The sequence below is a fragment of the Streptomyces sp. NPDC048277 genome (assembly GCF_040652235.1).
Lineage (GTDB): Bacteria > Actinomycetota > Actinomycetes > Streptomycetales > Streptomycetaceae > Streptomyces.
Genome location: NZ_JBEZLQ010000001.1, coordinates 1 through 55,331, shown reverse-complemented (window position 1 = coordinate 55,331; position 55,331 = coordinate 1). Strand labels below are relative to the sequence as shown.

Annotated in this window: 57 protein-coding genes and 2 pseudogenes (1 of these 59 running past the window's edge); 28 read left to right on the top strand and 31 right to left on the bottom strand. The window is 70.4% G+C overall.

Translation table 11 applies throughout. The features are described 5' to 3' along the window. Positions 1-148: the 5' portion of a winged helix-turn-helix domain-containing protein gene (locus tag AB0D85_RS00295; RefSeq protein ID WP_362311903.1), read on the bottom strand. The gene continues 122 nt to the left of window position 1, outside the view; 148 of the gene's 270 nt are visible here — the first part of the coding sequence; the start codon lies at positions 146-148; the stop codon falls past the left edge of the window. A gap of 181 nt (positions 149-329) precedes the next feature. On the opposite strand from AB0D85_RS00295, the gene AB0D85_RS00290 reads away from it, so the two are divergent. The 11 genes from AB0D85_RS00290 to AB0D85_RS00240 all read left to right on the top strand — a co-directional run bounded on the left by AB0D85_RS00290 (position 330) and on the right by AB0D85_RS00240 (position 7,997). Continuing rightward, the gene (locus tag AB0D85_RS00290; RefSeq protein ID WP_362311901.1) at positions 330-677 is read left to right on the top strand and encodes a hypothetical protein; all 348 of its coding nucleotides are present in this window, start codon (positions 330-332) and stop codon (positions 675-677) included. Next, a complete protein-coding gene (locus AB0D85_RS00285; RefSeq protein ID WP_362311899.1) occupies positions 677-1,054 on the top strand; it encodes a hypothetical protein in 378 nt (125 codons plus the stop codon). Before AB0D85_RS00290 ends, AB0D85_RS00285 begins: the two co-directional genes overlap by 1 nt. Positions 1,055-1,083: 29 nt before the next feature. Beyond that, the gene (locus AB0D85_RS00280) at positions 1,084-1,431 is read left to right on the top strand and encodes a DUF6247 family protein (RefSeq protein ID WP_362311897.1); all 348 of its coding nucleotides are present in this window, start codon (positions 1,084-1,086) and stop codon (positions 1,429-1,431) included. Between the two features lie 460 nt (positions 1,432-1,891). Further along, a complete protein-coding gene (locus AB0D85_RS00275; RefSeq protein ID WP_362311895.1) occupies positions 1,892-2,539 on the top strand; it encodes a hypothetical protein in 648 nt (215 codons plus the stop codon). A 158-nt stretch (positions 2,540-2,697) separates the two neighbouring features. Further along, positions 2,698-3,573 (top strand): hypothetical protein, encoded by an 876-nt coding sequence (locus AB0D85_RS00270; RefSeq protein WP_362311893.1) that lies wholly within the window; start codon positions 2,698-2,700, stop codon positions 3,571-3,573. Between the two features lie 188 nt (positions 3,574-3,761). After that, the gene (locus tag AB0D85_RS00265) at positions 3,762-4,292 is read left to right on the top strand and encodes a hypothetical protein (RefSeq protein WP_362311891.1); all 531 of its coding nucleotides are present in this window, start codon (positions 3,762-3,764) and stop codon (positions 4,290-4,292) included. Between the two features lie 274 nt (positions 4,293-4,566). Continuing rightward, complete coding sequence (locus AB0D85_RS00260; protein WP_362311889.1) at positions 4,567-4,884, top strand: hypothetical protein; 318 nt, start codon at positions 4,567-4,569, stop codon at positions 4,882-4,884. Beyond that, entirely contained in the window at positions 4,881-6,224 is a 1,344-nt protein-coding gene (locus AB0D85_RS00255; RefSeq protein ID WP_362311887.1) for a putative T7SS-secreted protein, read from the top strand. Before AB0D85_RS00260 ends, AB0D85_RS00255 begins: the two co-directional genes overlap by 4 nt. 24 nt (positions 6,225-6,248) lie before the next feature. Continuing rightward, entirely contained in the window at positions 6,249-6,914 is a 666-nt protein-coding gene (locus AB0D85_RS00250) for a hypothetical protein (protein WP_362311885.1), read from the top strand. Positions 6,915-6,949: 35 nt separating this feature from the next. Continuing rightward, the gene (locus tag AB0D85_RS00245) at positions 6,950-7,615 is read left to right on the top strand and encodes a hypothetical protein (protein WP_362311883.1); all 666 of its coding nucleotides are present in this window, start codon (positions 6,950-6,952) and stop codon (positions 7,613-7,615) included. 190 nt (positions 7,616-7,805) lie between these two features. Then, a complete protein-coding gene (locus tag AB0D85_RS00240) occupies positions 7,806-7,997 on the top strand; it encodes a hypothetical protein (RefSeq protein WP_362311881.1) in 192 nt (63 codons plus the stop codon). Between the two features lie 285 nt (positions 7,998-8,282). Here AB0D85_RS00240 and AB0D85_RS00235 read toward each other — a convergent pair whose 3' ends face one another. From AB0D85_RS00235 to AB0D85_RS00205, 7 genes are all read right to left on the bottom strand, one after another. Further along, positions 8,283-10,193, bottom strand: a complete 1,911-nt coding sequence (locus tag AB0D85_RS00235; protein ID WP_362311879.1) for a hypothetical protein — start codon at positions 10,191-10,193, stop codon at positions 8,283-8,285. Between the two features lie 100 nt (positions 10,194-10,293). Then, positions 10,294-10,887: a hypothetical protein gene (locus AB0D85_RS00230; protein WP_362311878.1), complete on the bottom strand. Its 594-nt coding sequence runs from the start codon at positions 10,885-10,887 to the stop codon at positions 10,294-10,296. After that, positions 10,880-11,554 carry a hypothetical protein gene (locus AB0D85_RS00225; RefSeq protein ID WP_362311876.1) on the bottom strand — a complete coding sequence of 225 codons (675 nt, stop codon included), beginning with the start codon at positions 11,552-11,554 and terminating at the stop codon, positions 10,880-10,882. The genes AB0D85_RS00230 and AB0D85_RS00225 overlap by 8 nt, the downstream gene beginning before the upstream one ends. Further along, the gene (locus AB0D85_RS00220; protein WP_362311875.1) at positions 11,547-12,932 is read right to left on the bottom strand and encodes a hypothetical protein; all 1,386 of its coding nucleotides are present in this window, start codon (positions 12,930-12,932) and stop codon (positions 11,547-11,549) included. Before AB0D85_RS00220 ends, AB0D85_RS00225 begins: the two co-directional genes overlap by 8 nt. Beyond that, on the bottom strand, positions 12,929-14,449 hold the full coding sequence (locus AB0D85_RS00215; RefSeq protein WP_362311873.1) for a putative T7SS-secreted protein: 1,521 nt from the start codon (positions 14,447-14,449) through the stop codon (positions 12,929-12,931). Before AB0D85_RS00215 ends, AB0D85_RS00220 begins: the two co-directional genes overlap by 4 nt. Beyond that, positions 14,446-14,769, bottom strand: a complete 324-nt coding sequence (locus AB0D85_RS00210) for a hypothetical protein (RefSeq protein WP_362311871.1) — start codon at positions 14,767-14,769, stop codon at positions 14,446-14,448. Before AB0D85_RS00210 ends, AB0D85_RS00215 begins: the two co-directional genes overlap by 4 nt. Before the next feature lie 105 nt (positions 14,770-14,874). After that, positions 14,875-15,177, bottom strand: coding sequence for a WXG100 family type VII secretion target (locus AB0D85_RS00205; RefSeq protein ID WP_046726478.1), 303 nt, complete (start codon positions 15,175-15,177; stop codon positions 14,875-14,877). Positions 15,178-15,424: 247 nt separating this feature from the next. Here AB0D85_RS00205 and AB0D85_RS00200 point away from each other — a divergent pair, with 247 nt between their 5' ends. Continuing rightward, entirely contained in the window at positions 15,425-19,993 is a 4,569-nt protein-coding gene (locus AB0D85_RS00200) for an FtsK/SpoIIIE domain-containing protein (RefSeq protein WP_362311869.1), read from the top strand. Between the two features lie 27 nt (positions 19,994-20,020). Here the strand turns inward: AB0D85_RS00200 and AB0D85_RS00195 are convergent, their stop codons facing one another. Both AB0D85_RS00195 and AB0D85_RS00190 read right to left on the bottom strand, forming a co-directional pair. After that, positions 20,021-22,123 carry a serine/threonine-protein kinase gene (locus tag AB0D85_RS00195; RefSeq protein ID WP_362311867.1) on the bottom strand — a complete coding sequence of 701 codons (2,103 nt, stop codon included), beginning with the start codon at positions 22,121-22,123 and terminating at the stop codon, positions 20,021-20,023. A gap of 117 nt (positions 22,124-22,240) precedes the next feature. Beyond that, positions 22,241-23,089: a menaquinone biosynthesis protein gene (locus tag AB0D85_RS00190; RefSeq protein WP_362311865.1), complete on the bottom strand. Its 849-nt coding sequence runs from the start codon at positions 23,087-23,089 to the stop codon at positions 22,241-22,243. Between the two features lie 318 nt (positions 23,090-23,407). Between AB0D85_RS00190 and AB0D85_RS00185 the strand changes: the two genes are divergently transcribed. After that, positions 23,408-23,611 carry a cold-shock protein gene (locus tag AB0D85_RS00185; RefSeq protein WP_007490911.1) on the top strand — a complete coding sequence of 68 codons (204 nt, stop codon included), beginning with the start codon at positions 23,408-23,410 and terminating at the stop codon, positions 23,609-23,611. Between the two features lie 92 nt (positions 23,612-23,703). On the opposite strand, the gene AB0D85_RS00180 is transcribed toward AB0D85_RS00185, so the two are convergent. Beyond that, positions 23,704-24,267, bottom strand: coding sequence for an XRE family transcriptional regulator (locus tag AB0D85_RS00180; protein WP_362313383.1), 564 nt, complete (start codon positions 24,265-24,267; stop codon positions 23,704-23,706). A 72-nt stretch (positions 24,268-24,339) separates the two neighbouring features. Between AB0D85_RS00180 and AB0D85_RS00175 the strand changes: the two genes are divergently transcribed. From AB0D85_RS00175 to AB0D85_RS00160, 4 genes are all read left to right on the top strand, one after another. Further along, positions 24,340-25,047 carry an AzlC family ABC transporter permease gene (locus AB0D85_RS00175; RefSeq protein WP_362311863.1) on the top strand — a complete coding sequence of 236 codons (708 nt, stop codon included), beginning with the start codon at positions 24,340-24,342 and terminating at the stop codon, positions 25,045-25,047. Beyond that, positions 25,044-25,358 (top strand): AzlD domain-containing protein, encoded by a 315-nt coding sequence (locus AB0D85_RS00170; protein WP_362311861.1) that lies wholly within the window; start codon positions 25,044-25,046, stop codon positions 25,356-25,358. Before AB0D85_RS00175 ends, AB0D85_RS00170 begins: the two co-directional genes overlap by 4 nt. A gap of 288 nt (positions 25,359-25,646) precedes the next feature. After that, positions 25,647-26,309: a methyltransferase domain-containing protein gene (locus tag AB0D85_RS00165; RefSeq protein ID WP_362311859.1), complete on the top strand. Its 663-nt coding sequence runs from the start codon at positions 25,647-25,649 to the stop codon at positions 26,307-26,309. A 132-nt stretch (positions 26,310-26,441) separates the two neighbouring features. Then, positions 26,442-26,924 carry a hypothetical protein gene (locus AB0D85_RS00160; protein WP_362311857.1) on the top strand — a complete coding sequence of 161 codons (483 nt, stop codon included), beginning with the start codon at positions 26,442-26,444 and terminating at the stop codon, positions 26,922-26,924. A gap of 19 nt (positions 26,925-26,943) precedes the next feature. Here AB0D85_RS00160 and AB0D85_RS00155 read toward each other — a convergent pair whose 3' ends face one another. From AB0D85_RS00155 to AB0D85_RS00145, 3 genes are all read right to left on the bottom strand, one after another. Next, positions 26,944-28,152, bottom strand: a complete 1,209-nt coding sequence (locus tag AB0D85_RS00155; RefSeq protein WP_362311855.1) for a cytochrome P450 — start codon at positions 28,150-28,152, stop codon at positions 26,944-26,946. 11 nt (positions 28,153-28,163) lie between these two features. Beyond that, a complete protein-coding gene (locus AB0D85_RS00150) occupies positions 28,164-29,150 on the bottom strand; it encodes a DUF1259 domain-containing protein (protein ID WP_362311853.1) in 987 nt (328 codons plus the stop codon). A gap of 131 nt (positions 29,151-29,281) precedes the next feature. Beyond that, positions 29,282-31,186 (bottom strand): AMP-dependent synthetase/ligase, encoded by a 1,905-nt coding sequence (locus AB0D85_RS00145; protein ID WP_362313380.1) that lies wholly within the window; start codon positions 31,184-31,186, stop codon positions 29,282-29,284. 360 nt (positions 31,187-31,546) lie between these two features. Here AB0D85_RS00145 and AB0D85_RS00140 point away from each other — a divergent pair, with 360 nt between their 5' ends. From AB0D85_RS00140 to AB0D85_RS00115, 6 genes and pseudogenes are all read left to right on the top strand, one after another. Then, a complete protein-coding gene (locus AB0D85_RS00140; protein ID WP_362311851.1) occupies positions 31,547-32,851 on the top strand; it encodes a 3-oxoacyl-ACP reductase in 1,305 nt (434 codons plus the stop codon). Between the two features lie 96 nt (positions 32,852-32,947). Then, entirely contained in the window at positions 32,948-33,787 is an 840-nt protein-coding gene (locus AB0D85_RS00135; protein WP_362311849.1) for a MaoC/PaaZ C-terminal domain-containing protein, read from the top strand. Positions 33,788-34,004: 217 nt separating this feature from the next. Continuing rightward, on the top strand, positions 34,005-35,297 hold the full coding sequence (locus AB0D85_RS00130) for a DUF6716 putative glycosyltransferase (RefSeq protein WP_362311848.1): 1,293 nt from the start codon (positions 34,005-34,007) through the stop codon (positions 35,295-35,297). After that, positions 35,294-35,974, top strand: a pseudogene (locus AB0D85_RS00125) (acylneuraminate cytidylyltransferase family protein); the annotation flags it as partial. The gene AB0D85_RS00130 and the pseudogene AB0D85_RS00125, both read left to right, overlap by 4 nt. A gap of 167 nt (positions 35,975-36,141) precedes the next feature. Continuing rightward, positions 36,142-37,065, top strand: a complete 924-nt coding sequence (locus tag AB0D85_RS00120; protein ID WP_362311847.1) for an N-acetylneuraminate synthase family protein — start codon at positions 36,142-36,144, stop codon at positions 37,063-37,065. After that, on the top strand, positions 37,062-38,084 hold the full coding sequence (locus AB0D85_RS00115; protein ID WP_362311846.1) for a hypothetical protein: 1,023 nt from the start codon (positions 37,062-37,064) through the stop codon (positions 38,082-38,084). The genes AB0D85_RS00120 and AB0D85_RS00115 overlap by 4 nt, the downstream gene beginning before the upstream one ends. On the opposite strand, the gene AB0D85_RS00110 is transcribed toward AB0D85_RS00115, so the two are convergent. The 8 genes from AB0D85_RS00110 to AB0D85_RS00075 form a co-directional block, all read right to left on the bottom strand. Next, on the bottom strand, positions 38,050-38,736 hold the full coding sequence (locus tag AB0D85_RS00110; RefSeq protein ID WP_362311844.1) for a TetR/AcrR family transcriptional regulator: 687 nt from the start codon (positions 38,734-38,736) through the stop codon (positions 38,050-38,052). The two genes, AB0D85_RS00115 and AB0D85_RS00110, sit on opposite strands and share 35 nt — an antisense overlap. 38 nt (positions 38,737-38,774) lie before the next feature. Next, entirely contained in the window at positions 38,775-39,095 is a 321-nt protein-coding gene (locus AB0D85_RS00105) for a DUF4229 domain-containing protein (protein WP_362311842.1), read from the bottom strand. Positions 39,096-39,170: 75 nt separating this feature from the next. Beyond that, entirely contained in the window at positions 39,171-39,695 is a 525-nt protein-coding gene (locus AB0D85_RS00100) for a GNAT family N-acetyltransferase (protein WP_362311840.1), read from the bottom strand. Between the two features lie 152 nt (positions 39,696-39,847). Then, on the bottom strand, positions 39,848-41,011 hold the full coding sequence (gene mqnE, locus AB0D85_RS00095; protein WP_362311838.1) for an aminofutalosine synthase MqnE: 1,164 nt from the start codon (positions 41,009-41,011) through the stop codon (positions 39,848-39,850). Between the two features lie 83 nt (positions 41,012-41,094). Then, positions 41,095-41,550 carry an Lrp/AsnC family transcriptional regulator gene (locus AB0D85_RS00090; RefSeq protein WP_030640941.1) on the bottom strand — a complete coding sequence of 152 codons (456 nt, stop codon included), beginning with the start codon at positions 41,548-41,550 and terminating at the stop codon, positions 41,095-41,097. Between the two features lie 70 nt (positions 41,551-41,620). Continuing rightward, complete coding sequence (locus AB0D85_RS00085) at positions 41,621-42,268, bottom strand: UbiX family flavin prenyltransferase (protein ID WP_362311836.1); 648 nt, start codon at positions 42,266-42,268, stop codon at positions 41,621-41,623. A 193-nt stretch (positions 42,269-42,461) separates the two neighbouring features. Continuing rightward, a complete protein-coding gene (gene mqnP, locus AB0D85_RS00080) occupies positions 42,462-43,364 on the bottom strand; it encodes a menaquinone biosynthesis prenyltransferase MqnP (RefSeq protein WP_362311834.1) in 903 nt (300 codons plus the stop codon). Next, the gene (locus AB0D85_RS00075) at positions 43,361-44,818 is read right to left on the bottom strand and encodes a menaquinone biosynthesis decarboxylase (RefSeq protein ID WP_362311832.1); all 1,458 of its coding nucleotides are present in this window, start codon (positions 44,816-44,818) and stop codon (positions 43,361-43,363) included. The genes mqnP and AB0D85_RS00075 overlap by 4 nt, the downstream gene beginning before the upstream one ends. Positions 44,819-44,882: 64 nt before the next feature. Between AB0D85_RS00075 and AB0D85_RS00070 the strand changes: the two genes are divergently transcribed. Next, entirely contained in the window at positions 44,883-45,455 is a 573-nt protein-coding gene (locus AB0D85_RS00070; RefSeq protein WP_362311830.1) for a TlpA disulfide reductase family protein, read from the top strand. Here AB0D85_RS00070 and AB0D85_RS00065 read toward each other — a convergent pair. Continuing rightward, positions 45,452-45,934, bottom strand: coding sequence for a DUF3515 family protein (locus tag AB0D85_RS00065; RefSeq protein WP_362311828.1), 483 nt, complete (start codon positions 45,932-45,934; stop codon positions 45,452-45,454). The genes AB0D85_RS00070 and AB0D85_RS00065 overlap by 4 nt on opposite strands. A gap of 94 nt (positions 45,935-46,028) precedes the next feature. On the opposite strand from AB0D85_RS00065, the gene AB0D85_RS00060 reads away from it, so the two are divergent. Beyond that, on the top strand, positions 46,029-46,295 hold the full coding sequence (locus tag AB0D85_RS00060) for a PLD nuclease N-terminal domain-containing protein (RefSeq protein WP_362311827.1): 267 nt from the start codon (positions 46,029-46,031) through the stop codon (positions 46,293-46,295). Positions 46,296-46,302: 7 nt separating this feature from the next. On the opposite strand, the gene AB0D85_RS00055 is transcribed toward AB0D85_RS00060, so the two are convergent. Then, positions 46,303-47,247, bottom strand: a complete 945-nt coding sequence (locus AB0D85_RS00055; RefSeq protein WP_362311825.1) for an SDR family NAD(P)-dependent oxidoreductase — start codon at positions 47,245-47,247, stop codon at positions 46,303-46,305. Positions 47,248-47,380: 133 nt separating this feature from the next. On the opposite strand from AB0D85_RS00055, the gene AB0D85_RS00050 reads away from it, so the two are divergent. Continuing rightward, the gene (locus tag AB0D85_RS00050) at positions 47,381-48,226 is read left to right on the top strand and encodes a helix-turn-helix transcriptional regulator (RefSeq protein WP_362311824.1); all 846 of its coding nucleotides are present in this window, start codon (positions 47,381-47,383) and stop codon (positions 48,224-48,226) included. A gap of 9 nt (positions 48,227-48,235) precedes the next feature. Here AB0D85_RS00050 and AB0D85_RS00045 read toward each other — a convergent pair whose 3' ends face one another. The 4 genes from AB0D85_RS00045 to AB0D85_RS00030 form a co-directional block, all read right to left on the bottom strand. Further along, entirely contained in the window at positions 48,236-50,014 is a 1,779-nt protein-coding gene (locus tag AB0D85_RS00045; protein WP_362311822.1) for a protein kinase, read from the bottom strand. Positions 50,015-50,141: 127 nt separating this feature from the next. Then, on the bottom strand, positions 50,142-50,393 hold the full coding sequence (locus AB0D85_RS00040) for a hypothetical protein (RefSeq protein ID WP_362311820.1): 252 nt from the start codon (positions 50,391-50,393) through the stop codon (positions 50,142-50,144). 56 nt (positions 50,394-50,449) lie between these two features. Beyond that, positions 50,450-50,572, bottom strand: coding sequence for a DUF397 domain-containing protein (locus AB0D85_RS00035; protein ID WP_362313377.1), 123 nt, complete (start codon positions 50,570-50,572; stop codon positions 50,450-50,452). Next, positions 50,529-51,446 carry a helix-turn-helix transcriptional regulator gene (locus AB0D85_RS00030; protein ID WP_362311819.1) on the bottom strand — a complete coding sequence of 306 codons (918 nt, stop codon included), beginning with the start codon at positions 51,444-51,446 and terminating at the stop codon, positions 50,529-50,531. Before AB0D85_RS00030 ends, AB0D85_RS00035 begins: the two co-directional genes overlap by 44 nt. 116 nt (positions 51,447-51,562) lie before the next feature. Here AB0D85_RS00030 and AB0D85_RS00025 point away from each other — a divergent pair, with 116 nt between their 5' ends. Next, positions 51,563-52,198 carry a hypothetical protein gene (locus AB0D85_RS00025; RefSeq protein ID WP_362311817.1) on the top strand — a complete coding sequence of 212 codons (636 nt, stop codon included), beginning with the start codon at positions 51,563-51,565 and terminating at the stop codon, positions 52,196-52,198. A 239-nt stretch (positions 52,199-52,437) separates the two neighbouring features. Here the strand turns inward: AB0D85_RS00025 and AB0D85_RS00020 are convergent, their stop codons facing one another. From AB0D85_RS00020 to AB0D85_RS00010, 3 genes are all read right to left on the bottom strand, one after another. Continuing rightward, entirely contained in the window at positions 52,438-52,941 is a 504-nt protein-coding gene (locus AB0D85_RS00020; RefSeq protein ID WP_362311815.1) for a transposase, read from the bottom strand. Continuing rightward, positions 52,842-53,297 carry a hypothetical protein gene (locus AB0D85_RS00015; protein ID WP_362311813.1) on the bottom strand — a complete coding sequence of 152 codons (456 nt, stop codon included), beginning with the start codon at positions 53,295-53,297 and terminating at the stop codon, positions 52,842-52,844. Before AB0D85_RS00015 ends, AB0D85_RS00020 begins: the two co-directional genes overlap by 100 nt. Positions 53,298-53,615: 318 nt before the next feature. Beyond that, the gene (locus tag AB0D85_RS00010; RefSeq protein WP_362311811.1) at positions 53,616-53,927 is read right to left on the bottom strand and encodes a hypothetical protein; all 312 of its coding nucleotides are present in this window, start codon (positions 53,925-53,927) and stop codon (positions 53,616-53,618) included. Positions 53,928-54,017: 90 nt separating this feature from the next. Between AB0D85_RS00010 and AB0D85_RS00005 the strand changes: the two are divergent. Beyond that, positions 54,018-55,331 (top strand): annotated as a pseudogene (locus AB0D85_RS00005) (hypothetical protein); the annotation flags it as partial.

The window sequence follows — 55,331 nt, the reverse complement described above, 5'->3', positions numbered from 1 at the left end:
GACGCACGGTGCCGATGCTCACGCGGTAGAGATCCGTCATGGCGCGCTCGCCGGGCAGCGCGGCCCCCTGCGGCAGTTTTCCGGAGGCGATGTCTGCCGCAATGGTGTCGGCGAGTTTCACGTACTCATAGCGCGGAAGCTCGGTCATATCTCCACCGTGCCGCAGCCCTGCGCACATCGCAGGAGCAGAACGCGTCCCACCGCAGTGGGACGCAGAATACATCTGAGGGGTGCAGGGGGACGCAGTTGCGGTATGGTCGAAATGACAGGACCCCGGCGAGGTGGCTAGACCTCCCGGGGCACGGCCAACGCCGCATAGGAGCGTCGACATGCACGACCTTATCCCCCGCGCCCTCGAATGGCTGCGTCTCCTCTTCGCCCCCGGCACCGGGAAACGGCGCCGCCGTCCGCACCGTCCACCCTTCCCCCACGTCCACCTCACCCTCGTACGCTGCCCCCTCACTGCCGAGCCTCCGCAACTCCCCGGCCATCGGTCGCCGTACGGCCTGGCCGCCCTCCTCGACGGCGCCGAGTCCGTCCTCGTCCGCCCCTACCTCACCGCCCACGAGCGTGAGGCCGCCCTCCAGCAACGCCGCCGCCTCGCCCTCGTACTCGCCGCCGACTTCGGGATCGACCTCGACCAGCACGTGATCGGCGCGCCGGAGGTGGCTGCGTGATGGAACAGGCGAACAGCCACGCGCACACACCGGCCTGCCTCCGCCTCCTCCCTTGGCCCACCCCCGAAGGCAAGCCCTGCTACCTGGTCACCGACAACGACGGCGGGTATCTCTCCCGCCTCGCCGACGACCTGGAGGCCGCCCAGCTCGCCACCGGCACCGACGTCCTCGGCCGTGCCCGCCGGGTGCTGGACAACCCGATGTCGCCGTACACCGAGATCCGCTACGCCGGCATCCGTCTCGCCGAGTGCCTCACCGACGCGCTGCGCGTCGCGGAGTCCCGGGGCATGCGCCTGGTCGTACCCGACCGGGACGAGGAGGACGAGGGCATCCACGGGCACGCCGCACGCAACGCAAGGAGCGGACCATGGTCGTAACCACGACGCACCGGAGGAGTTCATCGGTCATGACCGCGCACGCCGCCGAGCCGACACCGACCGTCCCGCCCATGCCGGAGCGCACCCCAAAGGCCCTGCGCGAGGCGATCGCGCGGCACGCACCCCAGTTGCTTGCCGACTTCGACGCGCACTGGAAGAGGGCGATCGCCGACACCTACGACATCGGGCCCCTGCCCGCGTTCCTGGCTCGCTGGTGGGTCGAGTACGCGATCGCACGTGATCCGGAGCTGGACGCCCACGTGACCGACCTCCACCGTCGAGCGGAGAAGGCCACCGACCACTCCTTGGCCAAGGCACTCCTCGAAAAGGTGTCGGAAATCCGTTACGCCGCACGGGAGTTGGAGCGCAGTCAGTGAACCGAAGCCGACCACACCTGGGTCGGCAGAGTCCCAGCGAGTGATCGGCTTCAAGCCGGCCGCCCGCCAGTGGCCAGCCTGCCCCACACTTTTCTGCGGCCCGCGCGCTGTACTCACTTGCGCGCGGGCCGCTTCCGCGATGTCAGCGGGATACGTCAAGAAGGCAGAGACAACCTTCGGCCAGTCATGCACATCGGCATACCTGGCGTACGCCTGCCCGACGGGCAAGACACCGCGATAGCGAAACGGAATTCACGCCTCAGGGTGCCCAGGCACAGCGCACAAGCGCGCCTGAGGCCGTCGTCCGTTCAGGCGAGATCAGGACGCAGGTCACACCTCCGAGCGCCTCACACACCCTGAATTATCCCCATTCACAGGAAAGTTCGCTCTGGCGAAACCGGGAACCTCCCCGATACCGTCGGATCTCTTGAACGGACTTTTGTCTCACGGGGAGTTCACTGTGAAGCGCCGTACTTTGCCCGCCGCTGCCGCACTCGCCACCGCAGGCCTGCTACTGACGGCTTGCGGCGGTGGGGACGGGGGCTCGAAAGGCAACGACAAGATCGCCGGGGCCGGGAGCGGAGACACGAAGGCGTCGGCTTCGCCGACCGCGAGCAGCGCGGCGGACAGACCCGAGGTCACACTGCCGAGCGATCTGACCGACACCTTCGAAAGCTGGAAGACCGGGGACACGACCAAGGACGCGGTCCTCGGAGACGTGGCCGACCGGATCGACGCGACCAACTACGCCATCGCGCAGGGCGATCCCCGGTTCTCCGCGCTCAGCTTCTACTACAGCGGTGGCGCTCTGGCAGACGCCAAGGACTGGGTCGAGTCGATCGCGAAGGACGGCTACTCGATCACCGGCGTCAACCGCTACTACAACGCCAAGATCGACGTTTTCGACTCGTCTTCGGCGGGTGTCGTCTACTGCGAGGACCAGAGCAAGGCCTTCGCGAAGGTTCGCAAGTCCGGCAAGGTCCTCAAGACCGCAGTGAATAACGATTCCTACGTCATCTACACAACACGTCTCGAAAAGAACAAGCAGGGCGTATGGCAGACGACAAAGCTCACTTCGGAGAGGGGTAGCAAGTCGTGCACGCCGTGACGGGCAGCAGCCGATACATCGTGGCGGGTCTGCTGGCAGCAGCTCTTGTTCTGACCGCCACAGGACCTGCGTCGGCAACATGGCCGCCGAGTGAAGGCTCTCAGGGCAACACCAAGCAGAGCGGGAGCAGTTCCAGCACCGGCACACTCGTTTCCAGGGTGACCTATTCCGGTTCGGTGCGGTCGGGCAACAGCGGTACTGCCGTCCAGCCCGTCACCGACTGGACCCCGCCCGCATGCTGGTACGAGCCCCGCTCGGCTGCGGAGTTCAAGGACTACGTCGAGACGATGTACACGGAGACCGTCAACGCTCCGGGCCAGGCCAATTACGCCAAGGAATCCGTCGGCCAGTTCCGCGACATCTACAAGGACGGCAAGTACAAGAACTACAACGAGGACAAGGCCGACGAGGGAAACTGGTGGGTCGCGGTCCAGAATCCCGACCGCGTGAACGACCCCGCCAGCTGGGAATGCAGCGACCTCCCCTTCTGGGTGGCGAACAACGACGACCCCGGAGTCCCCCAAGCCGTCACTCCGAAGATCCTTGCCGAAGCCGCTTACGACGCGATTCAGCTGCCCGACACCAAAGTGACGCTCGCCCCGGCAGAGATCACCAAGGTCAACCTCGCCACCTGGGCCTGGCTGGACAAGGCCGAGTTCAAGAAGGTCTCGGTCACCGCGTCACTCAACGCCGACGGCCTCAACATCCAGGCGACGACCACGGCCAAGCCCATCTCGCTGAGGCTGGAGCCGGGCACCAGTGACGCCGAGACCATTCCCGCTTCCGGCGTGTGCACCATGAACGCCGACGACTCCGTCGGCGAGCCGTACGCCAAGGGCAAGTCCGATCAGACCCCGCCCTGCGGAATCACGTACCTGCGCTCGTCCGGCGGCGGCGCCTACCACCTGAAGGCGACCATCACCTGGCAGATCAGCTGGTCGGGAACCGGTGGCGCCGGCGGTGACCTGCCGGACGGCACCTTCGGGACGACCCAGGACATCAGGGTCCAGGAAGCCCAGGCCGTCAACCACTGAGAGGATCTCCTCCGCACGTGAGCAGGAAGACCCTGGCCGAGCGGGTACAAGCCCGTCTCGGCGTTCCCGCGGACGCCGCCGCCTGGTGCAGGATCGGCAAGATCCCGACACCTCCGAAGGACGTACACCAGGCGGCAGGCGGCGGACCGCTACGGCCCGCCGTCATACGCCCGCTTGGCGCGTTCGGCATGCTGCTCGGCGGGCTCTTCTACCCTCTGTTGATGCTTCTCATCTTCCTCTCGGCGCTTGAGGAGAAGATGGATCGGCTGCTGGGCCCGGAGTCGGCGCGAGCCAGCGCTCGGACCGAGGATCGCAAAACCAAGGAGGGAAAGGTCGCCCTCCGCGCTCACGGCCTCGACCAAGTCTTCGACGGCGACTGGGCCGGTTCGGCCGGCCAGTTCCTGCTCCGCTGGTACAGCCATTCGTCGCACCACAGCCGAGTCCTTGTCCTGAGCCGGGAACACATTGTCCTGGCGGCCCCGCCCAGGCGCGTGTCCGTACGACAGGAAGCGCGACTGCAGGTCGTCGCGGAACTCTCGGCCGCAGAGGCGGTGGTGGAGGATCCCCTCGCCGGATTGCACGCGAGCGACCGACTGCGCATCCGGTTCAGGGACGGTTCATGGCTCACCGTCATCACCGAGGAGACCCGTGGCGACGCGCACATGCACGTGCTGCGGCAGCCCCGGCCGGGCGACCGACAGCACGCATCCTCCGATTGAGTACAACATCGAGTGCAACGTGGACACGCTTCCCCCTTTCGAAGCACCGTATGGACATCTTGATGCCCGCATTCGCAGGGAAGTTCGCGCTGGCGAACCGAAGTTCTTGAGGATACCGTTGTAATCTCTTGACGAATGCCTGACTCGCGGGGGAGTCCACGCTTGAAGCGCCACCGAAGGCTGCCGCATGCCCGCCTCGACGCGGGACGCGCCGTGAGTGCGATGAGCACCTGGCAGTCCGCCGCCGGCTCCGTATGCGAAGGGGGATCGGCGCATGGCTGACCGACTGGTCGTGGACGGCGGCGAACTGGCCCGTTTCATGAAACTCCTGAACAAGTCGAGCAGTTCGCTGAAAGGGCTGCGCAAGGCACTGAGCGACGCCACCGTCACGGGGCTGGGCACGGATGACCTTGACTCTGCCTGCGAGGACTTCCAGGACGACTGGAAGTACGGGACCGAGGAGATCGGCAAGCAGACCGAGGATCTCGCCAAGATCATCGGTGAGAGCAAGAAGAGCTACGAAGAGGTCGACAAGGCACTGGAAGAGGCTCTGAAGAAGTCCAAGCACGGCGGAGCGGAGGGGAAGAAGTGACGTACACGCCGGGCGTCGAACAGCCGCCGTACGCCAACTCGACGGCCGCTCGCGACGGCGATCTGCCGCAGGGGCTGCAGTCCTCTCCGTCCATCCCGAACCCGGACTATCCGCACCTGGGCTTCAACCCGACGCCGGGTGACACCGACACGGTCCATGATCTGTCCCGGAAACTCGGCAACTGCGCCAAGGTCCTGGAAGAGTCTCATGGGCTCGTCACCAAACTCATGGACGGCAGTTACTGGGAAGGCGACGCCGCTGTGGCCTTCCGCGAGCAAATCGAGGGCGGTCCCCTCCCGCTCAATCTGAAGAACGCGGCGCACTCCATTCGCAAGGCCGCCCGGCAGCTCGACAGCTGGGAGGGGGAACTCGAGGAGTTCCAGCGTCGGGCCAAGAAGCTCGAGCAGGAGGCCAAGGACGCACAGGACACCCTTGACGCGGCGAAGGGGAGCGCCGCCAAGGCGAAGAACGACCCCGGCCTCAAGGGCAAGGGAACCGAGCACGACAAGGCACAGAAGAGCCTGACCCACGCCAACACCGCCGTGGAGACCGCCCAGTCGGAACTCGACAAGATCATCGGCCGTGCGAAGAAGCTCGCCGAGGAGCATGAGGAGAAGTCCCGGTACCGCGCCAGGAAGATCCGCGACGCCACACACAAACTGGCACCGCACGAACCGGGCTGGCTCGATGAATTCAGCGACTGGTTCACCGAGAACCTGCCCGACATCCTGAGCTTCACCGCGGGTGTCATCGGTCTGGTGGCGCTCTTCGTGGCGACCGGTGGTGTGGCCGCGGCTGTACTGCTGCTCACTGCGGCCGCGTTGAGTGCGACCGCTCTCACCATGCGCCTGACCGACTCCGAGGTTCTCGCCTCGCTGTCGGACGGTTTCACCAAGGGCGAGTTCGACTCCGACTTCTGGGGGAACGTCGTCAGCCTCGGCGGCGACGTACTCGGAGCGATTCCAGGTGTGGGCGCAGTCGGCCTGGGCGCCCGTAGCGCGGTGAACGCTCTCCGCACCGGCGAGGAGGCGGTCACCCTCGGAAGGGTGCTGACGACATTCGGCAGCAAGACGATGACTCATGCCCAGGCGATCAGCAGCCTCGGAAATCCCGCGTTGAACCTCGTCGTGCGGGGGGCCCGCGACTCAGCACGGGTCGGTGAGGTCGTGGAGATCTCCTCTGCTTCGCTCGGTGTCGTGACTGCCGGGTACGGACTGGTGTCCAGCGCTGTGGACGAGTTGGACAACGACGGCGCCAAGGACAGTGGCACCGGAATCGACGGTGTGCGCACCATCCTGGACGGCGGTGCGCTGATCGACCTCGCACGGCACGTGTTCTGAATCGAAGGACAAGAGAGAGCTCATATGACCCCCGCAGACCACCCCACAGCCTGGGAGCACCCTCCGACCCGGCGTGCCTGGGGCAAGCAGATGGCGATGAACGTGGCCGCTCTCACCGCCTGGATCGCATCGTGGTTCGCTCTGCTGGCTGTTCTGTCGGTGTTCCTGGGGCCGGGGTACGCGATCGTCATCGTGCCGTTCCTGATCTACAGCTTCTACCGGGCCTTCCTACAGCTCTTCGTCATCTCCGCCGTCTTCCGGATGCGGCGCGTTCTGCGGGTGTACCCGTGGCAGCTGTCCCGCGACGTGCAGTACGGCCTCACCGAACGGGCCGATGTCGTGGGCAGGCAGTTCGGCTGGTTCGAGTTCCCGAACCCGGCCCGGCCGGAGGAGTCGCTGCCCATGGTGTTCGGCCGGCACTGGGGGGTGGGCTGGTGGAATCGACGTATGGCGCCCCGTGCGGCGTCCGAGCTGAAGGCCCAGATCGGCGAGGTGTGGTTCGCCGGTGATCCCCGTTTCATCGGGGTGCTCGGCGCGCCCGCGTCGGACGGGTCGGCGCCGCGCCGCCTCCGTTTCCTCAACCAGCAGACGGGGTCGGACGGCGGACTTCGTGGCGTCGCCGACTGGGGTGCCACGGCCGAGGACATCGAGCGTGGCCGTCGCGCCGGGGTTGTGCCCGTCCGCCCCTGAGCCCCCGACACCGACGAAATCCTCGAAGAACGAACATGGACACGACTCCTCAGGTCATCATCGACGAATCGGCGAACGACCCTCATGCCGGTATCTGGTTCGCCACTCCCGGCGGTTTCACCGCGCTGCCCATTGATGTGCTCCTGGCCGCTCCCGACTCCGCCGAGGCGGACCGGCTCCGTCAGGCGGTGGCCCCGCTGGTCGAGGCCATTCCCGACGGCGTCACCAGGCAGCAGTTCATCGCCCAGCTGGCCTCGGGACAACAGCTCCTCCGCGCCCTGCGGGAGGTGGGCACCGTCCACTGCGCCCTGGGTGTCCACCGCGACGACGTCGCGGGAGGGGGCGGCGGTACTCTGCACTCCCTCTTCACCGTGTCTTGGCGGGACATCGCCTGGGCCCCGCGGGCGGTGAGCGCGGCACGGGCGGTGGCGACGGCGGATCAGCACGCGCACGTCGAGTACCTGGACCTGCCAAGCGGGCCGGCGTCCATAGGTGAGACGGTGCGTACCCCATCCCCCGAGTCCGGTCTTCCGCCGACCCCGCTGCTCCAGATCTTCGCCTACCTTCCCCATCCGGACCGCAAACGCATGGCGGTCCTCACGCTGAGCACCACCGCGGTGGAACGACGCGTCCAATACCGCGCGATCCTCAACAACATCGCGGAACTCACGAGCTTCGAATCGCCCTTGAGCGAGGCGTAGAAAGAGCCGCACCGGTCCTCCCCTCTCCGCCGATCGACGTGCGCCTGCTCATCGACGTCACCCACCGCTGGCCCCTGTGCCATTCGCATCGGCATACCTGCGGATACCCGCTGCGCGTCCGCTTGAGATGCAAGGCACAGCGATAGCGAAACGGAACTAACACCTCGCGACACCCGGATACAGCGCACGAGTGTGTCTGAGGTCGTCATCCGACTCCAAGCTCTACGGCAAAGAGGTCAAGACCGAGAAGATCCTGAAGAGCGGGCCCAGCATCGCGGACTACGACTACTTCAAGATCGTCATGGTCGAGCTCGCCACAAGCGAGATTCTTTGGCAGGCATCCAAGGTGTCCGTCCAGACCAAGGCCGCGAAGTGCCGATGAACAGGTCACGGCGTGCGGCACTCAGCGCCGACACAGCTGCACCTGGCACTGGCCTTCGGCGTCACCGCCCTCACGGAACCCGCTTACTCAGCGCTCAAAGGGGAGCCGATTCCAGCAGCCCGCGTCGGCCCGCCGAACGACGTCGTGGCCGACCCCGCAGGTCCGCCGGCGGCGCACGTACGACCGGGCACAGTGGGCGCTCGCGGAGTTGGAGTAGGGATGGTCGGCCAGGCGTGCCGGAGTTCAGCGTCGGACCGCCACTGCCGCCGTGCGGGGTTTTGGTGTTCAGCGCGGGGCTGCCGCAGCTGCGGTAAGGATGCGGTGCAGGACGGAGACCGGGATCGCCGGGTTGGTGACCGCTGCGCATGCCGTGTCGGGGTCGTGCAACAGCCCGGCAAGGACGCGGGCCGGCAGCCGTGGATTGCGCACCGCGGTGCCGCGGACCTGAGCCTCCGGGTCGTTCAGCAGGCGCACCGCGTCCGCCGGTGCCAGCCGGGGGTCCTCAGCCGCGCGGCGGCGCACCTCGGCTTCGGGATCCCGGACCAGGCGTGCGACGTCAGCCGGTGTCGACTCCGGATCGTCCAGCGCCAGGCGGCGCATCCGCCCGCTGGGGTCGGCGGTATAGCGCAGCAGGCCCGCACGGGGGAAGTTGGGGTGGCTGCGGGGCCGGTCGGGGTGGCTGAAGCTGCCGTCCCACCAGCGCCAGACCTCCAGCAGGAGGTCGCCCGGCGCGTCCTCGCACGATTCGGCCAGGAACAGGCGGACCACCCGGTCCTCGTCCCGCGCCAGGCACGCCACGACATCCGGCGGGAGGTGCCGGGCTCGGGCCACACTGCGGCGGACCAGCGGGTGGGACGACACGGCGAGACGGCGCATTGCGTCGGCGTCGTCGTGCAGGTCCTCGACCCAGGGCAGGGTGTGCGACATCGGCGTCGGGTCGAAGTCGTGGCGGACCGCGGCACGTTGCTCCTCGGTGAGGTCGGGGCGCACCGCCACCGCGGAACGGATGTCGCTCTGCGGATCCTCCGCCAGCACAGCGACGGCGTGCGCACCCAGACCCGGGTTGGCGGCCAGCGCCCGACGTACCTCCGCGTCCTCGTCCCGGACCAGCTCCGCCTCCAGTTCGGGCGTGAGGCGGCACCGTTCGAGCGCCCGCCGCGGGGCGGGCAGGGCGGCGAAAACCTCGCGAGGCATGGGTACGCCGGTGTGGTGGGCGAGCAGCGCAGCCGTCCGCACCGCGTAATCGGTGTCGGCCAGCAGCCGCTCCCGCAGCGGCGCAGAGAGATCTTCCCACCAGGCACAGGCCACCGCCCGCACCCGGGGATCGTCGTCAGCCGCGAGGCCAGGCAGATGCTGTGCCGGGAGCCCCGGGAGTTCGGCGGCTTGCGCGCGGGACGGGTCGGCGAGGAGGTCGTCGTAGAGGTCCTCGGGGAGTTCGGCGCCCCAGATGCAGGCCTGCTCCGCCCATAGGACGCGTCGATTGGGCGACGGCTCGGCGCGGATCAGGTGTACCCACTGATCCGACGTGAGCTTGGGCCGGAAGGTGTCGGCCGGTCTTGACCGCACCCGCGGATCGGGGTGCGTCACGGCGGCGTCGAGGACGGCGGGCCGGTCGCATCCGTGTAGGAAGCCCGCCTCCACATCCAGCAGCCGGATCAGCAGTTCGTCCGTCGCGGCCGGATTGAACCCGATCCCCTCCGCCCAGTGCAGAGGCAGCGCGCATCGGCCGGGCACCGTCGCCCACACCTCGGCGCGCTCGCCCTCCGTCTCGCGCCCGGCTGCCGCGGCAGCCTCCTCCAGCCGCTCCGGCAGTCGGTCGAGGGTCGTCACCCGAGGCCCGCCCGCGCCGGGCACCGCCGCCAGCAGCACCTGTCCGTCGAGGGAGAGCGCCACGAACCCGGGGTCGCCGGTCAACTCCGGCACGCCGCTCCCGGCGTGCCGGACCCGGGTCCACCAGGAGTCGTTGCCACCGATCCGGTGCCTGAGGACAGCCACCAGGAACTCGCCGTCGGCATCGCAAAGACGGCGCCACCACGCGGCATCGAGCGCTTCCCGGGCCGCGCCGTCCGGCGCCGCGATCCCCCGCGCGATCCGCCAACCGGCCTCCGGAGGGAACAGGCTGCCCGGGCCCACCTCCTCGACGACCGTGAGTCCGGCGCGTGCGAGTAGTTGGTGGAGTTTCTCTCGGCGCTGCACGCGGTCATGATCCCCGCCGACTCTCGGTGGGACAAGGGTCGTCGACAAACACCCCTGGCACGAGCGTCCGGTAGTCACTCACCACTCGGCCTCCCGTGGCTCAGAAGCCCACCGTCAGCGTCCGCGCGATGCTGTCCGCGGCCTCCTCCATCTCCTCGTCGATTCCCGGCACAGTCCAGGACACAAGGAGCACGACGGCGTTGTCGGTGCCCTTCGGGAGGACGCCGTACGTGACCGTCTGCAGCAGCACTCCGGGTCCGCGGCGGGGCATTCCGTCCGCTGCGTAGTTCTGGCGCAGGCACACAGCGGGGCCGATCGGCAGTTCGGGGTGCGAGATGCGCGGGGGCCCGAAGTCGTGGGCGCTGAAGGCGTCCGCCAGCCAGTCGAGGGAAAGACGAGGGATCGTGTCGTCGGGCCGGATCACCTCGACTTCCAGGAGGCCGAGGGCGGTGTCGAACCCGTCCGGGTAGAAGGCGAAGCCATACAGCGGAGCACGGCTGCGGCTGTCCTCCGCCCAGCTCCGGAGGTCCTTCCGCAGGGCCCTGCCGTCCAGTTCGTACCCTGCCGCACGGCTCCGCCCGCAGAGTTCCGTCGCGGTGGCCTTCGCCCAGCTTTTGAGGTCCTCCGACGGATCGAGCGGGAGCGGCACCCAGTCCGTCGGACAGACGATGCCGCAGGTCTGGATGTCACTCATGAGTGGGGTCACCGTCCAGCCAGGTGAGCGAGCCCGCCACCGCGTCGAAGAGCTCGGCCATGGCGTCGGCGATCTGCAGGAGCGGGGTGGAGAAGGTCAGCAGGAGGTGCGCCGCGGTTGCAGGCACCGGCAGTTGGTAGTCCACCGTGACCGAGGGCAGCACCACATCGGTGCTTCCGGGCGCTCCGGCAGGAGCTGGAGTGTTCGGCTGACCTGTCACTCGGCGCACACGGACCGCCGTGCCCGCTGCCAGTTCCACGACCGTGGCCTCCCCGTCCATATCGGCCGAAAGGCGCCTGGCCAGGTCTGTCGCGTCCGGCAGGGCTGCACCGGGTGCCGGTCGCAGCAACGTGATCAGCAGGGAGGCGGGAATCGTGAGGGGACCTGCCTGCTGCAGACTCAGATACAGCTCGATTCCTCCGTCCCGGTAAGCCGCGGTGGCCTGTGCCAGCAATTCGTCACGGAGTTGCCGTTTGAGGTGGGGCGCGTTGTCGATTCCCTCGAACTTCCGGTCGACCAATGCATCGATCGAGCGCTCGCGCCCTTCCGGGTCGATCCGTACCCGGAACCAGCCGTCCGGCAGCAAAAGCCGGTAGTCGGCGGGTGATGCGGGAGTTCGGGTGCTGCTCACGTTCGCGGTCAAATCGGCTCCGGTGTCGTCACGCATTCTCTTGCGGCTTGTCGTAGTAGAACCGGCTGATCAGCGACTTCGTCGCAGCAGGGCCCCATTCGGCCACGATGGTCAGTGCGGAGAACAGACCGGCCAGGCGGGCTGCGACGGTGTCGCCGAAGAGTCCTGCGATCAGCACAAGGCTGAAGAGCGGCACCAGCAGCAACTCGTTCCCGCCGATCACAGAGCTGTGCCAACTCGTCTCGGTGCGGGCGTCCTTGGCCGGGAGAGGCGACATCATCCGAGCGTCTGCGGCGAGGGGGTGCCCGTTCCACCAAGGCTTCGTGGTCCCCGCGGGCCGACGGGTGCCTGGCACCTCCTCGTCCACCGCGGAGACCGAGAGTGCCGACACCGTTTCCTGCCAGCGATCTCGGCCTTGCGGACCGGCGAACCAGTGCACCCACGGCAACAGAGCCCGGACCTCGCCTCTGTGGTCCCGGATCTCGACGCCCAGCGGCTGTCGGTCCCCCTGGGACACGAGGCGTACGAGCCGCGTGACACCGTGCGCTCCGTCGCGTCCGAGCCAGCGCTCCCGGCCGACTGTGTCGGTCAGCACCACGTCACCGGGCAACACGCGTACCGACGACGTACGCAGGAATCTGGGCGTCGTCCCTTCCCCCGCCGCCGGATCGGGCGTGATCACCACCGCCTCGGCGAAGCGTCCGCCGTCCCGCCGGTTACTCCACCACGCGCCGACACGCACCACGGAATCGGCTGCCGGCAGGGCGAGCAGAGCTCCCGCGGCGATCGGCAGACACCAGTCGATGTCGGCAGCGAAAGCGACGACGAGAGCGACGAGCCAGCCGAAGGCACCGAGTCCTCGGACCCAGTTGTGCCAGCGGGGTAGTTCCCGATGGACCGCACGGTCCACAGCGTGGCCCGGACCTGTTTCCGGCAGTTCCCGTCCGCCGGCTCCCGACCGCGGTTTCTCCTCCACCGGAATACCGAGAGCCGCGGCCAGTTCCCTCAACCCGGTCCGGTCCAGGCACTTCGCCGGTTTCAGGTCCAGGATCCCCACGACGTCGGCCTCCGGAAGCCATTCGGCCAGCGGAACGTACAGGACGTCATGCCCCTCCTCGTTCTCGAAGACGAGCACACCCCAGCGCTCCGCAGGCCGTTTGCTGACGGTTTCCCACGCGTCCGAGGCATCCGGCGGAACGAACACAGCCCGCCGGATGCCTCCGGCACCGACCGGATATCGGCGCTCGCCCAGTCGCCGGTCACGTACGACGAGGGTCTTCCCGTCAGCGTAGAGACGAGCCCGGCGTGCGACATCGACGCTGTGCGGGCGCATGCCTCTGGGGCGCACCACGGCGTCCCGCCTGCCCGGCGCCTCCTCATCTGCCCACTGCTCGGCCTTCACCTGCTCGCTCACCCGTCGCTCGTCGTCGTGGCGTCCTTGACTCCGGTCGCCGACCAGACCCCGTCGTGCAGCCCACTGATCCCGACATGATCGCCGATCCATCCCGTGATCTCGCCCTTGTCGAGAAGGTCGGTGGCCGAGGCGACAAAGGTCGAGCCCGCCCAGATCCGGGTCTGCGTCTTGAACACGCTGCCGGCAGCCTTCACCGCGTCGTCGGTCCGCAGGGACTCGGAGATCTGTCCCATGCTCTTCTCCAGCCCGGCGATGCCGCTGTCCCCCAACCGCATCCGTGTCCCCGCCCAAGTGGAACTGTCGCCCAGTTGCCGGAGGTTGCTCCAACCGAAGTCCTTGACCCCCTTGAGGCCTTCCCAAGTCTCCTTGCCGATCGACTTCGGGCTGAAGGCGTCCCGGAGCCGGGCGGTTCCTGGATTCCATCCCTTCGGAGCGCCGGCGATGGCCTCAACACCGGCCTTGCCGCGCAGGGCACCGCCGCTGAGTTCGTTGGCCTGTCTCCATGTCTGGTTCAGCGCCCGCTGGTAGGCGGCCGTGCCGGGCTTTGCCCTGATGCCTGCCCTCAGTGCCCGGCCCGCTGCGGACCTCGCGGTGACCTTGGCGGCCAGTGACGCGCCCTTGGCCCCCGCGATGGCGCCTCGGCCGATGCCCAACGTGACGAGGCCGACGACGTCGAGGGCGACGTCGAACCAGCTGCCGTCACCCGACAGGGCCAGAAGAAGGTGACCCACGAGAGAAACCAGGGTGGCCAGAAGCGCGATGCTGCCGAGAATGCCGGCCAGCGCCTGACCGATGATCGGGATCCACCCCACCATCAGGGACAGGGTCCCGCAGACAGTGGCGATCCAACCGGTCCACGTGAGGATCGACTGGATCGCTCCGGCATGATCGTGCACCCACCCCTTGAACTTGTCCCAGCCGCTGTCCTTGAGACCGTCGTGGTCGATGGCGTGGCGGATCGCATCGCGGGCCCGCTTGGCGGCCGCGTCCCGGACGTCCTTCGCAGCCTCCAGGTCCTTCTTGGCCCGCTCCAACGCCGAACCGGCGGCTTCCTGTCGCTTCTGCAGCTTCTTACGGCCCGGATCGTCGTTCGGGGTGTCCTTGGGCAGCTTGTCGATCGCTCCGCTGCTCGCCCGTTGCTCGTCGTCGGCATCCTGGGCGTCCCGGAGAGCCTTGTCGGCCATCTTCTGCGCCCGGTGCAGTTCCGAGGCGTACTCGCTGGACGAAGAACCGTCGAGGACCCTCTCACCCAGGGCGTCAGCCGCCACGTCGTAGCGTTCGAAGGCCTTGCGCAGTTTCCCCCCGGCCTCTTCCGCCTGCTGCCGGAATTCCTCCGCCGCTTTGCTCTTCCACGCCTCGACCGAGGAGAGGGCCTTGATCTCCGCGGCCTGTTTCTTGATGGCCTCGGCGGTCTTCCGTAGCTCTCTGCCGAGTCTGGCGACCTCCTCCGGATCACCAGGAATCGGATCGGCCGATTCCCCGATCACCGCCCACTCGTCGGTCCGGGGGCGCGTCACTTGGCCCCGCCCTGGGGTCCCGCCGGTTTGGCGTCCGTGCCGCGCAGGGCTTCGGCAAGCTGATGGTCGATGTCTTCGTAGCCCGTCGCGGCAGCGGTGAGGATCTTCGAGAGCTTCTCCAACTCCTCCATCAGACGCTTCCGGTGAACCCGCCAGTTGTCACCGAAGTCGTCGAAGATATCGACCAGACCCTCTTCGCCGAAAACGGGCAGTCCCAGTCCGTGCGCCGGGTTCGCGTTGCCCGCGAACTCCTTGTGGATCCTGGAGAGCGAGCGGGCGCTCTCCTTGATGCGTGAAAGATCAGCCGTCTGATCCGACATAAGTCCCCCGCCGAGAAATCTCGCAACCACCCGCGTAAACCCCGTCGGTGCGATGGCCGACCGCTCCATCGCACCGACGTGAACCATCCTCCGCCGAGGCGGTGATCAGCCCTTGGCCTGCTTCGCCAGCTGGTCGTCCAGCTGCTCGTACGCTTCCTTGGCCTTCTTCAGGAAGTCCGAGAGGCCGTGCAGGCCCTGGATCGTCTTCGTCGCGCCCTTCGTGAAGTCCTTCATGGAGTCGTCGTACGCTCCCGAGGCCTTCTGGGTGGTGAAGCCGTTCTCCACCAGGGCGCTGACCCGCTTCTCCACGTTCTTGATCTTGTCCTCAAGCTCGTGCATGTCCTTGATCAGGTCGCCCGCGACCTTCTCCATCTCGGCATATGTAAGGTCCGTGTCCTTGCTGGCCATGCCGGTTCCCTCCCGTTCGTGTGGCCTCAGGGCCTTCCCCCGTGGCGTCGTTGGCGCGGAGCCGTGGCCATGGCATGGCCCCGTCCGCACGAGCAAAGATCCTACGGGGGTGACGCGTGCGACCGCACGGTCCTTGTGCGGCGGAATCGTGAACCGTGCTCATCCCGTTGCACCCGGGAAAGGGTGGACGGCTAAGGTCACTCCCACTGTTGTGTTGGGTGCTCTCGGTGTGTTGGGGGACGGAAGCGTGCGCCTGAGTCTGACCGTCGTCGATCCGGTCGGCGGTGCCACCGCCGACGTGGTGCTCGACGCAGATCCCGAGTCGACGGTCGGTGACGTCGCCCGGGAGTTGGCCCGGCAGGTCGGTCCTGGATACCCCGACACCGGTGAAGGGGCCCAGGTCATACCCATCGGGGCGTCAAGAGGGGCCGCTCCCCTCCAGGTTGCCGGCCCGTACGCCTACGTCGACGGGTACGCCCTCGACCCCTCCGCCACCGTCGTCGGCTCGCCGCTGCGCGACGGTGTCGTCGTCTCCCTGCACGATCCCGCCGGGTGTCTGCTCGGCGAGCCCACCGGTGTCGTGGAGTTCCGAGTTGCCGGTGGTCCGGCCGCCGGTGCCGTGCACCGGCTCGGGGTCGGGCGGTACGACATCGGTACCGGGGCCGCCTCCCACATCCGCGTCGACGACCCCGAACTGCCGGACCGCGCCGCCACGCTCACCATCGCCATCGACGGCACTTGCAAAGTGCAGACGCACGCAGAAGGGGCGCGGCTGGACGGGGAGGAGTTCCCGAGCGGGGGTGGTGACTGGCCGCTGAACTCCCAACTCGGCCTCGGCAACACGTTGTTCGAGATCGCCCCGTACGCCCCGCCCAACGCCGCCCTCAAGTGGTCCGACGACGGTGCCGGACTCGACTACAACCGGCCCCCCCGGCTGCGCCCCGCCGAACGGCAGACGCACTTCTCGCTGCCCAACCCGCTCAGCGACTACGAGGCGCGGCCCCTCCCCTGGCTGATGGCGCTGCTGCCGCTGGTCGGTGCCGTCGTCTCCGTGTTCATGTTCCATCGCTGGTACTACCTGATCATGGCGCTGATGAGCCCGCTGATGCTCTTCGGCAACTACTTCATGGACAAGAAGCACGGCAGGAAGTCCCACGCCAAGCAGCTCAAGGAGTACAAGGAGCACAAGGCGCGGATCGAGGGGGAGGCGCAGGAGGCGCTCGTCGCCGAGCGGTCGGAGCGGCGGAGCGCGGTGCCGGATCCCGCGGCCGTGCTGACCTACGGCACCGGGCCGCGTACCCGCCTGTGGGAGCGGCGGCGCACCGACGCCGACCATCTGCTGATCCGGTTCGGCACCGGGCGCGTGCCCAGCGAGGTCGAGCTCGACGACCCCGAGCAGGACGAGCACAAACGCAAGGTCCGCTGGTACATCGAGGACGCCCCGGTCGCGCTGTCGCTGCGCGACCTCGGGGTCATCGGGGTCGCCGGGCCCGGTGACTCCGCGCATGCGATGGGGCGTTGGGCCGTCGCCCAGACCGCCGTCCTGCACAGCCCCATGGACGTGCAGTTCTACGTCCTCACCGACAACGACGCCGGTACCCGCTGGGACTGGGTGCGCTGGCTGCCGCACTCCCGCCCCGGCGGCGGTCAGGACGTCAACGTCCTCATCGGCACCGACTCCGAGACCGTCGCCGCCCGCGTCGGCGAACTCACCCAGCTCCTCGACGGCCGGCAGAAGGCCCTCCAGCAGGGCGGGCGGAGCAAGACCGACGGGCCCGCGTTCTCCGATCCGGACATCGTCGTGGTGTGGGACGGGTCCCGGCGGCTCCGGTCCATGCCCGGTGTCGTACGACTGCTGAAGGAAGGGCCGGGCGTCGCCATCCGCTCCCTCTGCCTCGACGAGGAGGAGCGCTTCCTTCCCGGTGAGTGCCAGGGCGTGGTCGTCGCCGAGCCGAGAGCGGTCAAGGAGACGCCGGCAACGGCCGTGCCCCAGCAGGCCGTCGGGGGGTTCCCGTCCTTCCAGGCCTGGCATTCGGGCGCCCAGCAGGCCGAGGAACAGGCCCCGCAGGACCTGGAGTTGCGGCTGCGCGTCGAACAGAGCGGGGCGCTGCGCAAGCGGAGCGTGCGGCCCGACTTCGTCTCCCCCGCCTGGTGCGCCCGACTCGCCCGCTCCCTCTCCCCGCTCCGGGACATCAGCGGCGAGGCCGAGGACTCGGCGCTGCCCGGCGCCAGCCGGCTGCTCGACGTGCTCCAGCTGGAGCCGCCCACGCGCGACGCCATCGCCGCCCGGTGGCGGATGGGCGGGCAGTCGACCATGGCGGTCATCGGCGAGTCGTACGACGGTCCCTTCGGCATCGACCTGCGGCGCGACGGGCCGCACGGGCTCATCGCCGGTACGACCGGTTCCGGCAAGTCCGAGCTGCTCCAGACCATCGTGGCCGCGCTCGCCGTCGCCAACACGCCCGAGAACATGACCTTCGTCCTCGTCGACTACAAGGGCGGCTCGGCGTTCAAGGACTGTGTGAAGCTGCCGCACACGGTGGGTATGGTCACCGACCTCGACGCCCATCTCGTGGAACGGGCCCTGGAGTCGCTGGGGGCCGAGCTCAAGCGGCGCGAGCACATCCTCGCCGCCGCCGACGCCAAGGACATCGAGGACTACCAGGATCTCGTCAAGAGGAACCCGTCGCATGCGCCGGTTCCCCGACTCCTCATCGTCATCGATGAGTTCGCGTCCATGGTCCGGGACCTCCCCGACTTCGTCACGGGACTGGTGAACATCGCCCAGCGCGGGCGGTCCCTCGGGATTCATCTGCTCCTCGCCACGCAGCGGCCCTCCGGTGTCGTCTCCCCCGAGATCCGCGCCAACACCAACCTCCGGATCGCGCTGCGCGTGACCGACGCCGGTGAGTCGACCGACGTCATCGACGCGCCCGACGCCGGGCACATCGCGAAGAGCACGCCGGGGCGGGCGTACGTCCGGCTGGGGCATGCCTCGCTGATCCCCTTCCAGTCCGGGCGAGTGGGAGGACGGCGGCCGGGAGCCGCCGATCCCGCGACCCTCGCGCCCTGGGCGGGAGCGCTGTCCTGGCAGGACCTCGGGCGGGCCGCGCTGCGCAAGCCCAAGTCGGAGACGAAGGAAGACGACGAGATCACCGACCTGAAGGTGCTGGTGGACGCGGTTCGCGAGGCCAACACCGCGCTCCGTATCCCGGCCCAGCACAAGCCGTGGCTGGACGCCCTCGACGACACCCTGCTGCTCGACGACGTACCGCCGGTGCGGGCCCAGGGCGCGCTGCCCGCGGCTCCGTACGGCGTCGAGGACCTGCCCGCCGACCAGGCCCGCCGTGCGATCGCCGTCGACTTCGCGACCTTCGGGCATCTCATCGTCGCCGGTGCCCCGCGCACCGGGCGTTCGCAGGTGCTGCGCACCATCGCCGGTTCGCTGGCCCGCACCAACTCCTGTGCGGATGTGCACCTTTACGGCATCGACTGCGGCAACGGCGCGCTGAACGCGCTGACCCGGCTGCCGCACTGCGGTGCCGTCGTCGGCCGTAACCAGACCGAGCGGGTGGAGCGCCTCATGGCGCGCCTGTCGGGCGAGCTGAGCCGTCGTCAGGAACTTTTGGCCGACCGGGGGTTCGCGGACATCGGGGAGCAGCGGGCCGCCGTACCGGAGGCGGAGCGGCTGCCGCACATCGTGCTGCTCCTGGACCGCTGGGAGGGCTGGCTGCCCACCCTCGGCGAGCTGAACCACGGTGATCTGACGGACCAGATCATGGTGATGATGCGGGAGGGCGCCAGCGTCGGCATCCATCTCGTCCTCACCGGCGACCGGCAGATCCTGGCCGGGCGGATCTCCTCCCTGACCGAGGACAAGTACGGGCTGCGGCTGGCCGACCGCGCCGACTTCTCCATGCTGGACATCAACTCCCGCAAGGTTCCCGAGGAGATCCCGCCCGGCCGGGCCTTCCGCGGCGAGACGGCCGCCGAGACGCAGTTCGCGCTGCTCTCCGAGGACACCACCGGTCAGGGGCAGGCCGCCGCGATCGCCGCGATCGGCGAGGCGGCCGAGGCCCGGGACGCCCAGGTGCCGCGTTCCCGGCGGCCGTTCCGGGTGGACGTGCTGCCCGGCCGGATCTCCTTCGAGGACGCCTGGGCCATGCGCGACCCGGCCACGACGGCTTCCCCGCTGTGGGCCCTCGTCGGTGTCGGCGGCGACGAACTCAGCGCCTTCGGGCCCGACCTGGCGCAGGGCGTGCCCGCGTTCGTGATCGGCGGGCCCGCCAAGTCCGGCCGCTCCACGACCCTGTTGGGCTTCGCCCGCTCCTACCTCGCCAACGGCGTCCGGATCGTCGTCGCCGCGCCCCGGCAGTCCCCGCTGCGCGAACTCGACGGCCAGGAAGGCGTGTTGAAGGTCTTCACCGGGCGGGACGTCGACGAGGACGAGCTGGAGGAGATCGTGAACACCGCCACCCCGGCGGATCCGATCGTCGTCCTGGTCGACGACGCCGAGGTGCTGGACGACTGCGACGCCGAGGATGTCTTCAAGCGGATCGTCGAGCGGGGTGCCGAGGAGGGGCTCGCCGTCGTCATCGCCGGTGACGAGGACGAGATCTGCGACGGCTTCTCCGGCTGGCAGGTCGACGCCAAGAAGGCCCGCCGGGGCATCCTGCTCTCCCCGCAGGAGTCCGGCTCCGGCGAGCTGATCGGCATCCGGACGACCCGGGCCATGGTGGGCGGCCCGATCCAGCCCGGGAAGGGCATGCTGCATCTGGGCAGCGGGGAGCACATCACCGTCACGACCCCGCAGTAGCGGTCGGCGGCGGGGGGTGGGAACGGGTCAGTCCCCCGTCTTCGACATCACCGCCACCGGGTTGCCCTCCGCCGAGCTGTCCGACGTGTAGACCAGGTCGCCGTGGCTCGGGGTCAGGTAGACCGTGTTGGTGCCGGGGTCGCAGCCGTCGTGGTTGCCCTTGGCTCCGGTCGAGGAGGCGATGAGCTTGTCGGCCGTCACCGTCTTCAGGGTGAGGATGTCCGTGCAGACCCCGCCCAGTTGGTCGGTCTGCCGCAGGCGGCCCAGTTCCTTGCCGACGGCGGCCTGTTCGACGGTGATCCGGAAGGTGCCGATGGGCAGGTTGCCGGACAGGGCGGTGGCCGAGCCCTCCCAGGTGCCGAGGTAGGCGGCCGGGATCGCCCCGGCGGCCGGGGAGGACGAGGCGCCCGAGGAGACCGACGCGCCGGGAGAGGCCGAGGTCCCCGAGGAGGCACCTGGGGAAGCCGAGGCACCCGGGGAGGACTTGGAGCCGGGGGCGGTCGCCGTGCTGTCCGCACCCGCGCTGTTGCGCTGGTCGCCGCCGGTCCACGGCCCCACCAGGAAGCCCAGACCGACCGTCACCGCCGCCAGCGCCCCGGCCACGGCCAGCGCGACCGTGCAGCTCACCCGGCGCCCGCGACCACCCTCCCCGGGTACCGCGCTCGCGGCGACACTCACCGAGACCTTCCCGGGCGGTACGGCATCACGCGGCCCTGGCACGACGGTGGGAGGCACGAGACCAACCGACCGCTCGGGTACGCCGACCGAACGCTCGGGTACGCCAACCGGCCGCTCGGGTACGGCGAACGGCGGCTCGGGTACGGCGAACGGCGGCACCGTCGGCGCCGGCCCGAACTCCCCGCCGCCGGGAGGAGCGCCGAAGCCCCCACCGCCGGAAGGAGCGCCGAACCTCCCACCGCCAGGATTGCCGCCGGACTCCCCGCCCGCCGAAGGGTCACCGGATTCCCCGCCCACCGAAGGCCCGTCGAACCCCCCACCGCCGGAAGGGGCACCGTACGCCCCGCCGCCAGGAGAGCCGCCGGACTCCCCGCGCACCGAGGGATCACCGGATTCCCCGCCCACCGAACGGCCGCCGGACTCGCCGTCCGCCGAAGGGCCGCCGAACCCCCCGCCCACCGAACGGCCGCCGGACTCCCCGCCCGCCGAAGGCCCGCCGAACCCCCCGCCCACCGAAGGGCTGCTGAATTCCACCGGGCCCGAAGGGGTGCTCTCCGGCGGTTCGAGGTTCAGGATCTCTACGGCGCTGCGGCTCACCCGTTCCACCAGTGTCCCGGGCAGCCATCCGCCGGCCACCAGCCGTGCGGCCCCCTCCGGAGCGAGCCGGCGGGCCACCTCCGTCGGGGTCGGCCGGTCCGCCGCCGTCTTCGCGAGGCATGCCTCGGCCACCGACCGCAGCTCACCGCCGAGCTCGCCGAGCTCGGGCTGCTCGTGGACGACCTTGTAGAGCAGGGCGGCGGAGGAGTCGCCCGGGAACGGCGGCTCGCCGTTCGCCGCGTACGCCAGCACCGCGCCGAGGGAGAAGACGTCGGCCGCGCCCGTGGCGCCCTTGCCGAGGATCTGCTCGGGGGACATGTAACCGGGCGAGCCGATGGAGACGCCGGTCGACGTCAGTGACGCCGTGCCGTCCGTGGCGCGCGCGATGCCGAAGTCGATGAGGAGGGGGCCGTCGAGGGTCAGCAGGACGTTCGACGGCTTCACGTCCCGGTGCACCAGGCCCAGTTCGTGGACGGCGGCCAGCGCCTCGGCCAGCCCCGCGCCCAGCGCCCGTACCGTGTGAGTGGGCAGCGGGCCGCCGTCGGTGACGGCGGCCGTGAGCGACGGGCCCGCCGCGTAGGCCGTGGCCACCCAGGGCACGGCCGCGTCCGGGTCGGCGTCCAGGACGGGTGCGGTCCAGGCGCCGCCGACCCGCCGCGCCGCCGCCACCTCGCGGCGGAAACGGGCCCGGAACTCCTCGTCCAGGGCGAAGTGCGGGTGCACGATCTTCACGGCGACGGTCCGGCCGCCGGCCGAACGGCCCAGATAGACCCGGCCCATGCCGCCGGAGCCGATCCGGCCGAGCAGCCGGTACGGCCCGACGGCCGCAGGTTCGTCGCCCGCGAGCGGCTGCATGCGCCCCACCCCCCAGAGTGTCCAGGCAGCAGAGTAGGGGGTGTCCGGCGGATCACGCCGGTGTCGGACACCCCCTAAGGACCACGGCACGGCCCACGGCACGGACTACGGCACGGACTACGGCTGGAGCAGATCGACCTTCACGTCGGCCGGGAACCCGGTCGTCGGGCCGACCCGCCGGGCGAACTCCGTCACCGCCGCCAGCTGCGGTGCGCCGAAGCTGAAGTCGAGGGTGGTGAAGTACTGGGCCAGGGTCGCCTCGTCGAAGGCCTCCCAGCGGGCGGCCTGTTCGGCGACCTTGGCGACCTCCTCCAGGGAGAGGTCGCGGGAGTCGAGGAAGGCGCCGTGCACCTCACGGGTGATGTGCGGCTCGCGCTCCAGGTAGTCCCGGCGCGCCGCCCACACCGCGAACACGAACGGCAGGCCGGTCCACTCCTTCCAGAGGGAGCCGAGGTCGTGCACCTGGAGGCCGTAACGGGGGCCGTCCAGCAGGTTGGCGCGCAGGGCCGCGTCGCCGATCAGCACCGCCGCCTCCGCCTCCTGCATCATCAGGCTGAGGTCGGGCGGGCAGGTGTAGTAGTCGGGCTGGACGCCGTAGCGCTCGGCGAGCAGCAGCTGGGCCAGGCGGACGGACGTCCGCGAGGTGGAGCCGAGGGCGACCCGGCGGCCGTCCAGCCGGTCCAGCGGGACCTGCGAGACGATCACGCAGGACATCACCGGTCCGTCGCAGCCGACGGCGATGTCCGGGAAGGCGACCAGGTCGTCCGCGTTGCGCAGGAACTCGACGAGGGTGATGGGCCCGATGTCGAGGTCACCGCGCACCAGCCGCTCGCTGAGCTTCTCAGGGGTGTCCTTGGTGAGCTCGAAGTCGAGGAGGGTGCCGGTTCTCGCGAGCCCCCAGTAGAGGGGCAGGCAGTTCAGGAACTGGATGTGGCCGACGCGCGGCCGGGTGCGAGAATTGTCCACATCGCGAGACTAGACCCCATGGGGTACCGTGCTGGGACCCACCCCCACCGTCGGTGCCGACGCCGTTCGCCCGTCAACCCACCCTCGGGGCCATTCAAACATTCGGGTGACGTGATCTTGGCCCCTGTTGCTTTCGGCTGCCCACATGCTAGGCTCGCCGCAAGTTGCAGTTTGGTTTCCCTTGCAGTACAGAGCCTGCGGAGCATGTAACCGTGGGCTCTCGTCGTTTTCAGACATATGCAGTTGTGCGGCACTTAGTTTGTTTTCACACTTGCAGGTTCTGGAGCAGGGCGACCCTTTTGAGCCCAAGGAGGGCTTATGGCTACCGGAACCGTGAAGTGGTTCAACGCCGAAAAGGGCTTTGGTTTCATCGCCCAGGAAGGCGGCGGCCCCGACGTCTTCGTCCACTACTCCGCGATCAACGCCAACGGGTTCCGCTCCCTGGAGGAGAACCAGCAGGTGAGCTTCGACGTCACGCAGGGCCCGAAGGGTCCGCAGGCGGAGAACGTCACCCCCGTCTGATCACGGACATCCCAAGTCTGATCGCAGACTGAGTGCAGTACCCAAGGAGCCCCGCGCCGTCAGGCGACGGGGCTCCTGCCTTTCCCGGCCGCTCAGACGTGCTGCATGACGAGCACGAATGTGGTGCCGGGCGTCAGCGCCTCGTACGAATGCGGAACATCGCCGCGATACGTCAGATAATCCCCGGGGTTCAATTCGACGCCTTCTCCGCGCGGCCCCGCCTTAACCTGCCCACTGCATACGATGAGGTGCTCGACGGTCCCCGGAATGTGCGGCTCGGACTCGCGCGCCACGCCCGGCTCCATCCGCAGGTGGTAGACGTCCCGCCGGGCACCGGGCGGACAGGCCGACAGCAGGGTGGCGGCGAAGCTGGCCCGCTCCGACGCGACGGTGGGCCCCTCCCCCGCGCGGATCACCTGGACGGCGGACACCGGCGGCTCGACCAGCGCGCTGAACGGCACGCCGAGCGCCACCCCCAGCGACCAGAGCGTCTCCACGCTCGGATTCCCGGTCGCCGCCTCCAGCTGCGACAGCGTGGACTTCGCGATACCGGCCCGCTTGGCCAGTTCGGACAGCGAGAGCCCGGCCCGGGCCCGCTCCCGCTTCAGCGAACCGGCGATCCACTCCATCGGAAGCCGGTCGGGTGCCTCGGACATCTGATTCGTTCGCTCCATCGGTACGACTGTTCGTCTTGACGAACTCCACTGTATCTGTTCATTGTAGAGAACATGCGTTCGTCACACCGAACACCCCTTCCTCCGAGCACCACGACACGGCCCCCGACACGGAACTCCCTCGTCCGGGACAGCTCCCTCGTCTGGCTGGCCGGCGGGATCGTCGGCGTCTCCTTCGGGGCGGTCAGCGTGGCCGGCGGCCTCCCCGTGTGGGTCCCGGTCCTGATGTCCCTCGTCGTCTACGCGGGCTCGGCCCAGTTCAGCGCGGTCGGCGTGCTGCTCGCCGGCGGCGGCCCGCTGGCGGCCGCGGCCACCGGTCTCCTCCTCAACACCCGTACGGCGGCCTTCGGCCTCGCCGTCGCCGACCTCCTCGGCCCCGGCCGCGCCACCCGCCTGCTCGGCGCCCACCTGGTCACCGACGAGACGGTCGCCTTCGCCCTGGCCCAGCCGGACCCGGCCCGCCGCCGCGCCGCGTTCTGGATCTCGGGCCTCGGCCTGTTCGCCGCATGGAACGCGGGGGTGCTGATCGGTGCCCTCGCCGGTACGGCCCTCGGCGACACCGCCCGCTACGGCCTGGACGCGGCCTTCCCCGCGGTCCTGGTGGCCCTGGTCCTGCCCGCGCTGCGGGCGGACGCGGGCGTACGGCGGGCGGCACTGCTCGGCGCGGCGATCGCCCTCGCGGTGACCCCGGCCGTCCCCGCCGGGGTCCCGGTCCTCCTCGCCCTCCTGGGCCTGTTCGCGCGTCCGGGGGTACGACGGTGAACGCGACGGTGGTCGTGATCCTGGCCCTCTCCCTCGGCACGTACGCCTTCCGCCTGGTGGGCCCGGTGCTGCACGGCCGGGTGGAGATCCCGGCGCGGGTCCAGGAACTGGCGTCGGCGGGAGCGGTGGTCCTGCTGGCCGCACTCCTGGCGACCGGCGCGCTGACGGAGAACGGCGGCTTCGCGGGCTGGGCCCGCCCGGCCGGGGTACTGGTGGCCGGCGTACTGGCGTGGCGCAGGGCCCCGTTCGCGGTGGTGGTCCTGGCAGCGGCGGCGGTCACGGCGGCACTGCGGGCGGTGGGCGTCGGGTAGGGGCATCGGGCAGGGGGCGGTCGGGCAAGCGAGGGCCGGGCCGAGGACGGTCGGGCAGGGGGCGGTCGGCCAAACGGTAGCCGGGCCGAGGACGGCCGGGCTCGGCGCGATCGGCCAAGCGATGGCCGGGCCGAGGACGGTCGGGCTCGGCGCGATCGGCCAAGCGATGGCCGGGCTGAGGGCCGTCGGGCTGACGGCGATCAGGCTGGGGCGCTCGGCCAAGGGGCGATCAGGCAAGAGGCGCTCAGGCAAGGGGCGTTGTCAGTGGCGGCCGCTATGGTCCGCGGCATGACCGCCGACTTCCTCTCCGCCACCCGTACCTTCTACGACACCATCGCGTCCGACTACGCCGACCACTTCCGCGCGGAGTTCGTCAACAGGCCTGTGGAAAGGGCCGTGTTGGGGTTGTTCGCCGAACTGGTGGGCGTGGGCGGCGAGGTGGCCGACCTGGGCTGCGGCCCCGGCCGGGTCACCGCCCGGCTGGCCGGGCTGGGCCTGTCGGTGTTCGGCCTGGACCTGTCCGAGTCGATGCTGGCGATCGCCCGCCGCGAGAACCCCGAACTGCGCTTCGTCCAGGGCTCGATGCTGGAGCTGGAGGCGGAGGTGGCGGACGGGACGCTGGACGGGGTGTTGTGCTGGTACTCGTCCATCCATACGCCGGACGACCGACTGCCGGAGCTGTTCGCGCAGTTCAGGAGGGTGCTGCGGCCGGGCGGGCACCTGCTGCTGGCGTTCCAGGTGGGGGACGTGGCACGCCGGCTGGAGGACCCCTGGGGGCATCCGGTGACGCTGGACTTCCTGCGGCGGCGGCCGGAGCAGATGACGGGGCTGCTGGCCGACGCCGGGTTCACGCTCTACTCGAACACGGTGCGGGAGGCGCATACGGAACTCGGGGAGACGAGCCCGCAGGCCTTTTTGATCGCCGTCGCGCCCTCATCCGACGCGCCCTGATCCGGCGCGCGGCGTTCAGGCGCCCGCCAGCAGCGTGCGCAGCGGGGTCGGTTCGCGGCCGATGAGTTCCGCCAGGGTCGGGTCCACGGTCGCGAACTCGCCCTCGCGGGCGGCCAGGAAGACGCCCAGGGGATGGTCGGCGGTGTCCTCGGGGACCCGATCCAGGACCTGCGGGACAGCTGGGACCTGGCGGTCCGGTTCGGCCTGGAGAACCCCGCGCTGTACTCACTGATGTACGGCGACACCGCGCGCAGCGACTCGCCCGCCTTCCGGACCGGGCTGGAGATCCTGAAGGGCCGGGTCCGGCGGCTGGCCCTCGGCGGCCGGCTGCGCGTGGGCGAGGCGCTCGCCACCAGCGTCATCCATGCCACGGCCCGCGGTGCCGTGCTCACCTGGCTGTCCCTGCCCGAGGCCGACCGCGATCCGGCCCTGCTGACCGCCCTGCGGGAGGCCATGGTCACGGCGGTCACCACCGAGAAGCCCGCCGTACGGACCACCGGTCCCGCGGGCTCGGCCCGCGCCCTGCGCGCCGCCCTCCCCGACCAGACGGTCCTCAGCGGGGCGGAACAGCACCTGCTGCGGGAGTGGCTGGACCGTCTGGCCGACGAGGGGTGAGGAGGAGCGGGGCCCGGGGCTACCAGGCCACCGGCAGCTCCAGCGGGAACCGGCGGATGGTCTCGGTGTCCCAGCGGACCTCCTCCGGCGGCACCGCGAGGCGGAGCGTGGGGAAGCGGTCCAGGAGGCGGTCCACGGCGACCTCCAGTTCGGCCATCGCCAAGGGCACCGCGATGCACCGGTGGCCGCCCCAGCCGAAGGTCATATGGGGGGCGACGGGGCGGTCGGGCACGATCTCGTGCGGCTCCGGATAGCGCTGCGCGTCGCGGTTGGCCGTCAGGTACGAGACGTGGACGAAGTCGCCGCGCTTGATGACGACGCCGTCCATCTCGACGTCCTCCAGCGCCACCCGGGGAATGCCCACGCCCTTGCGGAAGGGGATGTACCGGAGCAGTTCGTGGAGGAAGTCCGTCAGGTCCTTGCGGTGCGCGTAGGCGTACTCCAGCAGCTTCGGGCGGGTCAGCAGCAGATACGCGATGTCGCTGATCTGGCAGGTCGCCGTGTCCTGGCCGCTGAGCGTGAACGTCAGCGCCAGCACGGCCAGTTCCCTGTCGTCGAGCTGGTCCTCGCCGTCCCGGGCCTCGGTGAGCACGCTGATGATGTCCGTACCGGGGTTCTTGCGGCGTTCGGCGACGAGTTCGGTGAAGTAGGACGTCAGGTCCTCCTTCGCCGCGCGGGCGACGTCCCGGTTGCCGGCGCCCACCACCAGCAGCCGGTGGACCTGCTCCTGCATCCGGGGCCACTCGGCGCGCTCGATGCCGAGCAGGTCCAGGATCGTGTGCTGGGGAAGAGGGTCGGACAGGTGCCGGACCAGGTCGGCCGGTGAGCCCTCGGCCTCCATCTCGTCCAGCAGCCGGTCCGCGAGGAGGCTGATCCGGCCCCGCATGCGCTCCACATGGCGCTGGGTGAAGGCCTGGGTGGCCAGGTGCCGGATCCGGCTGCTGTGCGGAGGGTCCATCACGTTGATCGACTCGGGCGAGACGATCGGCTCGGCCGTCAGCCGCGGATAGTCGCACTTGACGATCCCGGCCCGGCTGAACCGGGGGTCCGTGGTCACCTGCTGCACCGACTCGAATCTGGTGACCAGCCAGGCGTCCGACTCGCCGTACGGCAGCCGGATCGTGCCGAGGGACTCGCGCTCCATGAAGCCGGTCAGAGCCGGATCGAAGTCGAGGGCCTCACTGAAACCGAAGGGGCAGTTGACGGCCTGCACGTTCGTCTCCTTCATCGGTCGGCCGCTCACTGGAACGGCACCACGTTGGTTGCGCGGACGGCGGCGCGCAGGTCCTTGGCGAGCCGCAGGGCGTTGCCGATCGCCCAGTAGTGGAGGAAGAACAGACGCGGCTCGTCGGTCAGGTTGTGGTGGTGGAGCTCCACGATCCCGACCCTGGCCCTGCGCAGGATCTTCAGGACCGGCTGTACCTCGGCCGCGGTCATCGCGAAGTCGCCGTTGACCGCGGCCCGTCCTCCGCCCAGCGGCTGGAAGTTGATGGTGGTCGTGGAGCCGAGGCCGGCCGGCAGGATCATGTCGCCGTCCACCATCCGCTCCGCACGCGCCCAGATGCCCTTGTAGACGCCCTCGTCCTGGGTGCCCTTGAGGCCGAACGCCTTGTCGATGGCCTTGGTGTCCAGGTCCAGCTTCGGCGTGGTCGGCGGCCGGTCGGGCGGGGTGCCGGTGCGGTCGAAGGCCACGCGCAGCCCCTTGGCGATGGGCACCGGGTCGTGGGCGTGGGCGTGCAGATGCAGCCACCACAGGGCGGGCTGGTGGGAGAGCAGATGCTTGTGTACGGCGTTGATCTCGATGCCGTGGTCGAGGATCGCGTCGCTGAAGCCGTCCAGCTCGTGCTCGGTGACCACCACGTCGCCCATCAGGAAATGGCTGCCGTCCTTGTAGCGGACGAAGGCCACATGGGTGCCGAGGGCCAGCGAGGTCTCGATCCGCACGCCCCGGGAGACCACCTTGAGGTCCCGGCGGGGCAGGCCGGTGTGGTACATGTACCGCTTCATGTCACCGGGCCGCCCCAGGGCCTTGGTCACGTCCGCCCAGTAGGCGAGCTTGGTCAACTCGGGTTCGACCAGGGTGCGCGGGCGGTCGTGGGTGAGGGCGCGGGCGCTCGGGGTCGCCGCGCCCGCGAGGACGGGAGCCACGGCACCCGCGGCCAGCACGCGGCGCCGGGTGGTGGTGACTGGGCGGGGGTGGGTGTCCTGCTGCCGGTCGTCAGCCATGGTGTACCTCCTGGCGCGATGGAACCACGGGTTCCGGGCGGTCCCGTGATGCCGTCACGCCAGTGGGGCCAGGTGGACTAACGCAAACCACCAGGCACGGAGGGACACCGCTGCCACGCGGCGGCCCCGGCTCACTTCGTGTACAGGCCCTCGATCTCCGTCGCGAAGTCCTTCATGATCGCCTCGCGGCGCAGCTTCATCGAGGGGGTCAGATGGCCCGCCTCCTCGGTGAAGTCGACGGGGAGCATGGTGAAGCGGCGGATGGACTCGGGGCGGGAGACCAGCTTGTTGGCCTCGTCGATCGCCCGCTGCAGGATCGCCTGCAACTCGACGTCGTCCAGGAGGAGTTCCGGCGGCACCGGGTGCTTGCCGTTCATCTGGCGCCAGTGGGTGAGTCCGTCGCGGTCGAGGGTGACGAGGGCGCTGACGTACGGCAGCCCGTCGCCGACCAGCATCACCTGCGAGATGAGGGGGTGGGAGCGGAGCCAGTTCTCCAGCGGGGCTGGGGCCACCGACTTGCCGCCGGCGGTGATCAGCATCTCCTTCTTGCGGCCGGTGATGGTGAGGTAGCCCTCGTCGTCGAGTTCGCCGATGTCGCCGGTGGCCAGCCAGCCGTCCCGGGTCGCGGGGACGACCCCGCCGGCCGCCGGGTCCCAGTAGCCGCGCAGGACGTGGTCACCGGCGATCAGGATCTCGCCGTCGGCGGCGATCCGGACCTTGGTGCCGGGCATCGGCCAGCCGACCGTGCCCAGACGGGGCTTGAGGGGCGGGGTGCAGGTGGAGGCGGCGGTGGTCTCGGTCAGGCCGTAGCCCTCGTAGATCTCGATGCCCGCCCCGGCGTAGAACGCGGCGAGGCGGCGGCCCAGCGGTGAGCCGCCGCAGATGATGTGGCGGACCCTGCCGCCCATGGCGGTGCGGATACGGCGGTAGACCAGCGGGTCGTAGAAGGCGCGGGCGGTCTTCAGGGCGCGGCTGGGGCCGCTGCCGGTGCCGGTCTGCTTGGCCTCCAGCGCCTCGCCGTACTTCTGGGCGATGTTCGCGGCCCGGTCGAAGGCCGAGACCCGGCCGCCCGTCTCCGCCTTGGCCCGCGCGGTGTTGAAGACCTTCTCCAGCATGTACGGGATGGTGAGGAGGCAGGTCGGCTTGAAGGCGGCGAGGTCCGGGAGCAGGTCCTCGGCCTTGAGGCTCGGGGCGTGGCCGAGGCGGACCCGGGCGCGGATGCAGGCGATCGCCACCATGCGCCCGAAGACATGGGACATGGGCAGGAAGAGGAGGATGGAGACCTCCTCGTCGTTGCGCGCCTTGAAGATCGGGTAGAGGAGCTCGATCGCGTTGTCGACCTCGGCGAAGAAGTTGCCGTGCGAGAGGGCGCAGCCCTTGGGGCGGCCGGTGGTGCCCGAGGTGTAGATGAGGGTGGCGAGCGTCTCGGGGCCCAGCATGCCCCGCCGTACGCCGACTTCGGCGTCCTGGACGTGGATACCCGCCTCCCCCAGCCGGTCCACGTGCCCCTTCTCCATCACCCACAGGTGCCGCAGGTCGGGCAGCCGGTCGAGTTCGGGGCCGAGCGCGGCGGCCTGTCCGGCGGTCTCCGTGACCAGGGCGACCGCGCCGGAGTCGTGCAGGATCCACCGGGTCTGGAAGACGGACGAGGTCGGGTAGATCGGGACGGTCACCAGGCCGGCCGCCCAGGCGCCGAAGTCGAGGAGCGTCCACTCGTACGTCGTGCGGGCCATGACCGCGATCCGGTCGCCCGGCATCAGCCCCTCGGCTATCAGGCCCTTGGCCACCGCCTGCACCTGCGCGGCGAACCCGCCGGCCGTCACCTGCTCCCAACGGCCGTCGCCCTCCGCGGTCCTGCGGCTGAGCACGACCGTGCCGGGGTCCCGCTCCGCGTTCTCGAACGGCAGGTCGGCGAGCGACCCGTGCCGCACCGGCGGTGCGAACGGCGGTACGTACGCCTCCCGCACCACCCCGCTCAGCCGCTGCACCAGCGGCTCGATCAGGATCGGCTTCCCGTCGTAGTCCGTGGCGTTGATCGTGACACCGGAGGAGACCGGCGGGGCGTTCTGGAAAGACGACGTGGACACGGGCGGCTCCTCGGGCGTGCAGCGGGTGAACTGCTTGCTGCATGACGTACGCGCCTCGCGCACCGAGGCGTTCACCGGGGCCGGGCCTCAGAAAAGGGTTACCGGCAGTTAGACACGAGAGCGTACGGGCCCGCTGTGGCGGGGTTGTGAGGTTTCCGGGATGGTCCGGGGCCGGGCCTGTGCAATACCGGAGGTTACGTGAGGGTCTCTCACATTAGGCCCCACTCCCGCCCATTGGCAGCTGTGACATAGACTTACCTACGGTAACCTTACTCTGGAGTCAGAAATCGGGCGAGCCTGGGGACGGACATGACGGACCGCTATCTGAGCTTCACCGCCACCGCGCCGGGCCGTTTCCTCACCCGACGGCTCGGGCTGCCGCAGCCGGCGCGGCTGGTGCGGATGCCGCAAGCGCCTTCCCTCGGCGGCGGGTTGCTGCATCTCACCGTCGGCAAGTCCGATCTCGACCCGGCTCCGGTACTGGCCCGCGCGTTGCCGCCCGCGGACGGGTCGGGCAGCCCCGCCGCCGTCGTCCTCGACGCCACCGGGGTGCGGGACGTCGACGCGCTGGCCGGGGTGCACGCGGCCCTCCATCCCGTCGTACGGTCCGTCGCCGCGAGCGGGCGGGTGGTGGTGCTGGGCGCTCCGCTCGATCCCGCCGACCATCACCAGGCCGCCGCCCAGCAGGCGCTGGAGGGGTTCACCCGGTCCCTGGGCAAGGAGATCGGGCGGGGCAGGACCGTCAACCTCGTGCGGCTCGGCGGGGACGCGGAGGCCGCCGAGTCCACGCTGCGGTTCCTGCTCTCGCCCCGCTCCGCGTACGTCAGCGGGCAGGTGATCGAGGTCGGCGCGGGCGGCTTCACCGTCCCGGACGACTGGGAACGGCCGCTCGCGGGGCGCACCGCGCTGGTCACCGGGGCCGCGCGCGGGATCGGGGCCGCCGTCGCCGAGACGCTGGCGCGGGACGGGGCGCGGGTCGTCGTCCTCGACGTACCGGCCGCGGAGGCGGATGCGCGGGCTCTGGCCGAGCGGCTGGGCGGACGTGCGGTGGCGCTGGACATCACCGAGGCGGACGCGGGGGCGCGGATCGCCGACGCGCTGCCGGAGGGGCTGGACGTCCTCGTCCACAACGCGGGGATCACCCGCGACCGGCGGCTGGTCAACATGCCCGCCGAGCGCTGGAGTTCGGTGCTCGACGTGAACCTCGGGAGTGTGCTGCGCACGACGGACGCGCTGCTGGGGCGCGGGGCGCTGAGGCCGGGCGGGCGGATCGTGGGTACGGCGTCCATCGCCGGGATCGCCGGCAACGCGGGGCAGACGAACTACGGGGCGAGCAAGGCGGGGGTCGTGGGGCTGGTGCGGTGCCTGGCGCCGCGGGCGCTCACGGAGTTCGGGGTGACCGTGAACGCGGTGGCGCCCGGGTTCATCGAGACGAAGATGACCGCCGCGGTTCCGTTGTTCATCCGGGAGGCGGGGCGGCGGATGAACTCGCTGGCGCAGGGTGGGGTGCCGGGGGATGTGGCGGAGACGGTGGGGTGGCTGGTGCAGCCGGGGTCGGGGGCCGTCAATGGGCAGGTTGTGCGGGTGTGCGGACAGAGCCTTTTGGGGGCCTGAGCGCCGTTTCGAGCTGCGGGTTGTGTGTGGCTGGTCGCGCAGTTCCCCGCGCCCCTGGCGGGGCGCTCCCCTCACCGGAATTGAAAGGCAAGCTCTGTGACAGTACTCAACAGCACGCCTTCCCTCGGGCCCCTGCTCGTCCTCGGTGCGTTGCGGTCGCCGTTCAAGAAGCCCTCCGCCGATGCCCCCTTCCCCCGTACCCGGCTCGTGCTTCCCGGGCTCCGTGCCGATCTCCAGAAGCTCGCCGCCTATGAGCGCGTCTGCGGGTTCGCCACCGGTGACGACGGGCTGCCCGTCACCTATCCGCACGTCCTCGGGTTTCCGCTGGCCATGCGGCTCATGAGCGGGCGGGACTTTCCGCTGCCGTTGCTGGGGCTGGTGCACACCTCCATCGAGATCGTGCGGCATGCCGAGCTGCCCGGTGACGGGACGTACGAACTCGCCGTCCACATAGAGAAGTTGAGTCCGCATCGGCGCGGTACCGAGGCCACCGTCGTGACCGGGGTACGGGTCGGGGAGGACGTGGTGTGGGAGTCGCGGAGCACCTATCTGGCGCGGCACCGGACCGGAGCGGTCGCGGTGGACGTGCCCCGGGAGGAGCGTGCGCCTCTGCCCGTCGTCGAGGAGTGGAAGATCGCCGCGGACGTCGGGCGACGGTACGGTGCCGCCTCCGGGGACCGCAACCCCATCCATCTGCATCCCCTCACCGCCCGGCTCTTCGGCTTCCCCCGTGCCATCGCGCACGGCATGTGGACCGTGGCCCGGTGTCTCGCCGCGCACGGCGTGCCCGAGCGGGCCCGGGTGGCGGCGGAGTTCCGGGCGCCCGTGCTGCTGCCCGGCACGGTGACGTACGCGGCGGACGGTGCCGGTCGGTTCGAGTTGCGGGGCGGGGACCGGGTGCACCTGGAGGGCTCCGTAAGCCCATGGGTTCCATGAGTATTGGTAAAAACCGTGCCAATGCTGTGTGTCGTGTTCCTGTGTGACCGCTGTCAGCCCGTCGCAAAACCGCAGGCAGGCGACGTGGCATGGATTCCTTTCACATCGAAATCCCAGCTCGCGCATGGTTTCTTCCAGAAAATGCTCATACCGCGCTAAGGGAGCGTTCTTAACCTCTGCTCACTTTCCCTGATCCACTGCACGAAGGGCACTGAGCATGCCTCCCAGACGCGTCGCCGTAGTGGCGGACTCGGACACCCGTTGGAAGTGGGGCGCCTCGGTGGCGCGGCAGATCGCTCCCGGGCACGCGCTCGACGCGTACTTCCTGCGGAGCCGGTCCACGCCGAGCGAGCGGCAGCTCGCCGAGGTCGGCATCGTGCCCGACACCCGGCGCGAGGTGCCGGCCAACGAACTGGTCGACGACGAGGAGCTGGCGAACGCCGACATCGTGGTGCTGGCCGTCGCCGGCGGCACCGTCCTCGCACTCACCCACAGCCTGGGGCTGGCGTGGGAGGGCCGGGAGCACAGACCCGTCACGGTCAGCGGATACGTCGGCGTGGTGTACGAGAAGATGGTCGACGGTCTCATGACCCGCGCCGGCACCGACATCGTGCTCGCCAACTCCGGCTACGACGCCGGGCGTTTCCGCTCCGTCTTCGCACGCACCGACGTCGACCCGGACTCGGTGGTCGAGTGCGCGCTGCCCTTCCTGGACGGCGCACCCTACCAGCCGTCCACCGAGCGGCCGTTCACCCTCACCTTCGCCGTCCAGCCCTCCGTGCCCAAGGACCGGGTCTCCCGGATCAGGCTCCTGGAGCGGGCGGCCGAGCACGCGCGCCTGCACCCGGAGCGGCTCGTGCTGATGAAGCTGCGCAGCCTGCCCGGCGAACAGACCACCCACGTCGAGTCCGAGCCGTACCAACTGCTCGTCGACGCCCTCGACATACCCGCCCCCGAGAACCTCCAGCTCGTCTACGGCAACATGGGCGAGGTGCTGGACCGTACCGACCTGCTCGTCACGGTCAGTTCGACGGCCGCCCTGGAGTCGATGCACCGGGCCATCCCCACCGCGATCCTCACCGACTTCGGCGTCCGCGAGGCCCACGGCAACCACTACTTCGTGCACTCCGGCTGCCTCGCCTCCTGGGACGACATCGACGCGGGCGCGCTTCCCCAGCCCGACCCGGAGTGGGCGGCGGCGCAGGGCATCGGCAAGAGCGACCCGTACGCCGCGGCCCGCGCCCGTGTCGCCGCGCTGCGCGCCGCCGGACCGCTCCCGCCGCTGCGGCCGTACTACTCCCCGCGGACCGCCGGCATCTACCTCGGCGGCATCCTCGAACGCAACGGCTTCGACGAGAAGGGCCGCCCGCTGCCCACGCCGTTCGGCCCCGGCGGCTCGGGGTCGGTGAAGAAGGTCGTGCGGAAGATCGCCGGGCGGGGCGCCAAGAAGCTGTACCGCGTGGGCTACCAGCGGGTCGCGCCCGCCCTGCGCCGCTGGGGTGCCGCGTGAGCCCGGTGGTCCTGGCCGTGATCCCGGCCCGCGGGGGTTCCAAGGGCGTCCCCGGCAAGAACACCGCCGCCGTCGGCGGGGTCCCGCTGGTGACGCGGGCCGTGCGGTCCTGTCTGGCCGCACGGCTGGTCACCGACGTCGTCGTCTCGACGGACGACGACACCATCGCCCGGGAGGCGCTGGCCGCGGGCGCGCGGCTGGTCGAGCGGCCCGCCGGCATCTCCGGCGACCTGGCCTCCAGCGAGGACGCGCTGCGGCACGCCCTGGACACCTACGAGAAGGAGCACGGCACCGCGGTCGACGTGGTGCTGCTGGTGCAGTGCACCAGCCCGTTCCTGACCGCCCGGGAGGTGACGGACGTCGCGGCGGCCGTCGTCGAGGGCGGCGCCGACACCGCGCACACGGTCGCACCGTTCCACGGGTTCGTGTGGCGGGAGACACCCGCGAGTGCGTGCGGCGTGAACCACGACAGCACGGTCCGCCCGCGCCGCCAGGACCGTCCCGAGGACTTCCTGGAGACCGGCGCCGCCTACGCGATGCGCGCGGACGGCTTCCGTACCGCGCACCACCGCTTCTTCGGACGCACCGTCCTGGTCCGCACGGCCCCGGACCGCGCCCTGGAGATCGACGAGCCGGGCGATCTCGCCCGCGCCCGTGCCCTGGCCCCCCTCTTCGACTGAGGACCGAGGGGGCTGAGGAGCCCGCCCCGCCCCCGTCAGGGGCATCGAGGGGCATCTACGGGGATCGAACAGCCCGTGCCGCCGCCGGACTACCACGACCAGGCGCGGCGGCACGGGCCGCTGTGAGTCAGCCGTCGGCTGCTCGGAGAGGAACTGTACAAAACATGAGCCAGACTCAGGAAACCCGCGGCATACGCACCCGGAAGTTCGGCGAGCGCCTCGTCGGCCCCGGCCACCCGGTGTACGTCGTCGGTGAGATCGGCATCAACCACAACGGCTCGCTGGAGGACGCGTTCGCGCTGATCGACGCGGCCGCCGAGGCCGGCTGCGACGCCGTGAAGTTCCAGAAGCGCACCCCGGAGATCTGCACCCCGCGCGACCAGTGGGACATCGAACGGGACACGCCCTGGGGCCGGATGACGTACATCGACTACCGCCACCGCGTCGAGTTCGACGAGGAGGCGTACGCGGCGATCGACACGTACGCCGCCCAGCGGGGCATCGACTGGTTCGCCTCCCCGTGGGACGTGCCGAGCGTGGAGTTCCTGGAACGCTTCGGGAACGTGAAGGCCCACAAGGTGGCCTCCGCGTCCCTGACCGACGACGAGCTGCTGCGCGCCCTGCGGGCCACCGGCAAGACGATCGTCCTGTCCACGGGCATGTCGACACCGGGCCAGATCCGGCACGCGGTGGAGGTCCTGGGCTCCGACAACATCCTTCTCTGCCACGCCACTTCGACCTACCCGGCGCCCGCCGAGGAGCTCAACCTGCGGATGCTGGGCACCCTCGCCCGCGAGTACCCGAACGTCCCGATCGGCTACTCCGGCCACGAGATCGGCCTGCAGACCACCCTCGCCGCGGTCGCGCTCGGCGCGAGCTTCGTCGAGCGGCACATCACCCTGGACCGCGCCAACTGGGGCTCCGACCAGGCCGCTTCGGTGGAACCGCAGGGCCTGGTGCGCCTCGTACGGGACATCCGGATCATCGAGGAGTCCCTCGGCGACGGGGTCAAGCGGGTCTACGACTCCGAGCTCGGCCCCATGAAGAAGCTGCGCCGGGTGCCCGGCGTCCTGGCCGAGGCGTCATGAGCCGCACCCTCGCGCTCGTCGAGTCCCCCGCCCAGCTGCTCAACCTGCTGGAGTGGGCGCTCGGCGAGCGCGCCGGGGCGCCCGACCCGGCCCGCTGCGAGGTCGCGGTGCTGCTGCCCCGGGACACGGCCACCCGGCACCAGCTCCACACGACGGCCGAACTCGCGGAGGAGGAGGGCCTGTCCGTCGGCCGCTACGACATCCGCCGCGGCCCCGCCGGTTTCGCGCTGGCGGTCACGGCCCTCGCGCCGAGGCTGGCGGCGGCCGACCGGCTGGTCATCGGCGACCCGTTCTCGGGGATGATCCAGCGGCTGCTGCCGCTGTGCCGGGCCCGGGACCTGGTCCTCGTCGACGACGGCACGGCCACCCTGGAACTGTCCCGCGAACTCCTCACCGGCAGCCCCCTGGTCCGCTGGCACCACACGGGCCGCCGCGTCCCGCACGCGGCGGCCCGTGCCGCCCGCCGGCTGACCCCCGGCGAAGGCCGGAGCCTGGAGGTCTTCTCCTGTCTGACGGCGGGCCTGCGCCTGCCGCCCGGCGGCGTCGCCTCCGCCAACACCTACACCTGGGCCCGCCACCGCTTCGGCTCGCCCCAGGTACGGCCCGGCACCGACATGATCGGCAGCTCGCTCGCCGAGACCGGTCTGATCGACGCCGGGCGGTATGTGGACGAGGTCACCTCGATCGCACACCAGTGGAACGTCGAGCGCTACTACGCCCACCGCCGGGAGGACCCCGAGAAGCTGCGGCTGCTCGCCGAACTCGGCGAGATGGAGATCGTACGGCCCGAACTCCCCCTGGAACTGGAGCTGTTGCGCGGCCCGGTCGCCGCCGAGCTGATCAGCCTGCCGTCGACGGTGCTGCACACGCTGCCGCTGGTGCTGGCCGGCACCGGCGTGCGGATCACGGCCTGCGCGGAGGTCACCGAGTGGCTGCGGCCGCAGGCTCCCGAGCGGGCTGCGGCCTTCCTGGAGGAGGTGACGGCTACCGGCTCGCCGGGGACTCCGCTCTGGCTGTGACGGACTCCGCCGGGGAGGGCGGCGTCCAGGGCCGGCCGTCCATCAGGTTGCCCAGGCCCGCCCACGCGAAGTTCATCAGCGTCGCCGCCGCCTGCCTCGCCGTGACTCCGGGAGCCGTGTTGGCCCAGTCGGCGAGGGATTCGGCGGCGCCGACCAGGGCCTCGGCGAGCCCCGCGACCTCGCGCTCGGGCAGGTCCGGGTCGCGGTGCGCCTCGCGGGCGGCGACCACGATCAGCTGGGTCACGAACTCCACGATCTCCGTGCGCATCGCCGCGGCCTCGGAGGCGAACCGCTCGCCGTGCGTCCGCGCCTGGAGATGGAGCACCGACCAGCCGTCGGGGTGCTCGGCGGTGTGCGCGAAGAACGCCTGGAGCCCGTCCCAGAGCTGGCGGTCGGCGGGCAGACCACGATCGACGCCGGCCCGGACCGCCTCGCTCAGCGCCGTCGCCTCACGGCGGATGCACGCCGTGAACAGGTCGTCCTTCGAGTTGAGATACAGATACACCAACGGCTTGGAGACACCGGCGAGTTCGGCGATCTCGTCCATCGACGCGGCCATGTAGCCGCGCTGGCCGAAGGTCCGCACGGCGGCGTCCAGCATCTGCTGCTCACGTACCGCGCGCGGCATCCGCTTGGTCTTCACGGTCCCCATGGGGAAAGCCTAAAGGGGGCCGGAGGCGAGGGAGTCGCTCAGGAAGAGGTCTGCGCCTGTCCCTGCGCCTGGGTCTGTGCCGCAGCCTCGTCGACCGCGTCGTCCTCCTGGCTGCGGTTGGCCTCGATGTTGGCCTTCATCCGGTCGACCCGCTGCGAGACCTTGACGGAGGCGCGGTCCCGCTCCTTGCGCAGCACGACGAAGCTGATCGGCGCGGACAGCACGAGGGCGAGCATCAGGACCCACAGGAAGTTGGAGTCGCCGAAGCCACGCGGGAACGCGCCGGCGAAGACGAGGCCCCAGACGACGAGGAGGCAGCCCGCGAAGATACCGAGGCGCATCAGCGTGTAGCGGAGCATCTCAATCCAGTCTTCCGATGACGAAAAGGGGCACCGTCCAGTGAAGCACGGCGCGGGACCGATCTTGCAGCGGGGTCAGGTGAGCGGAAACAGCATGGTGATGTCGTCGCGGTCGTCGCCGGGGGCGACCCGGACGGCACCGGGGACGCGGCCGACCTCCTTGTACCCGCAGGAGCCGTAGAAGTGCTCCAGGCCGAGGCCGCCGCGGCAGCTGAGCCGGATCGCGGCTATGCCGTCGAAGCGGCGCGCCTCGTCGGCGGCGGCCGCGAGCAGGTCCCGGCCGTACCCCTGCCCCTGGTGCTTGGGGTGCACCATCACCGTGTACAGCCACACCCAGTGCTTCATCAGGCGGTGGGTGTTGAAGGAGAAGAACGCGGTGGCGGCGACGTCACCGGACTCGTCGTGCCCGACGAGCAGCCGGATCCGCCCCTCGGCCATACCGACGAAGTGCCGGACCAGTTCCGGCCGGATCTCCTCCACCGTGACCGGCGCGACGAACCCGACGGCTCCGCCGGCGTTGGTCACGTCCGTCCACAGGCCGAGGATGCCGTCACGAAGGACGGGGGTGACGGCGGGGTCGAGGGTGAAGGCAAGGCGCATGGACGGATGGTATCCGCGGGTGCGTGGGGGCTTGTCGCGCAGTTCCCCGCGCCCCTGAAGGGGCGCACCACAGCGCCCCTGCTTTTAGGGGCGCGGGGAACTGCGCGAACGGCCCCCACGCACCCGCACCCGACAACGCACCGTCGGCTCGATCACACCCGCATCGGCTGCGGGGACTCCCGGCGTTCCGGGTCCGGGCCGTCGTACTCGCGGATGATCTCGTACCGCGTGTTCCGCTCCACCGGGCGGAAGCCCGCGTCGCGGATCAGGTCGAGCAGGTCCTCGCGGGTCAGCTTGTTCGGCGTGCCGTAGTTGTCCGCGTCGTGGGTGATCTTGTACTCGACCACCGAGCCGTCCATGTCGTCGGCGCCGTGCTGGAGCGCCAGCTGGGCCGTCTGGACGCCGTGCATGACCCAGAAGACCTTCACGTGCGGGACGTTGTCGAACAGCAACCGGGACACCGCGAAGGTCTTGAGGGCCTCCGCGCCGGTCGCCATCTGGGTACGGGCCTGGAGGCGGTTCCTGACCTTGCCGTCCTTCATGTCCACGAAGTCGTGCTGGTAGCGCAGCGGGATGAAGACCTGGAAGCCGTTCGTCTCGTCCTGGAGCTCACGCAGGCGCAGGACGTGGTCGACGCGGTGGCGCGGCTCCTCGATGTGGCCGTAGAGCATCGTGCAGGGCGTCTTGAGGCCCTTCTCGTGCGCCAGGCGGTGGATCCGGGACCAGTCCTCCCAGTGGGTGCGGTGGTCCACGATGTGCCGGCGGACCTCCCAGTCGAAGATCTCCGCGCCGCCGCCGGTCAGGGACTCCAGACCCGCGTCGATCAGCTCGTCGAGGATCTCCGACGCCGACAGCCCGGAGATCGTCTCGAAGTGGTGGATCTCCGTGGCCGTGAAGGCCTTCAGGGAGACGTTCGGGAGGGCGGCCTTCAGCTCGCGCAGCGACCGCGGGTAGTAGCGCCACGGCAGGTTCGGGTGCAGGCCGTTGACGATGTGGAGCTCGGTGAGGTTGTCGCCCTCCATCGCCTTGGCGAGCTTCACCGCCTCCTCGATGCGCATCGTGTACGCGTCCTTCTCGCCCGGCTTGCGCTGGAACGAGCAGTACGCGCAGGACGCGGTGCACACGTTCGTCATGTTGAGGTGGCGGTTGACGTTGAAGTGGACGACGTCGCCGTTCTTCCGCGTCCGCACCTCGTGGGCGAGGCCGCCGAGCCAGGCCAGGTCGTCCGACTCGTACAGCGCGATGCCGTCCTCGCGGGACAGCCGCTCACCGGAGCGGACCTTCTCCTCCAGCTCACGCTTGAGCCCGACGTCCATGCCTCAACCCTCTCTACGACAACCCGCCCAACGGTACTCCCCCACCCTTCGGGCGGGCGGTGCCCCCATACGGCCCTTCGGGCCTAGACCTCTTCGGGAAGTTCCCCCACCCGGTTCTCCCACTTCGTGGACAGCACGATCGTGGTACGGGTGCGGGAGACGCCCTTCGTGCCGGACAGCCGCCGGATGGTCTTCTCCAGACCGTCGACGTCCGTCGAGCGCACCTTGAGCATGAAGGAGTCGTCGCCGGCGATGAACCAGCAGTCCTCGATCTCCGGCAGGTCCCGCAGCCGCTGGGCCACGTCCTCGTGGTCGGCCGCGTCGGAGAGGGAGATACCGATCAGGGCGGTGACACCGAGGCCGAGCGAGGCCGCGTTGACGGTCGCGCGGTAGCCGGTGATGACCCCGGCCGCCTCCAGCCGGTTGATGCGGTCGGTGACGCTGGGTCCCGACAGTCCGACGAGGCGCCCCAGCTCCGCGTACGAGGCCCGGCCGTTCTCCCTCAGGGCCTGGATGAGCTGCCTGTCCACGGCGTCCATGCGATCGAAGCCTTCCGCTGAAATTTCCCGAAGTAGATGAGAGGTACTGCAGAGGTGGTGCCGGGTACTGCTACTTGCCTGCGCCGCCGCCGAGGTCGCCCTCCCAGCGGCGGTAGAGCCGGTGCCGGACGCCCCCCGCGTCCAGTACGCGTCCGGCGACGAAGTCGACCAGGTCCTGGATGTGCGTGGCGCCCGCGTAGAACGCCGGCGAGGTGGGGACGACGACCGCCCCCAGGTCGTCGAGGGTGACCAGATGGCGCAGCGTCTGGCCGTTGAGGGGGGTCTCGCGGACGGCGACGACGAGCGGCCGGCGCTCCTTGAGGGTGACACTGGCCGCCCGCTGGAGCAGGTCCTTGGAGAGCCCGAGCGCGACCCCGGCGACGGCGGCGGTGGACGCCGGCACGATCAGCATGCCCTTGGCCGGGTACGACCCCGAGGACGGCCCGGCGGCCAGGTCCCCAGCGCTCCAGTACCGCACCCCCGTCAGGTCGGTCTCGAAGGTGCCGGGCTTGCCGTCGGCGCCCCGGGCCAGCCATTCCCCCAGGTCGTCCCGCCAGTGCGCGTCCCGGAAGGAGATCCCGGTCTCGTCCAGCAGGGTGAGCCGCGAGGCCCGGGAGACCACCAGGTCGACGCTCTCCCCGGCGGCCAGCAGGGCACGCAGCACAGCGGCGGCATACGGCGTACCGGACGCCCCGGACACCCCCACGATCCAAGGCACGCGCTGCGTTTCTCCTGCGTTCACACCACGAGCGTACCGGCGCGCCCCATCGTGTTCAGGACGGGGCGGCAGCCAGGGCACGGTCCCCTCTTGAGCGGGCCCTCGGATCGTCCCCGCCGCGGCGGGGACGTCGTACAACGTAGCCCGTGGTGGACGGCGGGATCGGCCGTTCGCCCGCCGCCACTCGAAGGGGCTACGCGGTGAGCCCTCGCACCAGCAGGTCGATCAGGGCGCAGACGAAGAGGCTGATGCCGATGAAACCGTTCGTCGAGAAGAACGCGCGGTTGAGGCGGGAGAGGTCGTGGGGGCGGACGATCGTGTGCTCGTAGACGAACGCGCCGGCCACGATCAGCAGGCCCAGCCAGAAGAACGCGCCGGCGTGCGTCATCACGGCGTACCAGACGAACAGCGCCGTCGTCACCGCGTGGCACACCCTCGCGCCCCAGATCGCCGCCGGGATGCCGAAGCGGGCCGGTACCGACATCACGCCGATCTCACGGTCGGTCTCGACGTCCTGGCAGGCGTAGATCAGGTCGAAGCCGCCGATCCAGATGCCGACGGCGAGGCCGAGGACCACCGCGTCCCAGGACCACTCGCCGGTGATCGCCAGCCAGCCGCCGACGGGGCCCATGGCCTGGGCGAGGCCGAGGATGGCCTGGGGGAAGTTCGTGAACCGCTTGCCGTAGGGGTAGACCACCATCGGGATCACGGCGACCGGGGCGAGGGCCAGGCAGAGCGGGTTGAGCAGGGCCGCCGAGCCGAGGAAGACCGCCACCGCGATCAGCGCCCCGGTCCAGGCGTGCTTCACGCTCATCGCGCCGGTGACCAGCTCGCGGTGGGCCGTGCGCGGGTTCCGGGCGTCGATCTCGCGGTCGATGATCCGGTTCACGGCCATCGCGAAGGTACGCAGGCCGACCATGCAGATGGTGACCAGGAGCAGCCGGCCCCAGTGGATGTTCCGGTCCAGCTCGAACATCGCGGTGAGCGCGGCGATGTACGCGAAGGGCAGGGCGAAGACCGAGTGCTCGATCATCACCAGGCGCAGGAAGGCTTTCGTCCGTCCCGGCTGCGGGAGGGCTGCGGAGGCGGAGCTCACAGGCCGTACTCCTTCCAGCGGCGGTCCACGAGGGCCGCCGTATCCGGGTCCGACAGGACCATGTCCGGCCAGCCGCCGTCCCTGGTGTAGCCCTCCTCGGGCCACTTCCTCGTCGCGTCGATGCCCGCCTTGCCGCCCCAGAACTGCTGGTAGGAGGCGTGGTCGAGGTGGTCGACCGGGCCTTCGACGATGCTCAGGTCGCGGGCGTAGTCGGTGTTGCCGAGGGCCCGCCAGGCGACCTCGTGCAGGTCGTGGACGTCGCAGTCGGAGTCGACGACCACGATCAGCTTGGTGAGCGACATCATGTGCGCCCCCCAGACCGCGTGCATGACCTTCTGCGCGTGCTTCGGGTACTTCTTGTCGATCGAGACGATCGCACAGTTGTGGAAACCGCCGGCCTCGGGGAGGTGGTAGTCCACGATGTCCGGGACGATGATCTTCAGGAGCGGGAGGAAGAAGCGTTCCGTGGCGCGGCCGAGGGGGCCGTCCTCCGTCGGGGGGCGGCCCACGACGATCGACTGGAGGAGCGGACGGCGGCGCATCGTCACGCAGTCGATCTTCAGGGCGGGGAAGGGCTCCTGCGGGGTGTAGAAGCCCGTGTGGTCGCCGAAGGGGCCCTCCGGGAGCATCTCGCCCGGCTCCAGCCAGCCCTCCAGGACGACCTCGGCGTTCGCCGGGACCTGGAGCGGGACGGTCTTGCAGTCGACCGTCTCGGTCCGCTTGCCCGCGATGAACCCGGCGAAGAGGTACTCGTCGATGTCGCCGGGAAGGGGGGCCGTGGAGGCGTACGTCACGGCGGGCGGGCAGCCGAAGGCGATGGCGACCGGGAGGCGTTCCCCGCGCCGCGCCGCCACCTGGTAGTGGTTGCGGCTGTCCTTGTGGATCTGCCAGTGCATGCCGATGGTGCGCCGGTCGTGGCGCTGGAGCCGGTAGAGGCCGAGGTTGCGGATGCCGGTCTCGGGGTCCTTGGTGTGGGTCAGCCCCAGGTTGAAGAAGGAGCCGCCGTCCTGCGGCCAGGTGAAGAGGGCCGGGAGCTGCTCCAGGTCGACCTCGTCGCCGTGCAGGACGACTTCCTGGACGGGGGCGTTGTCGGACTTCACCTTCTTCGGCGGCACGTGCGCCATCGCGCCGAGCTTGCCGAACGCCTCGCGCACCCCGACGAAGCCGTGCGGCAGCTCGGGGCGCAGCAGCCCGCCGATCTTCTCGGAGATCTCGCCGTACGACTTCAGGCCCAGGGCCTTGAGGAGCCGCCGGTCGGTGCCGAACACGTTCATCGCGAGGGGCATCGACGTCCCCTTCACGTTCTCGAAGAGCAGCGCCGGTCCGCCGGACTTCTGGACCCGGTCGACGATCTCCCCGACCTCCAGATACGGGTCGACCTCGGCCTTGACACGCTTGAGGTCTCCCTCGCGCTCCAGTGCCCTGAGCAGGGAGCGAAGATCGTCGTAAGCCATGTGTCCCAGTATCGGCCACCCGGGGTCCGGGCCCGGTCACCGCCCCCTGCGATACTCGTCGGCCGTGACACCTCACCGCCGGTTACCGCTGCTCGCCCTGCTGCTCACGTCGTCCCTCGCGGTCCCTCTCGCCGCCTGTGCGCCACGGCAGGAGACCGGCGGCTCCCCCGTCTCCCCGCTGGTCCGGGTGGCGGCCGCGGACCGGAAGGCGGCGCCCGACCTGTCGGGCAGCGATCTGGACGGCCGGACGGTCCGTCTCGCCGACTACCGGGGCAAGGTCGTCGTCCTGAACGTCTGGGCGTCCTGGTGCGGGCCCTGCCGGGCCGAGGCGCCCGAACTGTCTTCGGTGCAGCGGGAGTTGGCCGCCAAGGGGGTCCAGGTGCTCGGGGTGGACACGGATGCCGAGCGCGGGAAGGGGCGGGCGTTCCAGGACGAGCACAAGCTGGCCTACCCGAGCCTGCACGACCCCGCCGGCCGTCAGCTCCTGCGGCTGCCCCGGGGCTACCGGGCACCGGCGCTGCCGTACACCCTCTTCATCGACCGGGACGGGAGGATCGCGGCGAAGTACGTGAGCCCCCTGACGGAGACCCAGGTCCGCGCCGTCACCCGCCCGCTGCTGGCCGAGAAGACCGGCTAACTCCCGCTGCTCTCAAGGCACTTGGCACCCTTCTTGATGGGTGCCACGAGGTGGCTCAGGTCCAGCAGCACCGCGTCCAGGTGCGAGACCGAGTCCGCGACCGAGACCTCCACGGCCGGGCTGCGGCCGTAGGTGACCAGCGTCCTACGGCCGTTCGCCGCCGTCTCCCGCCACACCCAGTCCACCCCGTCGACGCTCACGCACGCGTCCGTCGTCGGCGCGGGCGGGGTCACGCCGCAGCGCAGCTCCACCTCGCCGTGGCCCCACACCGCGAGGCCCTGGAAGCTGACCAGGTCACGGGTGTCGCCGTCGAGGCGGTCGGGGTAGCGGTCGGCGAGCCGGGCGCACGCCGGGTCCTTCGCGTACGGCCCCTGCGCCAGCCCGAACACCGGCGAGTCCAGCTCACCGGCGACCAGCCCGCCCCCGGCCACCAGCGCGGCCACCGAGACGCCCGTCGCGGCCCAGCCCCTACGAGACAACCCGCGTATCCCCACTGATCCCCCTCCCGATCGAGGCACACCATCATGCCCGCGCCCCCGCCACGGGCTTCAGCCACCCGCTACCCTGGCCGCCATGCTCAGGTATCTGCCTTACCTGCTGGTCCTCGCCCTGTGGATCTACGCCTTCGTGGACTGCCTCAACACCCCCGAGGGCGAGGTCCGCGCCCTGCCGAAGCTGGCGTGGGTGTTCGTCATCCTGCTCTTCGGCGAGGTCCTGATCGGCCCGGTGGCCTGGCTGGTCGCGGGCCGCCCGCGCGTGCGGCGGGAGCGGTGGGTCGCGCCGGACGACAACCCGGAGTTCCTGAAGTCCCTGAAGCCGGACGATCCGCGCACCGACTGACACCGGCTCATGTGCGCGTGCCCGCCCGGTCGAGGAGTTCGGCGGTGGCGGCCCACAGCCGCCGTTCCCGCTCCCGGTCCCGGGCCACGGGCCGTACCTCCCGCTCCTGGTCGACGACGACGAACGCGCCGTCGCGCAGGTGCGCCCACGCGTCGTCGAGGGCGACCGAGGCCAGCTTCGGTCCGGAGCCTTCCGCGGTGGCCACCCCGGGCAGCCGGGCCAGCCCCCGCCCGATCGCCCGGAAGGCCGCGGGTGCGTCCCGGCCCAGCGCGGTACCGGGCATCCAGCCGGGCTCGTACACCGAGACGTTGATGCCGGGTCCGGCCTGGCGCTGGAGTTCGTGGGCGTAGTACAGGATCGCCAGTTTGGCGTTGGAGTAGGCGACACCGGAGGACTTGAGGCCCGGTTTCTGCTCCGCGGGCGCGGGCCGGGCGATCTCCAGCGGGTCCCGCCACTCCGCGCCGGGCACGCCGAGGATCCGCCGGGGGACGTTGGCGTGGTAGGTGTTCGAGCCGAGCAGCACGATCCGGGCGGGCGCGGCGAGGGAGCCGAGCAGGTCGCCGATGAGCCGGGCGTGGGCGAGGTGGTTCACGGCGAAGGTCAGCTCGTAGCCGTCGGCGGAGGCGACGCGGGTGTCGGCCGACATGGTGCCGGCGTTGGCGATCAGCGCGCGCAGCGGCCGTACCGCTCCGGTGCCGAGGAGGTCCCGCGCGGTCTCGGCGGCGGCCCGTACGTCGGCGAGCCGGGACAGGTCGCAGCCGATCGCGCGGACGTTCGCGCCGAGCGCCCGGGCCGCGTCGGCGACCTCGGTGAGTGCCGGTCCGCCCCGGCCCACCAGCAGCAGGTCGGGGCGGGCGCCGTCCGGGCGGCCGGCCATGGCGAGGGTGGCGCTCCGGCCCAGGCCGCGGGTCGGGCCGGTGATGAGTACGGTTCCGCTGTCCGTGGTGGTCATGCTCCGAGCCTCGGAGCACGCGGGACGGCCGGCCAGCCGTCCCCTTGTCCTAGGACTCCCCCGTCGCAGGACTGCCCTGTCGTAGGACTGGCGGGGCCAGGACAAGGGCCGCGCCGGCCCGCACACTGGACCTGTGGACACATGGGAGTTCGGCCGGATGGTGCGCCGCCGGCGCGACCGGGTTCCGCCGGAGGCCGTCGGCGTCCCGGCCGGCCCGCGCCGCCGGGCGAGCGGGCTCCGGCGCGAGGAGCTGGCCCAGCTCGCCGGGATCTCGACGGACTATCTGACCCGGCTGGAGCAGGGGAGGTCGACCGCGCCCTCGGCGCAGGTGGTGGAGGCCCTCGCGCAGGCGCTGCGCCTGTCCGACTCGGAGCGTGACCTGCTCTTCCGGCTGGCCGGGCACACCACGCCCGGGCCCGACGTCGTCCCGTCGCGTGTCACCCCGAGTGTGCAGCGGCTGCTCGACCGGCTGTCGTACACCCCGGTCGTCGTGTACGACGCCACCTGGACGCTGGTCCTCGCCAACGCGCCGTTCGACGCGCTCATGGGCGAGACGTCGTCCTGGCGCGGGATCGAACGCAACGCCGTCTGGCGCAACCTCCTCGGCCCCGACTCCCGTGTGGTGCACACCCCGCAGGCGCAGGCCGACCACGAGGCACGGCTCGTCGCCGATCTGCGGCTGACCGCCTCCCGGTACCCCGCCGACCGGACCCTGCGCCGGCTGGTCGGCGAACTCAGGGAGCTGAGCCCGCGGTTCGCCGCGCTCTGGGACTCCGACGTCCCGCCTCCGTCCCCGGACAACTCGAAGCGGAAGGTCGTCGACCACCCCGCGGTCGGCCGGATCACCCTCGACTGCGACACGCTCTTCGTCGTCGGCGACGATCTGCGTATCTCGGTCTACACGGCCGAGCCCGGCACCGAGGACGCCGACCGCCTGGCACTCGCCATCGTGCTCGGCACCCAGTCGCTGGTCGAGTGACCCGCCCCCCTAGAGCAGCAGTCCGACCTGCTTCGCGGTCAACGCCCGCTGGAACACCTGCACTTGCTTGATGGACCCGGTGAACCAGTCGGAGGGGCCGTTGCTGTCGGTGGCGCGGCCGATGGCCAGCGCGCCGTAGGCGGCGACAGGGTTGCTGTCATTGATCCGGGCTTCCTGAACTCCGCCGACGTACAACAGGAGTTGGCCACGCCGTGCGTCGCAGACGCCGACCAGGTGGGCCCAGATGCCGGGTTCCGGGACGGTGTACGACAGGGCGCGCACACCGGGGCGGGCGAAGGCCCAGCGGTTCTCGGCGGCCGAGTACTGGAGGTAGAAGCCGCTGACGTCACCGGCGTCCTGGCTGACGGCGGTGGCGAAGAACGCCGGCCGCGCGCTCAGGCTCACCCACGCCGACACGGTGAAGCTGTGCCCCTTGCCGGTCTTGAGCACCTGCCCCTGGGTCACGATCCGGCTGGAAGCGCCGTCGAAGAGGGCGGCCCCGTCCTTGCCCCGCCCCCAGCCCACCGCGGTCGCCGTGCCGGGGTACTGCCCGGTGTCGTCGGCGGCCACCGTCCCGGAGGTCTCGTCCAGCGACCAGGCGTCGAGCGGCGAGGGAACGGTGACGCTCCCGGCGGAGCCCGCGCCGGACTTCACGCCCCCGCCCCGGTTGACGAAGTGCGCGACCGGCACGGCCGCGACCGCGGCGGCGGCGAGCACGCCCCCGGAGACGAGGAAGGTACGGCGACTCGTGCCCGATCTCGTCTCGGGCCTCGTCGCGGGTCCCGTCCCGGGGCTCATCCCGTACGGCACCTGCTGCTGCGCCGCGTCGAGTCGGGTGAACGGACGGGTCGGGTCGACGGGTTGCGCCACCGCCTGCGCCTGATCCTGCCCCTGATCCCGCTCCTCGTCCTGTGCCAGGTCGACCCGGGGAGCCGGGACCCTGGGATCCGCGGCGGAGCGCGGGAGGAGGGTGGTGGCGTCGGGCGCGGGGCCGATACGGGTCAGGATCTCGCGCGGGGTGGGCCGCCGGGCCGGGTCCTTGGCGAGACAGTCGGCGATGAGAGCGGCGAGGGCGTGGTCGGTGACGGCACTGATGTCGGGCTCGTCGTGGACGACCCGGTAGAGCAGGGCCGGGGTGGGCCCGTTCCCGAAGGGATTGCCCCCGGTGGCGGCATACGCGAGGACCGCGCCCAGCGAGAACACGTCGCTCGCGCCGGTCACCTCACCGCCCGCGACCTGCTCCGGCGACATGAACCCGGGCGAGCCGACCATCAGCCCCGCCCGGGTGATGGTGACCGACTCGACGCTGCGGGCGATGCCGAAGTCGATGACCCGCGGACCGTCCTCGGCGAGCAGCACGTTCGACGGCTTGAGATCGCGGTGGACCAGCTGGGCCGCGTGGATGGAGGTGAGCGCCTCGGCCAGCCCGCCCGCGAGCGCGAACACGCCGTCGGCGGACAACGGCCCCCGCTCGTTCACCGCCTCCTGCAACGAGGGCCCGGCGATATAACTGGTGACCAGCCACGGCAGCTGGGCGTCCGGATCGGCGTCCACGACCGGCGCGGTGAAGGCACCGCTGACCTTGCGCGCGGCCTCCACCTCACGGCGGAAACGGGATCTGAACTCGGGCTGTCCGGCGACGAGTTCGGCGTGCACGACCTTCACGGCGACGGCCCGCCCACCCGGCGAACGCCCCAGGTAGACCCGGCCCATCCCGCCCGCGCCGAGCCGCCTCAGCAGCTGGTACTCCCCGACGGAGCGCGGATCGTCCGGCTCCAGAGCTGCCACGACCCCTCCCGCACCACCGGCCTCCACAGACCCGGTCAGCATAGGACCGGCGCCCCCGCCGAATGGCCAATTCCCGCCGCCATACGACAAGTTGCCCGCTGGTCTGCCCTTTCGGGGCACCGCGGCCTCAGTCCTCGTCGTCTCCGTTGATCGCCTCCAGGCGGATCAGCTCCATCTCGTCCAGCAGCGACTCCAGAGGCCGGCCGGACGCATGCGCCTCGCTCTCGATCGCCACGGCCGCGCGGCTGGTGAGCCCCAGGACGAGCAGGCGCAGGCCGTCCGTGCCGTACTTCTCCAGGACCTCGTCGGCGACCTTGAGCGCCTCGGCGGGGACCGCTTCCGCGGGGTAGAGCCCCGCGACCCGGCGCAGCAGGTCCACGGTGATCTGGAGGATGTCGGGGGTGATACGGGCCAGTCGCTGGTCTTCTTCCCGGTTCAGCTGCGGATTCCCTTCACGAAGACCGCCCAGGCAGAGCGGCCGACGACGATGACGGGGCCGTCGGGGTTCTTGCTGTCACGAACGGGGACGGCGATGCGGAAACCGGGGGCGACTTCTATGCAGTTGCCGCCGTCGTTGCCGCTGTAGCTGCTCTTGATCCACCTGGCTGCGCTGAGTTCGTGCCTGGTCATGGGTGCGCTCGTACCCTTTCATCGCCTCGCCGATCCAAGCGGCAGACTCGGGGGCTGCCAGGGCGTCGGCCCTGAGCACATCATAGGTCTGGCTCAGCCGGGTGAAGACTGCCGGATCGTCGGCGAAATGGCCCTGGCTGAGCGATTCCGAGTACACCCACCGGCGCCCATCAGGCAGCTCGATCAACGACATTGACGTGGTCGGCCGCACGGCCCCCGGACGGTCGGCCGGTGCCAGTTGGATACGGATGTTGGAGCGCTGCCCGACCGCGACCAGGTGTGCGCACTGGTCACGCATGACGGCCGCCGCCCCCACCACCTGACGCAGGCAACTCTCGTCCAGCACAGCGGCGTACAACGGACCACCGTCGGCCATGAAGCGCTGCTGTCGGCTCAGTCGCGCCCGCACCTTCTCCTCGACCTCCGTCCCGGTCATGGTCTGGGAAAGCAGTGCGCGAGCGTAGTCCTCGGTCTGCAACAGACCTGGCACCACCAGCACTTGATACTCACGCAGCGCGACCGCCTCCGCATCCATCTCGGCCCTGCGCCTGAACCAATCCGGATGCTCCACCTGGGGATACCAGTCGACGAGCCCCCACAGCCGCCCCAACGCCCCGCCCGTGCCCAGCACTTCGTCCGCCCTCTTCGCGAACGTGTCCTGCGGTACCCGTGTCCCCGCCTCCACGCGCGCCACCAGGGACCGGTCGCAGGGGATCTGTCTGGCCAGCGCCTCCTGCGTCAGAAGCGCGGCCTCGCGGAAGTGCCGTAGCAGCTCCCCGAAAATGGCCGCGTTGGTGGTCACCGTCCCAAGCCCCCCTCCGTGACAAGTGCCCGGTGTCACGCGCCAGGCATTGATACCGACCGTTCCCGTCCGCAACGCTCGATACACCCAGAGTCACGAAGTGGCACGGAGAGCGCATGGACGAGGACAGTGAGAGTCGGATCGAGGCGGGAACGGTCGTCTACGACCCCCGTTCGGACAAGGTCGGCGAGTACCGCGGCAACGCGGGCCCGTACGCGCTGCTGCGCCCCGTGGGCGGCGGCCGGGAATGGGAGGCATGCCCGGAGTCGCTCCGCCCGGCGACCACGGAGGAACGGCTGAGCGCGGAGGTGCGGGCGGCCAACCGCCGTTCCAGCGGCCCGGGTCTCCCCGCTCCGGACACCCCGGCCGCCGGTCCGGTCCCAGGCTGTGCCGCCTGCGCGGAGTTCGACGCGCGGCGCGCGGACGCCGGGGCGCGGTCGGACGCGAGCGCGGCGACGGACGCGATCGTACTCCTCCGCCGACACCTGCGCCGGGACCACTGGGGCCCCCGCCCGCGCCGCGTCTTCCGTTTCGTGCCGTACCTGATCGCGCAGGACGACACGGCCGAGCCGGAGTACGAGGCGTACTGCGTGTCCGGGGAGGAGGCGGACTGCGGGGCGACGTCAGGCCGGTGCGGCTCCCCCGCCGCCGTGGAGGAGTGGCAGCGCCGGCACACCCAGGCCACGCGACACCACCGCTACCGGCGCAGCTTCACGGACTACGCGGTCCTGGAACCGCAGGCCGCACGCTAGCCCCCCGACTTCACTGCCTGTGAGGCTTGGGCTCCCCGCGCTTCTCGGGCGCCGACCGTGTGGTCGTCTGCGGGGCGGCGGAGTCGAAGGGAAGGGGAATGTCCGGGCGGGTATCGGTTGAACCGGTCGGCTGGATCCCGAACACGTATGGGTGCGGCTGAACGGAAAATCAACGGTTCGATGGGCAGGCGGTAGCGTCCGGGCGGCGGAGCCGTCCCGGACAGAGCTGTAACGGGTGTTCAGGCGGTGTCGGTGGTGAGAGTGACTCGGTGGCCGAGGTGTTCAAGTTGACGGACGAGGTCTCGGGTCTTGCGCCGTGGATTGAGGTGTCGCTGATGCCAGTCGGAGCCGAGTTCCTGGTAGCGGGCGTGCGGGTCGTCGATGAGGTGCCAGACAATGACGAGGATCGAACGGGCGACCGCGACCAGGGCTTTGGCGTGGCCTCGTCGTTTGACCAGGCGCCGGTAGCGGGCGCCGGGGAAGGTGTCGGTCCGGGTGGCGGCGCTGGCCGCTTCGCCCAGGGCACCTTTGAGCCAGGGGTTTCCTTTGTCTGCGGGCCCGGTGGTGCTCTTGGCCCCGGATTGGATGGTGCGGGGGGATGGTTTCGCCCACGAGGCGAGGTGGGCGGGGGTGGGGAAGACGCTCATGTCGGGGCCGGTCTCTGCCAGGATGACCCGCGCGGCGGTCGGGCCGACGCCGGGGATCTCGTCCAGGCGGGCCAGCAGGCCGTCACCGAACGACACAGCAGCGGGTGACGACGAGTTGTCCGGCGCGTCGTTCCGGGGTGCGGCAGGTCCGCGAGCGTCGTGGCGATGTCCTGGTCGAGCACGGTGATCTGCGCGGTGAGGTGGTCGACCGTGGTCAGCAGGAGCCGCAGCAGCCGGGCGTGGTGGTCATCGAACTGCCCGGTCAGGGCTTCCACCAGGGCGTCGTGCTGGGTGGTCAGCCGGCCTCGAGCGAGGTTGGCCAGGGTCCGGGGGTTGCGCTCGCCCGCGATGAGCGCCTCCGTCATCGCCCGTCCCGAAAGACCGAACGGGTCGGTGGCCACCGACGAGAGTTTGATCTGCGCGTCCCGCAGTTCCTCGCGCGGCTCGTCCACAGTTCCTCCGGCCTTGAGCTCCCATGGGGTGGAGACTGCCCGGGAAGCCGGAGGGGAACTGCAAGGCTGAACGGCGTGCACGTGGCAACAGTCGGTAGCCCCTGGCTGGCTCCCGCGCCAGACTCTTCTTCGGGCACGCAGGCCCAAACCGCATCGACGTGGACGGACAGCCTCCGTACCCACGATCGCGGCTTGCGCTCCACGAACGACACGGCGGTGAGAAGCACGCACACCCGGTTCGACGCTCCGCGCACCGATTTTCACGCCGCCAGGCGTGACGGGAGTTACAGAAGGACTCTTCTGAAGTGACGGTCACGATCAGGCGGTCGGTGTGGGTTCGGTCTGGTCGGGGCTGGTGTGGAACCGTTGGTGCTCGGGTGCGGTGCAGTAGGCCTGGTAGGCGTCGAGGTCGTTGTCGGCGGTGAGGGCTCGCGGACGGAGGACGGCTTCGGTTCCTTCGAGGCCCCGGTGGGCGGCCGCGATATCGGGGACGGCACCGTTGAGCCGCCGGGCGGATGGATCACGTCGGGGGGGGCGGCGGAAGGCCCGGGGGGGGGTGTCGAAGAAACAGGAAACGCCGCCGACTGCGGTGAACCAGATGACGGCACACGCCGTTGACAGTGACGTCACGGCTCGTCCCCAGATCGATTGGACGCAAACCTAATGCCGAGAAAAAGCGAAGAGGCAAAGCAGCGGAAGCGGGACTGGGACCGGGATCGGATGGAGGAGCGGAGGAAGGACCCGAACTTCCTCAAGGATCAGGCCAGGAAGCAGCGAACGCGGAAGGAGGAGAGGGAGAAGGAGAACCCGGAATACCGCAATCAGCAGGCGGAGAAAAAGAGGGACCAGCGCCACTGGCGGAAGGAGGCGGCGAAGTATAAAGCGAAGGAGCTGTATGCCGGCTACTGGCAGTTGAATACGGACTGGCCGACGGTGCCGCCGACGGGTTTGAAGGTTGCGGTGCATCCGAAATCGGCCGGGCTGAGGGGCAAGATTCCGCAGGTGGTAAGGCTGGATATGGTGCAGCCGTCCGCCGGACCGTCGGCGGAGTCGAGGGTTCCCACATTCATCGCTGATACCTCACTCGACCTCAGCAGTGACTACGTTCGGACGGCGCTCACCAAGGGGAAGATGCGCAAGGGGCAGGTGAGTGAGGGGGAATACGAGGTAGCCGTACAGTTGCGTGATTCCTTCCTGGACGCGGTACGCGCCGGAGAATTCGGAGTGGACGCTGTACCGTCCGCTCACGCCCCCTCCGAGAATCCCGCCCCCGTACCCGTATCCGCCTGGACCTCCGTCCCGTTCGTCCCCTCGGCGCTGGCCGACGATGACGATGACACCGACGATGACACCGACGATGACACCGACGATGACGCCGACATGAGCATCCTGGCGGCCGGTCAGCTTTTCTCGGGCAGTGCCGGAACCTACTCGGGCGGTGCCGGAACCTATTCGTCGGGCTGGGGGACGGGTGTGACTCCTCTGGCGGCTGCTCCTGGCGCGGGGGCACCGGGGCGGGGCCCGTTCGAGGGGCAGGGATGGCCGGGCGGCGGCGATGCTCATGGCGGTCTTGGGTACGGGGGTGATGTCGGCTACGGGCAGCCGGGTGCGGATCCGGTGACCGGGTTGCAGGACCTCGACGGCGATGCCGAGGAGTGGGAGACGGCGTGGAGAGCGGTGTTGAGCGCGCGCCCCGGCCAGGCGCCCGGCCTGAACGCTGCCGCTCCGGCGCAGGGGCTTGGCGGGGATATGGCCGCCACCACGGACGGTCAGGACCTCGAGGGCGATGCCGAGGAGTGGGAGACGGCGTGGAGAGCGGTGTTGAGCGCGCGCCCCGGCCAGGCGCCCGGCCTGAACGCTGCCGCTCCGGCGCAGAGGCTTGGCCTGAACGCTGCCGCTCCGGCGCACGGGTTTGGCGGGGATATGGCCGCCACCACGACCAGTTTCGGATCCCTGTCACTGACCAGCGGCCTCTCCCCTGACCTCGGGTACGGCCAGGAGCTGTGGACCGACACCCCTCTCTATCCTTCCTTT

What these genes read in the sequence shown, in the direction of transcription:
- AB0D85_RS00290 (WP_362311901.1), top strand. Translation starts at nt 330, where the DNA reads ATGCACGACCTTATCCCCCGCGCCCTCGAATGGCTGCGTCTCCTCTTC.
- AB0D85_RS00285 (WP_362311899.1), top strand. Translation starts at nt 677, where the DNA reads ATGGAACAGGCGAACAGCCACGCGCACACACCGGCCTGCCTCCGCCTC.
- AB0D85_RS00280 (WP_362311897.1), top strand. Translation starts at nt 1,084, where the DNA reads ATGACCGCGCACGCCGCCGAGCCGACACCGACCGTCCCGCCCATGCCG.
- AB0D85_RS00265 (WP_362311891.1), top strand. Translation starts at nt 3,762, where the DNA reads ATGCTGCTCGGCGGGCTCTTCTACCCTCTGTTGATGCTTCTCATCTTC.
- AB0D85_RS00260 (WP_362311889.1), top strand. Translation starts at nt 4,567, where the DNA reads ATGGCTGACCGACTGGTCGTGGACGGCGGCGAACTGGCCCGTTTCATG.
- AB0D85_RS00250 (WP_362311885.1), top strand. Translation starts at nt 6,249, where the DNA reads ATGACCCCCGCAGACCACCCCACAGCCTGGGAGCACCCTCCGACCCGG.
- AB0D85_RS00245 (WP_362311883.1), top strand. Translation starts at nt 6,950, where the DNA reads ATGGACACGACTCCTCAGGTCATCATCGACGAATCGGCGAACGACCCT.
- AB0D85_RS00230 (WP_362311878.1), bottom strand. Translation starts at nt 10,887, where the DNA reads ATGAGTGACATCCAGACCTGCGGCATCGTCTGTCCGACGGACTGGGTG.
- AB0D85_RS00225 (WP_362311876.1), bottom strand. Translation starts at nt 11,554, where the DNA reads ATGCGTGACGACACCGGAGCCGATTTGACCGCGAACGTGAGCAGCACC.
- AB0D85_RS00210 (WP_362311871.1), bottom strand. Translation starts at nt 14,769, where the DNA reads ATGTCGGATCAGACGGCTGATCTTTCACGCATCAAGGAGAGCGCCCGC.
- AB0D85_RS00205 (WP_046726478.1), bottom strand. Translation starts at nt 15,177, where the DNA reads ATGGCCAGCAAGGACACGGACCTTACATATGCCGAGATGGAGAAGGTC.
- AB0D85_RS00195 (WP_362311867.1), bottom strand. Translation starts at nt 22,123, where the DNA reads ATGCAGCCGCTCGCGGGCGACGAACCTGCGGCCGTCGGGCCGTACCGG.
- AB0D85_RS00185 (WP_007490911.1), top strand. Translation starts at nt 23,408, where the DNA reads ATGGCTACCGGAACCGTGAAGTGGTTCAACGCCGAAAAGGGCTTTGGT.
- AB0D85_RS00180 (WP_362313383.1), bottom strand. Translation starts at nt 24,267, where the DNA reads ATGTCCGAGGCACCCGACCGGCTTCCGATGGAGTGGATCGCCGGTTCG.
- AB0D85_RS00175 (WP_362311863.1), top strand. Translation starts at nt 24,340, where the DNA reads ATGCGTTCGTCACACCGAACACCCCTTCCTCCGAGCACCACGACACGG.
- AB0D85_RS00165 (WP_362311859.1), top strand. Translation starts at nt 25,647, where the DNA reads ATGACCGCCGACTTCCTCTCCGCCACCCGTACCTTCTACGACACCATC.
- AB0D85_RS00160 (WP_362311857.1), top strand. Translation starts at nt 26,442, where the DNA reads ATGGTCGGCGGTGTCCTCGGGGACCCGATCCAGGACCTGCGGGACAGC.
- AB0D85_RS00155 (WP_362311855.1), bottom strand. Translation starts at nt 28,152, where the DNA reads ATGAAGGAGACGAACGTGCAGGCCGTCAACTGCCCCTTCGGTTTCAGT.
- AB0D85_RS00150 (WP_362311853.1), bottom strand. Translation starts at nt 29,150, where the DNA reads ATGGCTGACGACCGGCAGCAGGACACCCACCCCCGCCCAGTCACCACC.
- AB0D85_RS00140 (WP_362311851.1), top strand. Translation starts at nt 31,547, where the DNA reads ATGACGGACCGCTATCTGAGCTTCACCGCCACCGCGCCGGGCCGTTTC.
- AB0D85_RS00130 (WP_362311848.1), top strand. Translation starts at nt 34,005, where the DNA reads ATGCCTCCCAGACGCGTCGCCGTAGTGGCGGACTCGGACACCCGTTGG.
- AB0D85_RS00120 (WP_362311847.1), top strand. Translation starts at nt 36,142, where the DNA reads ATGAGCCAGACTCAGGAAACCCGCGGCATACGCACCCGGAAGTTCGGC.
- AB0D85_RS00115 (WP_362311846.1), top strand. Translation starts at nt 37,062, where the DNA reads ATGAGCCGCACCCTCGCGCTCGTCGAGTCCCCCGCCCAGCTGCTCAAC.
- AB0D85_RS00110 (WP_362311844.1), bottom strand. Translation starts at nt 38,736, where the DNA reads ATGGGGACCGTGAAGACCAAGCGGATGCCGCGCGCGGTACGTGAGCAG.
- AB0D85_RS00105 (WP_362311842.1), bottom strand. Translation starts at nt 39,095, where the DNA reads ATGCTCCGCTACACGCTGATGCGCCTCGGTATCTTCGCGGGCTGCCTC.
- AB0D85_RS00100 (WP_362311840.1), bottom strand. Translation starts at nt 39,695, where the DNA reads ATGCGCCTTGCCTTCACCCTCGACCCCGCCGTCACCCCCGTCCTTCGT.
- mqnE (WP_362311838.1), bottom strand. Translation starts at nt 41,011, where the DNA reads ATGGACGTCGGGCTCAAGCGTGAGCTGGAGGAGAAGGTCCGCTCCGGT.
- AB0D85_RS00090 (WP_030640941.1), bottom strand. Translation starts at nt 41,550, where the DNA reads ATGGACGCCGTGGACAGGCAGCTCATCCAGGCCCTGAGGGAGAACGGC.
- AB0D85_RS00075 (WP_362311832.1), bottom strand. Translation starts at nt 44,818, where the DNA reads ATGGCTTACGACGATCTTCGCTCCCTGCTCAGGGCACTGGAGCGCGAG.
- AB0D85_RS00060 (WP_362311827.1), top strand. Translation starts at nt 46,029, where the DNA reads ATGCTCAGGTATCTGCCTTACCTGCTGGTCCTCGCCCTGTGGATCTAC.
- AB0D85_RS00055 (WP_362311825.1), bottom strand. Translation starts at nt 47,247, where the DNA reads ATGACCACCACGGACAGCGGAACCGTACTCATCACCGGCCCGACCCGC.
- AB0D85_RS00025 (WP_362311817.1), top strand. Translation starts at nt 51,563, where the DNA reads ATGGACGAGGACAGTGAGAGTCGGATCGAGGCGGGAACGGTCGTCTAC.